At 69.7% G+C, this 57,671-nt stretch carries 44 protein-coding genes and 6 pseudogenes (2 of these 50 cut by a window edge); 15 read left to right on the top strand and 35 right to left on the bottom strand.

The window, feature by feature from the left end:
• Together ACZ3IC_RS21785 and ACZ3IC_RS21780 are read right to left on the bottom strand one after the other, a co-directional pair.
• Positions 1-60, bottom strand: the 5' portion of a protein-coding gene (locus tag ACZ3IC_RS21785; RefSeq protein WP_467418295.1) for a GntR family transcriptional regulator. It extends 618 nt beyond the left edge of the window; 60 of the gene's 678 nt are visible here — the first part of the coding sequence; its start codon is at positions 58-60; the stop codon falls past the left edge of the window.
• Positions 61-125: 65 nt separating this feature from the next.
• Positions 126-1,076: a beta-ketoacyl-ACP synthase III gene (locus tag ACZ3IC_RS21780; RefSeq protein ID WP_467418294.1), complete on the bottom strand. Its 951-nt coding sequence runs from the start codon at positions 1,074-1,076 to the stop codon at positions 126-128.
• A gap of 297 nt (positions 1,077-1,373) precedes the next feature.
• Between ACZ3IC_RS21780 and ACZ3IC_RS21775 the strand changes: the two are divergent.
• Positions 1,374-1,732, top strand: a pseudogene (locus tag ACZ3IC_RS21775) (hypothetical protein).
• A 5-nt stretch (positions 1,733-1,737) separates the two neighbouring features.
• On the top strand, positions 1,738-2,586 hold the full coding sequence (gene fdhD / locus ACZ3IC_RS21770) for a formate dehydrogenase accessory sulfurtransferase FdhD (protein ID WP_467418292.1): 849 nt from the start codon (positions 1,738-1,740) through the stop codon (positions 2,584-2,586).
• A gap of 230 nt (positions 2,587-2,816) precedes the next feature.
• Here fdhD and ACZ3IC_RS21765 read toward each other — a convergent pair whose 3' ends face one another.
• Entirely contained in the window at positions 2,817-3,845 is a 1,029-nt protein-coding gene (locus ACZ3IC_RS21765) for a bile acid:sodium symporter family protein (protein WP_467418291.1), read from the bottom strand.
• Between the two features lie 118 nt (positions 3,846-3,963).
• Here ACZ3IC_RS21765 and ACZ3IC_RS21760 point away from each other — a divergent pair, with 118 nt between their 5' ends.
• The 3 genes from ACZ3IC_RS21760 (at position 3,964) to ACZ3IC_RS21750 (ending at position 8,045) form a co-directional block, all read left to right on the top strand.
• Positions 3,964-4,866, top strand: a complete 903-nt coding sequence (locus tag ACZ3IC_RS21760) for a LysR substrate-binding domain-containing protein (RefSeq protein ID WP_467418289.1) — start codon at positions 3,964-3,966, stop codon at positions 4,864-4,866.
• Positions 4,867-5,224: 358 nt separating this feature from the next.
• Positions 5,225-7,024, top strand: a complete 1,800-nt coding sequence (locus tag ACZ3IC_RS21755; protein WP_467418381.1) for an AMP-dependent synthetase/ligase — start codon at positions 5,225-5,227, stop codon at positions 7,022-7,024.
• A gap of 184 nt (positions 7,025-7,208) precedes the next feature.
• On the top strand, positions 7,209-8,045 hold the full coding sequence (locus ACZ3IC_RS21750; RefSeq protein WP_467418288.1) for an aldo/keto reductase: 837 nt from the start codon (positions 7,209-7,211) through the stop codon (positions 8,043-8,045).
• A gap of 402 nt (positions 8,046-8,447) precedes the next feature.
• On the opposite strand, the gene ACZ3IC_RS21745 is transcribed toward ACZ3IC_RS21750, so the two are convergent.
• The 3 genes from ACZ3IC_RS21745 to ACZ3IC_RS21735 all read right to left on the bottom strand — a co-directional run bounded on the left by ACZ3IC_RS21745 (position 8,448) and on the right by ACZ3IC_RS21735 (position 11,506).
• A complete protein-coding gene (locus ACZ3IC_RS21745; protein ID WP_467418287.1) occupies positions 8,448-9,032 on the bottom strand; it encodes a hypothetical protein in 585 nt (194 codons plus the stop codon).
• Positions 9,033-10,034: 1,002 nt separating this feature from the next.
• Positions 10,035-10,961, bottom strand: a complete 927-nt coding sequence (locus ACZ3IC_RS21740; protein ID WP_467418285.1) for a class I SAM-dependent methyltransferase — start codon at positions 10,959-10,961, stop codon at positions 10,035-10,037.
• Between the two features lie 239 nt (positions 10,962-11,200).
• On the bottom strand, positions 11,201-11,506 hold the full coding sequence (locus tag ACZ3IC_RS21735) for a 4a-hydroxytetrahydrobiopterin dehydratase (RefSeq protein ID WP_467418284.1): 306 nt from the start codon (positions 11,504-11,506) through the stop codon (positions 11,201-11,203).
• Between the two features lie 102 nt (positions 11,507-11,608).
• Here ACZ3IC_RS21735 and ACZ3IC_RS21730 point away from each other — a divergent pair, with 102 nt between their 5' ends.
• The gene (locus ACZ3IC_RS21730) at positions 11,609-12,436 is read left to right on the top strand and encodes a helix-turn-helix domain-containing protein (protein WP_467418283.1); all 828 of its coding nucleotides are present in this window, start codon (positions 11,609-11,611) and stop codon (positions 12,434-12,436) included.
• 72 nt (positions 12,437-12,508) lie between these two features.
• On the opposite strand, the gene ACZ3IC_RS21725 is transcribed toward ACZ3IC_RS21730, so the two are convergent.
• The 7 genes from ACZ3IC_RS21725 to ACZ3IC_RS21695 form a co-directional block, all read right to left on the bottom strand.
• Positions 12,509-12,670, bottom strand: a complete 162-nt coding sequence (locus ACZ3IC_RS21725) for a hypothetical protein (RefSeq protein ID WP_467418282.1) — start codon at positions 12,668-12,670, stop codon at positions 12,509-12,511.
• Between the two features lie 63 nt (positions 12,671-12,733).
• On the bottom strand, positions 12,734-15,037 hold the full coding sequence (gene secD / locus ACZ3IC_RS21720; protein WP_467418281.1) for a protein translocase subunit SecD: 2,304 nt from the start codon (positions 15,035-15,037) through the stop codon (positions 12,734-12,736).
• Positions 15,038-15,067: 30 nt separating this feature from the next.
• Positions 15,068-15,631 (bottom strand): hypothetical protein, encoded by a 564-nt coding sequence (locus ACZ3IC_RS21715; RefSeq protein ID WP_467418279.1) that lies wholly within the window; start codon positions 15,629-15,631, stop codon positions 15,068-15,070.
• A 116-nt stretch (positions 15,632-15,747) separates the two neighbouring features.
• On the bottom strand, positions 15,748-16,584 hold the full coding sequence (locus ACZ3IC_RS21710; RefSeq protein ID WP_467418278.1) for a rod shape-determining protein: 837 nt from the start codon (positions 16,582-16,584) through the stop codon (positions 15,748-15,750).
• 157 nt (positions 16,585-16,741) lie between these two features.
• Positions 16,742-18,850 (bottom strand): NAD-dependent DNA ligase LigA, encoded by a 2,109-nt coding sequence (gene ligA / locus ACZ3IC_RS21705; RefSeq protein ID WP_467418277.1) that lies wholly within the window; start codon positions 18,848-18,850, stop codon positions 16,742-16,744.
• Positions 18,851-18,877: 27 nt separating this feature from the next.
• Entirely contained in the window at positions 18,878-20,977 is a 2,100-nt protein-coding gene (locus ACZ3IC_RS21700; protein WP_467418276.1) for a phage holin family protein, read from the bottom strand.
• Positions 20,978-21,078: 101 nt separating this feature from the next.
• The gene (locus tag ACZ3IC_RS21695) at positions 21,079-21,492 is read right to left on the bottom strand and encodes a recombinase family protein (RefSeq protein WP_467418275.1); all 414 of its coding nucleotides are present in this window, start codon (positions 21,490-21,492) and stop codon (positions 21,079-21,081) included.
• A 401-nt stretch (positions 21,493-21,893) separates the two neighbouring features.
• Between ACZ3IC_RS21695 and ACZ3IC_RS21690 the strand changes: the two genes are divergently transcribed.
• Complete coding sequence (locus ACZ3IC_RS21690) at positions 21,894-22,676, top strand: MBL fold metallo-hydrolase (RefSeq protein ID WP_467418379.1); 783 nt, start codon at positions 21,894-21,896, stop codon at positions 22,674-22,676.
• Positions 22,673-23,293, top strand: a complete 621-nt coding sequence (locus ACZ3IC_RS21685) for a DedA family protein (RefSeq protein ID WP_467418274.1) — start codon at positions 22,673-22,675, stop codon at positions 23,291-23,293. Before ACZ3IC_RS21690 ends, ACZ3IC_RS21685 begins: the two co-directional genes overlap by 4 nt.
• A 73-nt stretch (positions 23,294-23,366) precedes the next feature.
• Here ACZ3IC_RS21685 and ACZ3IC_RS21680 read toward each other — a convergent pair whose 3' ends face one another.
• The 5 genes and pseudogenes from ACZ3IC_RS21680 to ACZ3IC_RS21660 form a co-directional block, all read right to left on the bottom strand.
• On the bottom strand, positions 23,367-24,431 hold the full coding sequence (locus ACZ3IC_RS21680) for an MBL fold metallo-hydrolase (protein WP_467418273.1): 1,065 nt from the start codon (positions 24,429-24,431) through the stop codon (positions 23,367-23,369).
• 51 nt (positions 24,432-24,482) lie between these two features.
• Positions 24,483-25,757, bottom strand: coding sequence for an aminotransferase class I/II-fold pyridoxal phosphate-dependent enzyme (locus ACZ3IC_RS21675; RefSeq protein ID WP_467418272.1), 1,275 nt, complete (start codon positions 25,755-25,757; stop codon positions 24,483-24,485).
• Positions 25,758-25,916: 159 nt separating this feature from the next.
• Positions 25,917-26,768: an SMP-30/gluconolactonase/LRE family protein gene (locus ACZ3IC_RS21670; protein WP_467418271.1), complete on the bottom strand. Its 852-nt coding sequence runs from the start codon at positions 26,766-26,768 to the stop codon at positions 25,917-25,919.
• Between the two features lie 59 nt (positions 26,769-26,827).
• A pseudogene (locus tag ACZ3IC_RS21665) lies at positions 26,828-26,950 on the bottom strand (IclR family transcriptional regulator); the annotation flags it as partial.
• Positions 26,951-27,059: 109 nt separating this feature from the next.
• On the bottom strand, positions 27,060-27,659 hold the full coding sequence (locus tag ACZ3IC_RS21660; protein WP_467418269.1) for a TIGR03086 family metal-binding protein: 600 nt from the start codon (positions 27,657-27,659) through the stop codon (positions 27,060-27,062).
• Positions 27,660-27,741: 82 nt separating this feature from the next.
• Here ACZ3IC_RS21660 and ACZ3IC_RS21655 point away from each other — a divergent pair, with 82 nt between their 5' ends.
• The gene (locus ACZ3IC_RS21655; protein WP_467418268.1) at positions 27,742-29,247 is read left to right on the top strand and encodes a phosphatase PAP2 family protein; all 1,506 of its coding nucleotides are present in this window, start codon (positions 27,742-27,744) and stop codon (positions 29,245-29,247) included.
• 164 nt (positions 29,248-29,411) lie between these two features.
• Positions 29,412-29,765: a VOC family protein gene (locus ACZ3IC_RS21650; protein ID WP_467418266.1), complete on the top strand. Its 354-nt coding sequence runs from the start codon at positions 29,412-29,414 to the stop codon at positions 29,763-29,765.
• Between the two features lie 72 nt (positions 29,766-29,837).
• Here ACZ3IC_RS21650 and ACZ3IC_RS21645 read toward each other — a convergent pair.
• Positions 29,838-31,807, bottom strand: a pseudogene (locus tag ACZ3IC_RS21645) (DUF5107 domain-containing protein).
• Between the two features lie 272 nt (positions 31,808-32,079).
• Here ACZ3IC_RS21645 and ACZ3IC_RS21640 point away from each other — a divergent pair.
• Positions 32,080-32,412, top strand: a pseudogene (locus tag ACZ3IC_RS21640) (DUF6204 family protein); the annotation flags it as partial.
• Between the two features lie 11 nt (positions 32,413-32,423).
• Here ACZ3IC_RS21640 and ACZ3IC_RS21635 read toward each other — a convergent pair.
• Both ACZ3IC_RS21635 and ACZ3IC_RS21630 read right to left on the bottom strand, forming a co-directional pair.
• Positions 32,424-32,771 (bottom strand): annotated as a pseudogene (locus ACZ3IC_RS21635) (transposase); the annotation flags it as partial.
• Between the two features lie 26 nt (positions 32,772-32,797).
• The gene (locus tag ACZ3IC_RS21630) at positions 32,798-32,929 is read right to left on the bottom strand and encodes a hypothetical protein (RefSeq protein ID WP_467418264.1); all 132 of its coding nucleotides are present in this window, start codon (positions 32,927-32,929) and stop codon (positions 32,798-32,800) included.
• 474 nt (positions 32,930-33,403) lie between these two features.
• Between ACZ3IC_RS21630 and ACZ3IC_RS21625 the strand changes: the two genes are divergently transcribed.
• Positions 33,404-37,756, top strand: coding sequence for a S8 family serine peptidase (locus ACZ3IC_RS21625; RefSeq protein ID WP_467418263.1), 4,353 nt, complete (start codon positions 33,404-33,406; stop codon positions 37,754-37,756).
• 62 nt (positions 37,757-37,818) lie between these two features.
• On the opposite strand, the gene ACZ3IC_RS21620 is transcribed toward ACZ3IC_RS21625, so the two are convergent.
• Positions 37,819-38,025 carry a helix-turn-helix domain-containing protein gene (locus ACZ3IC_RS21620; RefSeq protein ID WP_467418261.1) on the bottom strand — a complete coding sequence of 69 codons (207 nt, stop codon included), beginning with the start codon at positions 38,023-38,025 and terminating at the stop codon, positions 37,819-37,821.
• Between the two features lie 138 nt (positions 38,026-38,163).
• A complete protein-coding gene (locus tag ACZ3IC_RS21615) occupies positions 38,164-39,507 on the bottom strand; it encodes an endonuclease domain-containing protein (protein ID WP_467418259.1) in 1,344 nt (447 codons plus the stop codon).
• A 252-nt stretch (positions 39,508-39,759) separates the two neighbouring features.
• Between ACZ3IC_RS21615 and ACZ3IC_RS21610 the strand changes: the two are divergent.
• Positions 39,760-39,850, top strand: a pseudogene (locus ACZ3IC_RS21610) (winged helix-turn-helix domain-containing protein); the annotation flags it as partial.
• Positions 39,851-39,900: 50 nt separating this feature from the next.
• Here ACZ3IC_RS21610 and asnB read toward each other — a convergent pair.
• The 12 genes from asnB to ACZ3IC_RS21550 all read right to left on the bottom strand — a co-directional run bounded on the left by asnB (position 39,901) and on the right by ACZ3IC_RS21550 (position 56,871).
• A complete protein-coding gene (gene asnB, locus ACZ3IC_RS21605) occupies positions 39,901-41,763 on the bottom strand; it encodes an asparagine synthase (glutamine-hydrolyzing) (RefSeq protein ID WP_467418257.1) in 1,863 nt (620 codons plus the stop codon).
• A gap of 347 nt (positions 41,764-42,110) precedes the next feature.
• Positions 42,111-42,284 carry a hypothetical protein gene (locus tag ACZ3IC_RS21600; protein ID WP_467418255.1) on the bottom strand — a complete coding sequence of 58 codons (174 nt, stop codon included), beginning with the start codon at positions 42,282-42,284 and terminating at the stop codon, positions 42,111-42,113.
• Positions 42,285-42,354: 70 nt separating this feature from the next.
• Positions 42,355-43,002: a GNAT family N-acetyltransferase gene (locus ACZ3IC_RS21595; RefSeq protein ID WP_467418254.1), complete on the bottom strand. Its 648-nt coding sequence runs from the start codon at positions 43,000-43,002 to the stop codon at positions 42,355-42,357.
• A gap of 70 nt (positions 43,003-43,072) precedes the next feature.
• Positions 43,073-44,017, bottom strand: a complete 945-nt coding sequence (locus ACZ3IC_RS21590; protein WP_467418253.1) for a S66 peptidase family protein — start codon at positions 44,015-44,017, stop codon at positions 43,073-43,075.
• Positions 44,014-46,002, bottom strand: a complete 1,989-nt coding sequence (locus tag ACZ3IC_RS21585; RefSeq protein ID WP_467418251.1) for a prolyl oligopeptidase family serine peptidase — start codon at positions 46,000-46,002, stop codon at positions 44,014-44,016. The genes ACZ3IC_RS21590 and ACZ3IC_RS21585 overlap by 4 nt, the downstream gene beginning before the upstream one ends.
• 22 nt (positions 46,003-46,024) lie before the next feature.
• Positions 46,025-47,368 carry a M20/M25/M40 family metallo-hydrolase gene (locus tag ACZ3IC_RS21580; RefSeq protein ID WP_467418250.1) on the bottom strand — a complete coding sequence of 448 codons (1,344 nt, stop codon included), beginning with the start codon at positions 47,366-47,368 and terminating at the stop codon, positions 46,025-46,027.
• The gene (locus ACZ3IC_RS21575) at positions 47,361-48,194 is read right to left on the bottom strand and encodes a M55 family metallopeptidase (protein ID WP_467418248.1); all 834 of its coding nucleotides are present in this window, start codon (positions 48,192-48,194) and stop codon (positions 47,361-47,363) included. The genes ACZ3IC_RS21580 and ACZ3IC_RS21575 overlap by 8 nt, the downstream gene beginning before the upstream one ends.
• A gap of 533 nt (positions 48,195-48,727) precedes the next feature.
• On the bottom strand, positions 48,728-50,062 hold the full coding sequence (locus ACZ3IC_RS21570; RefSeq protein WP_467418246.1) for a Dyp-type peroxidase: 1,335 nt from the start codon (positions 50,060-50,062) through the stop codon (positions 48,728-48,730).
• A 22-nt stretch (positions 50,063-50,084) separates the two neighbouring features.
• Positions 50,085-51,098 carry a hypothetical protein gene (locus ACZ3IC_RS21565; protein ID WP_467418244.1) on the bottom strand — a complete coding sequence of 338 codons (1,014 nt, stop codon included), beginning with the start codon at positions 51,096-51,098 and terminating at the stop codon, positions 50,085-50,087.
• Between the two features lie 45 nt (positions 51,099-51,143).
• Positions 51,144-51,674: a hypothetical protein gene (locus ACZ3IC_RS21560; RefSeq protein ID WP_467418243.1), complete on the bottom strand. Its 531-nt coding sequence runs from the start codon at positions 51,672-51,674 to the stop codon at positions 51,144-51,146.
• Between the two features lie 266 nt (positions 51,675-51,940).
• Entirely contained in the window at positions 51,941-55,330 is a 3,390-nt protein-coding gene (locus tag ACZ3IC_RS21555; RefSeq protein ID WP_467418242.1) for a S8 family serine peptidase, read from the bottom strand.
• Between the two features lie 509 nt (positions 55,331-55,839).
• Positions 55,840-56,871, bottom strand: coding sequence for a helix-turn-helix domain-containing protein (locus ACZ3IC_RS21550; protein ID WP_467418240.1), 1,032 nt, complete (start codon positions 56,869-56,871; stop codon positions 55,840-55,842).
• Between ACZ3IC_RS21550 and ACZ3IC_RS21545 the strand changes: the two genes are divergently transcribed.
• Both ACZ3IC_RS21545 and ACZ3IC_RS21540 read left to right on the top strand, forming a co-directional pair.
• Entirely contained in the window at positions 56,831-57,280 is a 450-nt protein-coding gene (locus ACZ3IC_RS21545) for a transposase (RefSeq protein WP_467418239.1), read from the top strand. The genes ACZ3IC_RS21550 and ACZ3IC_RS21545 overlap by 41 nt on opposite strands.
• Positions 57,281-57,606: 326 nt before the next feature.
• Positions 57,607-57,671 carry the 5' end (the start) of a helix-turn-helix transcriptional regulator gene (locus ACZ3IC_RS21540; RefSeq protein ID WP_467418237.1) on the top strand. It continues 2,884 nt past the right edge of the window, so 65 of the gene's 2,949 nt are visible here — the first part of the coding sequence; the start codon lies at positions 57,607-57,609; its stop codon lies beyond the right edge, outside the window.

Raw genomic sequence — 57,671 nt, 5'->3', positions numbered from 1 at the left:
CAGCGGACCGGGCCGTTCCAGCTTCGGCACAGCCCCTTGCGGCAGTCCTGTGGACAACATCTCGGTCCCCCTCCGGACGATAAGCAATTGCTTATCGTCTACAGCCTACCGAGCACAACGGCCCGTCAGGGACAGCGGATCACCTGACCCGCGTACGAGAGATTCCCGCCGAAGCCGAAAAGCAGCACCGGCGCGCCACTGTGGACCTCGCCGCGTTCCACCAGCTTGGACAGGGCCATCGGGATAGAAGCCGCGGACGTATTGCCGGAATCCACGACATCCCGGGCGATGACCGCGTTGACCGCACCGATCTTCCTGGCGACCGGTTCGATGATCCTCAGATTGGCCTGATGCAGTACCACCGCGCCCAGGTCCTCGGGTGCGACACCTGCCCTTTCACACACCTTCCGGGCGATGGGCGGCAGCTGCGTGGTGGCCCAGCGGTACACGGACTGCCCCTCCTGCGCGAAACGCGGGGGCGTCCCCTCGATCCGTACCGCATTCCCCATCTCCGGCACCGAACCCCACAGAACGGGGCCGATCCCGGGCCGGTCACCGCCGCCCGGGTCGGCGACGACAACCGCCGCACCGGCTCCGTCACCGAGCAGGACACAGGTGCCGCGGTCGGTCCAGTCCGCGATGTCCGCCATCTTGTCGGCGCCGATGACCAGGACGCGCTCGGCCGCACCCGCCCTGATCGCATGGTCGGCGGTGGCGAGGGCGTGGGTGAAGCCGGAGCAGACCACATTGATGTCCATCACCGCGGGCGAGCCCATGCCGAGCCGGGCGGCGACCCGCGCCGACATGCTCGGCGAACGGTCGATCGCGGTGGATGTGGCGACAAGAACCAGATCGACTTCGGCGGGCTGCAGCCCCGCCGCGGCGAGCGCCTTGCCCCCCGCGTACGCGGCCATCTCGTCCACCGGCTCGCCAGGGCCTCCGACGTGGCGGGTCTTGATGCCGACGCGGCTGGTGATCCACTCGTCGCTGGTGTCGACCATGGCCGCCAGATCGTCGTTGGTAAGTACCTTGGCGGGCTGATAGTGGCCGAGCGCCACGACACGTGAGCCGGTCATGTACGGGTTCCCCTCGCTACGTATGGCAGGAACCATCCAGTCTTGGTCGCTACCGGCCAGTACAGGGGCGCGTGTTCCCACAGGAATAGCGCCCGGTCGTTGGAGGCTTGACAACAGCCCTGACCACTAAAAGTCATACTGTAGGAAAAATTCTACCGACTTGACATCGCCTCCTGTTTCCTGGCTCGATCCACTCACCGAACGGAGAGGCGTGAAAGTCACAGTTGGTCGGCGCCGGTGCCATCGGCGCGCCTATGTCGGGCCGCGCTCCACCACGCCGGCGCCGATGTCCACCTCATCGCCCGCGGCCCGCATCCGGCCGCGATGCGCCGTGACGGCGTCCGCGTCCTCTGCCCGCGCGGTGACTTCACCGCGCACCCCCTCAACGACCGACGACCCGCCGGAAGCGGGCCCGTCGACTACGTGTTCCTCGGCCTCGAGGCCAACTCCTATGCCGCGTCGAAGACCTGGGACGAGCAGGCCCGGACGGAAACCAACACCATGTGCGCGTACTGCGGCGGCGGCTGCAATGTCACACTCCATGTGCAGGACAATGAGTCCGTCAAGGTCGCCTCTCCGCACGACATTCCGGTGACCCACGGCAACCTCCGCATCAGGGCCGGTTCGGCTTCCAACACGTACAGAATCGGGTTTAACCGCTATGGGACGGGTCACCGAGCGTCGCCGCACCATCCGTATCCGGGACGGGGCCGTCTCCACGCGCCCCGACACACTCGTCGCCGAGGAGCCCCTGGAGATCAGGCTGAACGGCAAGCCGCTCGCCATCACGATGCGCACGCCGGGCGACGACTTCGCGCTGGCGGCGGGCTTCCTGGTGAGCGAGGGCGTGATCGGTGACGGCGCCGAGGTGCAGTCAATCGTCTACTGCGCCGGGGCGACGGCCGACGGCGTCAACACGTACAACGTGGTGGATGTGCAGCTCGCCCCCGGTGTCGCGGTCCCCGACATCACGCTCGAACGCAATGTGTACACCACGTCGTCCTGCGGGCTGTGCGGCAAGGCAAGCCTCGACGCGGTACGCACCACGACCCGGCATCCGATCGCCGACGCTCCCCCGGTCCGGGTCGCGCCCGCCCTGCTCGCCGGCCTCCCCGACCGGCTGCGCGCCGCGCAGCGGGTCTTCGACCGGACCGGAGGCCTGCACGCGGCGGCGCTGTTCTCCGAGACGGGTGAGCTGCTCGACATCCGGGAGGACGTCGGTCGGCACAACGCGGTCGACAAGCTGGTCGGCCGGGCCCTGACCGACCACCGGCTGCCGCTGTCCCGGGCGATTCTGCTGGTGTCGGGGCGGGCCTCGTTCGAGCTGGTCCAGAAATCGGTGATGGCCGGGATCCCGATGCTCGCGGCTGTCTCGGCACCGTCGTCCCTCGCCGTCGATCTGGCGGCCGAGACCGGACTGACCCTGGTCGGATTTCTGCGGGGTCCTTCCATGAACGTGTACGCGGGTGAGCACCGCATTGCCCTGGAGGCGACGGTCGGCCAGGGCTGAGGCGCCCGCCCGTCTGCCCAGGTCAGGGGTCCGGCCGACACGGAACGCCTACTGCGCCGACCGGATCCACCCCGGGCGGGGGATCGGAGCGGGGACCCAGGTGGGGATCCGGGCAAGGACCCAGGCGGGGACCCAGGCGGAAATCCGGGCAATGATCCGAGCGGCGCGCAAAGAGCAAACCCGTCTGAGGACTGCGGGAGACCGCAGAAGCAGTCCCGAAGGCTCCGCCCTCAGCTCACCGTGGCGGGCTCACGTGACACGGCACCGTTCTTCAAGGCCTCCTCCTGCGGGTCGCGCGAGCGGCGCCTCGCGATCACCGCGCACACCATCAGCTGCATCTGGTGGAAGAGCATCAGCGGCAGTACGGCGAGGGACGCCTGCGCCCCGAACAGGACGCTCGCCATCGGCAGCCCGGAGGCCAGGCTCTTCTTCGAGCCGGCGAACTGTATGGCGATCCGGTCCCCCCGGTCGAAGCCGAGCCGCTTCGACCCGTACCAGGTCAGCACAAGCATCAGCGCCAGCAGCACCGCTTCGGCACCGAGCAGCGCCCCGAGCCGCGCCGGGGTGACCTGGCGCCAGACACCCGCGACCATGCCCTCGCTGAACGCCGTGTAGACAACGAGCAGGATCGAACCGCGGTCGACATAGCCGAGGACCTTCTTGTGGCGGGTGATGAAGCCGCCGATCCAGCGGCGCAGCAGCTGCCCGGCGACGAACGGCAGCAGCAGCTGGACCCCGATCTTGAGCAGGGCGTCGGCCGAGAACCCGCCGCTGCTGTTGCCGAGCAGCGCGGCCGCGAGCAGCGGGGTGAGGAAGATCCCGGCGATCGAGGAGAAGGAACCCGCGCAGATCGCCGCGGGCACATTGCCGCGGGCGATCGACGTGAAGGCGATCGACGACTGGATGGTCGAGGGGACGAGGCAGAGGAAGAGGAAGCCGCTGTAGAGCTGCGGCGTCAGGACGTACGGCACCAGCCCCTTGCCCGCCAGTCCCAGCAACGGGAACGCCACGAAGGTGCAGATCAGAACGGTGACGTGGAGCCGCCAGTGCTTGAGGCCGTCGAGCGCCTCGGCGGTGGAGAGGCGGGCGCCGTACAGGAAGAAGAGGAGGGCGACCGCTCCGGTCGATGCGCCGCCCGCCACATCCGCGACGGTCCCCGACGCGGGCAGTATCGACGCGAGCACGACCGTGCCGATCAGCGCGAGGATGTAGAGGTCGATCGGCAGCCAGGACGGCAGCTTCGGGGTGAGGCGGCTCATGTGCTCCACGTGTTCTCTCGGTTCCGGTCGTGCCCTCTCCATGCTGCTCCTGATCAAGGCGATCGGGAATCCGGTACACCGCTCTCACTGTCATCATGATTCGCGATATCCTGCGGTCATGTACGACCCCGCGCAGCTGCGTACCTTTCTCGCCGTCGCCCAGACATTGAGCTTCACCCAGGCGGCCCGACGGCTGGGGGTACGGCAGTCCACGGTGAGTCAGCATGTGCGGCGCCTGGAGGATGCGACGGGGCGGCAGTTGTTCACCCGGGACACGCACCGGGTCGATCTCACCGTGGACGGCGAGGCAATGCTCGGTTTCGCCCGGACGATACTCGAGGCCCACGAGCGGGCCTCGGCGTTCTTCACCGGCACCCGGCTGCGCGGACGGCTGCGGTTCGGGGCCTCCGAGGACTTCGTGCTGACCCGGCTGCCGGAGATCCTGGAGGCGTTCCGTCGCGACCACCCGGAGGTCGAGCTGGAGCTGACGGTGGAGCTGTCCGGGACGCTGCACCAGCGCCTGACCGCAGGCAGGCTCGATCTGGTGCTCGCCAAGCGGCGCGCCGGTGACACGCTCGGAGAGCTGGTCTGGCAGGACACGCTGACCTGGATCGGCGCACCGCATCTGCGGATCGACCCGGACCGACCGGTTCCGCTGATCCTCTTTCCGCCGCCGGGCATCACCCGGGCCCGTGCCCTGGAAGTCTTGGAGGAGCACGGCCGACCCTGGCGGGTCGCGTGTACGAGCACCAGCCTCAGCGGCCTGATCGCGGCGGCCCATGCGGGCCTGGGCGTGATGGCTCACAGCCGTGGGCTGATCCCGCCGGGGCTGGTGCCGGTGCCGGCCAGAGCGGGGCTGCCGGAGCTGGGCGATGTGGATTTCGTCCTGTTGCACGGCCGCCGCCGGGACGGTGCGCAGGAGGCCGCGGGCGCCCTGGCGGCAGCGATCCTGGCGGGCGGCGACCGGCTGAGCCGCGGTGTCGGCACGATCGGTTCGATCAGTGGCCGGGACGGCACATGAACGCACGCCGGTACGGGGAGGTGAACGGCAGCCACGGTCCCGCACCCGCCCCGGCCGGGTCGGGTATGTGCGGACCCACCGGCTGACCAATCCCTGCGCACCTGCCGGTACCCGCCCGGAACGGGAGTGACCGCGGCGTACAGATTCGGTGGAGATTCCGGTGCCGGCCGCTTACTCCGTGGTCGGAACCGCGCCCGAGCCTTGCCTATCTGGCCGGATTTCGGTGGCTGACCTATGCATATGCCACGTTGTCCACCGGTACGGGGCCCTCCCTCCGCGCCGTCCGGTGGGGTAGCGTCACGGCGCTGTGCGGAGCGCCACAAGGAGCAGTTCATTGCGCGAGTTCACTGTCCCACCCATGGCGGCCGCGCCCCTCGTAGGCGGGCTGGCAGATGTGGTGTTCGACTACGCCGAGGAAGATCCGCACCGGGTCGCGCTCGGCCGAAAAGACGCGAGCGGACGCTGGCGGGATATCACGGCGGCAGCGTTCCGCGACGAGGTGCTGGCGCTCGCCAAGGGTCTGATCGCGCACGGCGTCAGATTCGGCGACCGGGTGGGCCTGATGTCGCGTACACGCTACGAGTGGACGCTCTTCGACTTCGCACTGTGGACGATCGGCGCCCAGTCCGTGCCGGTCTATCCGACGTCCTCGGCCGAGCAGGTCCTCTGGATGCTGCACGATGCCGATGTCTCCGCCGTCATGGTCGAGCACGAGGACCATGCGATGACGCTGGCGTCGGTGATCGACCGGCTGCCCCGGATCAATCGGCTCTGGCAGCTGGACGCCGACGCGGTGACCGAACTGGTCGACGCGGGCGCCGAGGTCAAGGACGAGGTGGTGCACCGCCACCGGCGCGCGGTGACGCCCGAGTCGGTGGCGACCGTCATCTACACCTCGGGGACGACAGGACGCCCCAAGGGCTGTGTCATCACGCATGCCAACTTCATGTTCGAGACGGACACCATGGCCGCCCGCTGGAAGTCGGTCTTCCACTCCAAGCCGGGCGACGAGGCGGCGACCCTGCTCTTCCTGCCCTTGGCGCATGTCTTCGGCCGGATGGTCGAGATCGCGGCGGTCCGCGGCCGGGTGAAGCTGGGCCATCAGCCGGAGCTGTCGGCGAAGGCGCTGATGCCGGACCTGGTGACTTTCCGGCCGACGTTCATCCTGGCGGTGCCGCACATCTTCGAGAAGGTCTTCGACGCTGCCCGGCGCAAGGCCGAGGCGGAGGGCCGGGTCGGGCCGTTCGACAAGGCCGTGGACGTCGCGGTGAAGTACGCCGAGGCGATGGAGGCGCGGGCGTTCGGGACCGGTCCCGGGCCGTCAGCCGGGCTGCGGATGCAGCACCAGTTCTTCGACAAGGTCGTGTACAAGAAGGTGCGCGAGGCGATGGGTGGCCGGATCCGGCACGCCATGTCCGGTGGTTCGGGGATGGAGCGGCAGCTCGGGCTGTTCTTCGAGGGCGCGGGCGTCACGGTGTACGAGGGGTACGGGCTGACCGAGTCGACCGCGGCGGCCACCGCCAATCCCCCGGAGCGCACTCGCTACGGCACGGTCGGGCAGCCGATTCCCGGCACGACCGTGCACATCGCCGAGGACGGCGAGGTGTGGGTGCACGGCGACAATGTGTTCGCGGGCTATCTCGGCGACCCGAAGGCCACCGACGCGGTGCTGCGCGACGGCTGGCTGGCCACCGGGGACCTGGGGGCGCTCGACGAGGACGGTTATCTGACGATCACCGGACGGAAGAAGGAGATCCTGGTGACGTCGGGCGGCAAGAGTGTGTCGCCGGCCGGTCTGGAGGAGCGGGTGCGGGCGCATCCGTTGGTCGCCCAGTGCATCGTGGTCGGCAACGACCGGCCGTACATCGCGGCGCTGGTCACAGTCGACCAGGAGTCGGTGGACCACTGGCTCTCCATGCAGGGGCGGCCCCCGATGAGGCCGCAGGATCTGGTGCGGGATCCGGCCCTGGAGATGGAGGTCCGACGGGCGGTGGTGGCCGCCAATACGGCGGTGTCGAAGGCCGAGTCCATCCGTACGTTCCGGATCCTGGCGCATCCGTTCAGCGAGGAGCACGGTCTGCTCACCCCGTCGCTGAAGCTGAAGCGCAAGGCGATCGAGATGGCGTACGCGGTGGAGGTCGACGCGCTGTACCACTGAGGCACGGCCGGCCTGTCGGGTGTGGCCGACGGGCGAGACCCTGGCCGGAGCAGTGCCGAGCCGGTTCTGTGTCGATCCCGGCGGGCGATGAGAAGGTGCCGAACACCGGGCTTACAGGGAATGCATCGAGCCCGTTGATCGTTGCCCACGACGAACCAACCGACGACGCAAGGATCGACCGCTCGTGAGCAAGGTCCCTTCCATCACTCTCAATAACGGCGTCCAGATGCCGCAGCTCGGTTTCGGTGTCTGGGATATACCGAACGGCGAAGCGGCGAAAACGGTCGCGACAGCCATCGAGTCCGGGTACCGAAGCATCGACACCGCCGCGATGTACGAGAACGAGGAGGGCACCGGCAAGGCCGTCGCCGCCTCCGGCGTCCCCCGAGAAGAGCTCTTCGTCACCACGAAGCTGTGGAACACGGAGCAGGGCTACGACTCCACCCTGCGCGCCTTCGACACCTCGCTCGACAAGCTGGGTCTGGACTATGTCGATCTGTATCTGATCCACTGGCCCGTGCCGGCCAAGGACGCGTACATCGACACGTACAAGGCCTTCGAGAAGATCTATTCCGACGGCCGCGCGAAGGCCATCGGTGTGTCGAACTTCCTCCCCGAGCACCTGGAGCGCCTGCTCGGCGAGACCTCCGTGGTCCCGGTGATCAACCAGATCGAGCTCCACCCGCAGCTCCAGCAGGCGAAGTCGCGCGCCTTCCACGCCAAGCACGGCATCGCGACCGAGGCCTGGTCTCCGCTGGGCCAGGGCCGTGGCCTCCTGGAGGTCCCGGCGGTCGTCGCGATCGCGCAGAAGCACGGCCGCACCCCCGCCCAGGTGGTGCTCCGCTGGCACATCCAGACCGGCAATGTGGCGATTCCGAAGTCCGTGACGCCGTCCCGGATCGTGGAGAACATCGATGTGTTCGGCTTCGAGCTGGACGCCGACGACCTGGCCGCGTTCGCCGCACTGGACGAGGGCAAGCGCCTCGGCCCGAACCCCGGCGAGTTCAACCTCGGCGCCTGAGCCACGCCGCTGCGCCGTTGAAAGCACACTGACCGCTGCCCGGCTGCCGAGCCGGGCGGCGGTCTGCTGCGCAGGAAGGAACCGGAACATGAGCGGGGCAGGACACCGACTCCCCCGGCCAGTGGTGGCAGTTGGAGCCGGTGTCTGACACCCCCGATGCCCAGGGGTGTCCGGGTTCCCGGCCGACCGGGATGTGGACGGCGTCTGCCGCGCCGACGCCACGTTCTGCCGCCCCGGTCGCCGGGGTCTGCCAAGGGCTCGGAGGCCGCGTACGGCGCGGCCGTTCCAGCCGGGCTGGCAGTGTGTCGCCATCCGGCTTTAATATGGCCTGGCAGAGGTGTCCAGACTGGAACCCCGGCCCGATTCCGGCGGGCCGGGGTTCTGTGTCAATCGGGTGACTCGTCAGTGGCCCTTGCCGCCGCCGTTGTAGTCGTCGTAGTGGTGGTCGATCACCCGGAAGCTGCCCACGACTCCGTTGCGGACCTTCACACCGCCCTTGACACGGCCCGGGTGCACGCCGTCGCCGGAGCTGTGAGGCCCGACGGTGGCGATGGGGGCGCCGTTGTCGCAGGTCGCCCCACGGAAGACCTCAACGGTCTTGCGGCTGTCGTTGCGGATGTTGAGGCTCTTGGAGCCGAGGCCACTGACCACGGTGATGCAGCCGCCCTCTTCGGCGGGGTACGTGCGCTCGTTGATGTGGATCCGGCCCTTGTCGTAGTGCTTGTCGTAGTCCTTGTCGTTGCCCTTGTCGTAGCCCTTGTCGTAGCCCTTGTCGTTGCCCTTGTCGTAGCCCTCGTCGCCCTTGCCCTCGTCGCCCTTGCCGGCGTCGCCGCCCTCGAGGGCCGAGACGGGGGCGACTGCCTGCTGGACGACGGGGGCCGCCTGGGGCGGCTCGGTGGTGGCGGCCGAGGCGTAGGTGATGCCAGTGGCAGCCAGGGCCGCCGCAGCCGCGATGGCGGCGGTAACGACGTTGGATCGGGTAACCATGTCACTTCTCCTGTCTCAGAGTGGCCGGCTGAGCAGCAGGCCCGTGATTGAACGTACTGACGGTCCCCATACCTGTCATATCGGACACGTTGAAGGCCGACGCCGAAGCTCCGATCGAGGTACATAAAGTACGCCGTATGCTATTTCCCGATAATCCGACAAGCTTCCAACTGCCCCTGAATGCAGGGGCATTGATCTGTCGTTAGCCTGTCCAGGCGACTTCTCGAAACCCGCTCACCCCTAGCGGCAGCGTGTCTTGATTGACACGGCCCCGGCCGAGGATTCTCACCACCGCCCTGAGCGCCCGTCATCCACGGCCGCACCTAATCTGACCTGCGATGACGGGCCGTACGACAATGGACCGCGGAGATCCGCATCACGACTGACGCCCGTCGGCGGCCCCTGGCGTTCACTCTCACCCCCGGTCGGGCCGACGCCGCGTGCTGCCTTCCCTGACGTGATGGACCGTCTGCGCGTCCCTGCCTCGGGTGCGCAGTGCCCGGGCCCCGGGCAGGAGGGCCGATTCGTGCAGGCCTGCAGGCCGCGCATCCGCAGATCGGGGACGTACGCGACCGGGGAGCGACGACCGTCGGCGAACTGGTGGAACCGGACGGATCGGCGTGGCCTGCACCCCAACTGACAGCCCGTATCGCCCGGAGCTGCCACAGGCAGGACCTGCTGCGGGAAGCTACGGCGACGTACTGCGGTTCTGCCGCCGCCGGCCATCCCGGACACGCTCCTGGACGAGGGCTTGAGGCTGCTCGGTGAGGTGATCGCGCAGGAGTGCGGCGCAGGTGGGTGAGAGCGGTGCCGTGCTGTCACCGTTGCCTGGTCATCACCGCCCTGCGGCCCGCGAGTACGGTCAGCCCGAGCTCTTGGCTGCGGGCAGGCCGGTTCAGGGACTCACCCCACGCGTTCGCCCCCCACCCTTCGGTCTCCGCGCGCCGGCCTGCCCGGTCCCGTGGCCCGGGACCCCAGCAGCTCAACAAAGGTCGGATCAGGTCAGCCCCGTCGGGCCAGATGCACCGTTCGTGCCATGAGCAGGAAGACATCGGGGCGGCGGCGCAGTCCGGCCGGGTCTTCGGGGTCGAGCAGCCGGTCGAGCACGACGAGGTCTTCGGACGCCAGGGACTCCTCGAGCATCTCGCGCCGACGGGCGAACTCGGCGATGACATGGTCGCGGGCCGGGTCGGAGAGCGGCGCCGGAAGGTCGAGCAGAAAGCTGCGGGTGCCTTGCGGGTCCAGCCCCACAGCGGTGAATAGGGCGCTCCAGTCCTCGGTCTCCCGCTTGGTGTCGGGCAGTGACGCCCGCATGTCCTCGAACCAGTCGGCAATAATCGCGTCGATCCTGGCCTCCAGTCCGGGCCGCCCCATGCCGATGTCGCGCGGGAGCTGGCGCGGCGGCAGACCGCCCTCGACCAGGGCGACGATCCCACCGGGGCGCAGCAGTGCGGCGAACCCTGCGAGGGCGGCGCGCTGGTCACCCACGTGATGCAGGGCGTTGCCCACCCAGATCAGATCGGCCTCGCCCAGTTCGGCGAAGTCGTCGGGGAAGTCGGCCTGCTGTGTACGGACCCGGTCACCGAGACCGAGCCGCTGCGCGCGGGCCCGGGTGCGCTCCAGAAGAGCCGGGGCGCCGTCGGCGGCGACGACTTCCGCCTCGGGGAACACCTCGGCGAGCAGACAGGCGACCACGCCGGGTCCGCAGCCGATATCGAGAATCCTGCGCACCTTCGAAGTCATGGGCAGAGCGGCGATCCAACGGGCCGCCTCCTCGTACTGCGGGCGGCTGAGCTCGGCGTTCTGCTCCAGCATCAGGCCCATGACGTCCCAGTCCAAGTCGGTGGTGTCGTGGTGATGAACGTGAGTGTCGTTGTGGTGACGACCATGTGTGTCGTGCTGATGACCGTGTTCGGTGTGCTGACTCATAGGGAAAGCCTTACCGCACTCCAACCCTTCGGCAAGCTTTGTTGCTGGTTCGGCAATCCTCGCTCCGGCCACGCCTCCACGGTTCGCGCCGCGGTGTGACATGTCGTCGCGCATCGGCGACGCGCGACGCGGCTCGACGCGCGACGCCCGCCTGCGCCGCCCGCCCGCGCCGACACCCGCGCCGGACGTCCGGCCCGGACGTCCGGCCCGGCGTTCGGCGGCGTGTCCGCCCCTCCGGGCTACCGCACGCCGTGCCCGGCGGCGATCGCCACCACCCGCGCGGCCAGGTTCAGATCGCTTTCGGTGACCACGCCACCCGCATCGTGGGTGTTCACGGACAGGGTGACCGTGTTGTATCCGAGTGTCAGATCGGAGTGGTGGTTCAGTTCGTCCTGGATCTGGGCGACATGCACGGTCAGACCGACGGCGGCGAAGTGCGTGTGGAGCCGGTAGGTGCAGGTGATCCGGTCTCCGTCCAGCGACCAGCCGGGCAGGTCACCCAGACGTTCCTCGATCTCTTTCTGCGACAACGGTGCGGCGGGCATACTGCGACTCCCTCACGAGCGATCGGTGCCGGTCGGCGGTGCCGGTCGGCGGTGCCGGTCGGCGGTGCCGGTCGGCGGTGCCGGTGACGTTACGGTCTGGGTATGACAACTGTCGCGCTTGACACGGGGGTAGGGCCGCTGCTGCGCAGCTGGCGGGAGCAACGTCGGATCAGTCAGCTGGAGCTGGCGCTCCGCGCCGATTCCTCGGCCCGGCACATTTCCTTCATCGAGACGGGCCGTTCCCGCCCCAGCGAGGACATGATCCTGCGGCTGGCCGAGCATCTCGACATCCCGGTCAGGGAACGCAACGCCCTGCTGGTGGTCGCCGGTTACGCGCCCCACTACGCACAGACCTCGCTCGACGACCCGGCGCTGGGCACGCTGCGCGAGGGGATGGATCAGCTGCTCCAGGGGTACGACCCGTATCCGGCGCTCGTCGTCGACGGTACGTACAACGTGGTGGCGGCCAATCGGGGTATCGCGATGCTGCTGGAGGACGTGGCCGGGCATCTGCTGACCCCGCCCCTGAACGTTATGCGGCTCACCCTCCATCCGGAGGGCCTGGCCCCGCGCATCCGCAATCTCCGGGAGTGGCGGGCCGATCTGCTGGCGCAGATGAAGCGCCAGATCGCTCTGGCCCGGTCGGCGGAGTTGCGTGAGCTGTACGAGGAGGTCGCCGGCTACCCCGTACCGGAAAATGCGGAAAGCGGCGGGAGCGGCGACGGGGACGCCGATGGGGCCGAGCCCGCGTCGCCCCTGCCCTTCGCGTTGCCCCTGCTGATCGAGCACGGAGGGCAGGTGCTCTCGTTCGTCTCCTCCATCGCGACGTTCAATACTCCGATGGATGTGACGGTGGCCGAGCTGGCCATCGAGACGTTCCTGCCCGCCGACCGGGTCACCGCCGACCATCTGCGGTCCCTCACTTCCTGACGATCGGTCGGCCCCAGGGGGCGTCGGCGCGCGCCAGGACGATCGCGGCCGTGGTCACGGCGGCCAGGAGCGCTACGACGAGCAGCAGGGGAACTCTCGGGTGCCGTGCAGCACGGCCATGGCCCCGACGGGCGCGCCGGTCATCATGGCAGCGGCCGAGAGCACCCGTCGTCCGGCTTCGCTGCCGCCTCCGCCGGCGAACCGGCTGTCGGAGAGGATGCCGGTGGTGGTCACACCGCCCCCGCCCGGAAGGACGCCTGGGTTCCAAGGGCGGGGGCGTTGTGCGTTCCGGAGCGGCTATACGCGTGCTCCGTTGTCGAGCGGATCCCGGCGCGCCGCCTTCGTACCGGACCGGCGTCGGGGGGCCCGCTTCCGGGCGGGCGGCGGGGCCTTGCTGCTCCGCTCCAGGAGGAGCGCGGCCGGTACGGCGGTCATCACCGAGGAGTACGTACCGACGCAGATGCCGATGAGCAGGGCGAGCGCGAAGTCCACGAGGGAGTCGCCGCCCAGCACGGCGAGTGCGGTGAGGATGAAGAGGGCTCCCAATCCGGTGTTGACCGTTCTGGGGATGGTCTGGAGAACGGCCCGGTTGGCAACCGTGGCAAAGGGTACGCGACGGGCCTTCGCCCACAGTTCCCGTACCCGGTCGAAGACGACCACCGAGTCGTTGACGGAGTATCCGATGACGGTGAGAAGTGCGGCCAGGAAGGTGTCGTCGACGGGGCGTCCGAGCCAGGCGAACGCACCGACCAGAATGATGACGTCGTGGACCAGTGCCCCGACCGAGGCCACGGCGAACGTCCAGCGGAACCGGATCGCCAGATATGCCAGTTGTACGAGGACGGCGATGCCGAGCGCGATCAGGGCGTTGCGCCGGAGCTCCTCGCCGAGGCTGGGGCCGATGAGTTCGTCGCGGACCTTGGTGGTTTTGCCGCCCTCCTCCGCGAGCGCGGCACGCATGGCGTGTTCGCCGTCGTTGTCGAGTTCTCCGGTACGCACGGAGAGGTCGCCCTCGCCCGCCGTGGTGACCTCGACGTCGTCGAAGCCCGCGTCGGCCAGGACGGTGCGGGCTTGCTCCACGTCGACGGGCCGGCTGGTCGAGTACTCGACGAGTCGGCCGCCGGTGAATTCGACGCCCAGGTTGACCCCGCGTACGACGATGCCGAGGACCGCGACGGCGATCAGTGCCGTGGAGATCAGCAGCCAGCGGCGCGGGGACCGCATCAACTGGGGGTCTCGGCGGGTCAGCCAGGTGCGTACCCGGCCGGGGGCGGCGATGCCGTTGACGCCCCGGTAGTCGCTGACGAATCGGGAGCTTGCGGCGATCTCGGTGAGTGCGCGGGCGATGACGAGCGCGGAGAACATCGAGGCAAGCACACCGATGGCGAGCGTGACACCGAAGCCCTTCACCGGTCCGGAGCCGAGGAAGAAGAGCAGCCCGGCCGCGATCAGCGTGGTGACGTTGGAGTCGGCGACGGCGCTCCAGGCATTACGGAATCCGGCGGTCAGCGAGGAACGCAGCGAGCGGTCCGGGTGCTGCGCTTGTTCCTCTCTGGCCCGTTCGAAGACCAGCACGTTGGCGTCGACCGCCATCCCGATGGCCAGGACGAATCCGGCGAGGCCGGGCAGGGTGAGGGTGACGCCGAGGGCGACCAGGGCCGAGTACGAGATCAGTCCGTAGGCGGCGAGCGCGACGGCGGCGAGCGCGCCGAAGAGCCGGTAGACAACGGTGATGAAGAGCGCGGTGGCTGCGGCGCCGATGAGTGCGGCCTGGACGCTGGCGTCAATGGCGGCGGCACCGAGCGTCGGGCCGACTGTCCGCTGTTCGATGATCTCGACAGGGAGCGGCAGGGCGCCTCCCTTGATGAGCAGGGCCAGTTCCTGGGCCTCGTCGGCGCTGAAGGAGCCGGTGATCTGGGTGGAGCCGGACGGCAGGCCGACGTTGCAGCCCACCGAGGGCGAGACTTGCGGCGAGGAGATGATCTGCTCGTCGAGGACGATGGCGACGCGTCGCCGGTCGTCCTGGACCGGGTGGCAGGCGGCTTCGCCGGTCAGCCGGGTCCAGTCCCGGCCCGCCTCCTTGTGGAAATCGAGGGAGACGGTCCAGCCGGCGCCCTGCTGGGCGTCGAACACGGCAGTGGCGTCCTTGACGCCTGCGCCGGAGAGCCGGGCCGGGCCGAGGTCGAGGGAGCGGCCCTGTTCGTCGGGGAGCGTCGGCCCGTTGCCGGTCCTGTCGTCGTTCTGTGTGGCGGGGCCCTGGACGGCGTGGAAGCTGAGCTGGGCGGTTTTGCCGATGACTTCGGCGGCCTTGCGCGGGTCCTGGACGTCGGGGAGTTCGACGATGATCCGGTCCTCGCCGGAGCGAGTCAGGGTGGGTTCGGCGACGCCGAGGGAGTCGATGCGCTGACGGAGCACCTCCATGGTGCGGTCGGTGCTCTCCCGGTCGACTTTCGCGGTATCGGAGTCCTTGGCCTGAAGCACCATTCTGGTGCCGCCCTGAAGGTCGAGGCCGAGTCTGGGTGACATGGTCAACGTGATGAACACGGAGACGAGCAGGACGGCCGCAGCCAGAACCGCTCGCACCGTGGTGGCGCGAGTCATGGGTTTCCTCCGAGGGGGCGCCGGGCGCCCTCACCTCGGCGAGGACGGGACGGCGGGTCTGTGGGACGGGGCCGGTGGCCGGACCAGCGGCGGCCGGACTGGTCGCCGGACCAGTGGCCGGACCAGTGGCCGGACCAGTGGCCGGACCGTTGGCATGACCGGTGGCCGGTGAACGGCCGTCCCCGGAGGCCCGCGTACGCCGGGGAGCGCGACGCGGAAGCGGTCGGTGGCAGGAGGGGGTGCGGCGGGTGCCCGCTGAGGGGTGTGGTGCGGCACACGGATGCCCGGTGCGCCGGGCAGCAGGAAGTCGGGACCGGGCGGCGGCAGATGGTGCGCGGTGCGGGCGTGGTCGGCGCCGGCCCGGGGCTGAAGTGGGGTCGTCGGCGTCGGCGTCGGCCGGTGATGGTCGGTCGCCGTGGCCGTGCGGGTGCGCCGGGTGTCGTGGGCGGTGCCCGTGCGAGCGGTCCGGTCGGTGTGCGGGGTGGGCTGATGGGCGCCGGGTGAGGACGCGGCGGAGGGCGGCACACCGGCGAACGGCCGGGCGGGGAGTACGGCTCCGGCGGCTGCGGGGGCGCCGATGACGACGGTGAACACGGCGAGAAGGATGGTGACGAAGACCTGTCGGGCCGCCTGTGCACGTCCGCGGTGTGCCGGGGCGCCCGGCCGTGCCCTCGGGGGCACATTCCCCGGGGGCGGCCCCGGGAGGGGGGTCACCTCGCTCGGCCAGGCAGGGCCGGTGCCGCACCGGCCTGGCGGAGCACGGAGCTGAGGATCAGCCCGGCACCGCGTACGACCGTGGTCGCCGGGTCGTCGGCGAGATGTACGGGAACCCCGAGGCGAACCGCGATCCGGTCGGTGATGTCGGGGCGGGCGGCGCCGCCCCCGGCGAGCAACGGACCCTTGCGCAGGGCCCCCAGGACTGCGCCGTGCCGGTCCTGCTTCCACATCGCCATGACCATGTCCAGGACGGCATGGACAACGGCGGTGGGCGGCCCCGAGGGATCGAGGTCGCTCAGTCCCGTCTCGGCCTGGCGGGCGTCGCGGATCAGTCCGTCGACGAGGAGAGTCGCCTCGGTCAGCTCGGCGCCGATGTCGAGGACGAGCAGCGGGCCGCCATCCTGCGGTCCGGCGTATGCGGCGGCGGCCCTCGCGCTGTCCAGGGCGATGACCCTGGTCGGACCGAGTGCGGCAATCAGTTCCCTCGCCGCGGCGCGGTGCTCGGAACCGGCGAGGACGGGATGGCTGAGGACGATCACGGTGTCGCTACGATCCTCGCCCAGTGCCGTATCGGCGATACGGCCGAGCATCCGGCTGCAGGACACGGGGTCGACGATGCGCCCTCGCCGGACCGGGCGGCCGTGCCCGGGCTCGGCCCCGAAGTCGCCGCAGGCGTCGGTGTCGGCGATGACTCCGTGCCCGGGCGTCCAGGCGCGGGTCCGGGAACTGCCGAGGTCGAGGGCGAGGCCGCGAGTGACGCCCCGGAACTGCTGCCGGCACTCCTGGAGGAGGGACCGACCCAGTCGCCGTTCGTCGTGCAGCGAACGCATCGCCCCTCCCCCCGGCCTGCCACCGCAGCCGTTCGCACACCCATTGACCCGCTGATAGCGAGGCATGACCGAGCCCTCACTATGCAATAGGGAGGCAAAGAAAGCCACTCCCGTGCAAAATCCAAGGACTCGGGCGCGGCGAGGTCCTTGCCGGGCGTCACACCTCCGACGGCAGGAACCCGGCGATCAGTTCGGCGAACTCGTCCGGTGCGGCGATCCGAACACCGAGGCCCTCTGCCTTGGTGCGCTTGGAACCGGCCTTCTCCCCGGCGACCAGGAGTGTGGTGCGCTTGGAGACGCTGGACGAGGACTTCCCGCCGGCTCGCTCGATCAGTTCGTTCATCTGATTCCGGGAGAGCTTTTCCAGGACTCCGGTCATGGCGCCGGTGACCACCACGGTCATTCCGTCGAGCGGCAGGCCGGCGGCCCCCTCCCCGTTCGCTGCGGCCGATTGTGTGCCCTCCTCTCCCGGCTCGGGCGGCGGCGTCGCGCCGGGCTCCGTCATGTTGACCCCGGCGGCCACCAGCTTCTCGATCAGCGGGGCCAGCTCCACCAGCTCCGCGACGACGGCGGCGGCCTTCTCCTTGCCGATGCCGTCGACCCGCTGGAGTTCCTCGGCGTCGGCGGCCCTGATCCGGTCCATGTCCGCGAAGTACCGGGCGATCCGCCGTGACATGGAGCGCCCGGTGCCGCGTACCCCGAGCGCGCAGAAGACCCGGGAGAGCGGCTGGATCCGTGCCGTTTCGATCGCGGCCAGGAGGTTGTCGGTGCTGGTCTCGCCCATCCGCTCCAGGCCGAGCAGCTGCTCCCGGTCGAGGGTGAACAGGTCGGCGAAGTCGGCCACCAGGCCGGCGTCGACGAGCTGGACGACCCGGGTGGCGCCGAGTCCCTCGATGTCGAGCTGATCGCGGCCCGCCGCGTACGAAATGGAGGCGACGAGACGGCAGTCACGGCCCCGGACACAGCGCCAGCGCTGCTCGCTGGTGTCGATCTCGCAGCCGCACTGCGGGCAGGCCTCGGGGAAGACTATGGGCTGCTCGTCACCCGTCCGCAGATGAGCGACGGGCGCCTCGATACGGGGGATGATGTCGCCCGCCTTGTAGACCATCACCCGGTCGCCCAGGCGCAGATCGCGGCGGGTGATGTCGGCCGGGTTGTGCAGCGTGGCGTAGCTGACGGTCGAGCCGTCGATCTCGACCGGTTCCAGTACGGCGCGCGGCGCGATGATGCCAGTCCTGCCCACGTTCCATTCGACGCCGAGGAGCCGGGTGACCTTCTCGACGGCCGGGAGCTTGTAGGCGATGGCCCAGCGCGGCGCCCTGCTCCCGGAACCGGCCTCGCGCTGGTCGGCCGCGAGATCGGCCTTGATCACGATGCCGTCGATACCGAACGGCAACGAGGCGCGCAGGGCCGCGACTTCCTCGACCCTGGCCTGCACCTCCTCGACGGTGGTGACGGTGCGCGGTGCCACATCCGTGTCCGCCGCGGTGTGCACGCCGAGCCCGGCGACGTACTCCAGGACCTCGCTGTGCGGAAGTTCGGCGAGCGTGTCGGCCAGCTCTCCGGACTCGGGCAGCGGCAGGGCACCGTAGGCGAAGAAAGTCATCTCCACCGTGTACGCGCGGTCCTTGGCGCGGAGTGTGCCCGCCGCGCCGTTCCTCGGGTTGGCGAAAGGGGCGCCGCCGTGCTCGGTGCGTACGGTGTTGGCCTTTTCGAATTGCTCGGTCGTCATGAGGATCTCGCCGCGCATCTCGATCGTCACCGGCTCGGCGAGCTGCTCAGGGAGTCCGACCACGGTGCCGATCGCATGCGAGACGTCCTCGCCCGCGGTGCCGTCGCCCCGGGTGATCAGCTGATCGAGACGGCCCGCACGGTAACGGGCGGCGACAGCCAGGCCGTCGAGCTTCGGCTCCACGCTCCACGCGGCGACGGGTCTGCCGATCCGCCGCGCCAGCGACGCCGTCCACGTCGCGAACTGCTCGGCCGAGAAGACGTTGTCCAGAGACAGCATCGGCACCGTGTGCGGCACGTCCCCGCTTGCGGCACCACCCGCCACCTTGCCGGTCGGCGAGGCGGCCAGTACCTCCTGCGGGTGCTCCTGTTCATATGCGGCAATCCCCCGCACCAGCCGGTCGTACGCATCGTCGTCGAGCGTGCTCTCGCCTGTGGCGTAGTACGCGGCGGCGGCCTGCGACGCTTCTTCGACCGCGGCGGCGTAGGCGGCGGTATCGGCGAGCACAACAGCTGAGTTCGTCATGGCTCCCATCCTGCCGCCCACCACTGACAACGCCCCTCAGCCGGCCGCCTGTACCGTTCCGTCCGCCTCGTCGGCGCCGCCCGCCGCGCCCGGCCGTGCCAGCGGGATCTGCGGCCCCGAGCACTCCCACAGCCAGCGCCGCAGCACCTTGTGCACCTGCTCGGCCCCCACCAGCTCCCTGCCCTGCACCACCGGGGCCGACAGATCAGCCGGCCACAGCAGGAACGGCCGGGACTGCTCGCCGCCCAGACCCCCGTGCGAGCCAATCTGTTCCTCGAAGGCGTGCACGCAGCCCGTGGCCCCGTCATGCATCGAGTTGACCATGACGTCGGCGACGTGCGGGAAGGTGTCGGTGCGGCGCACCGCAGCCGCCGCACCCGGGCCGAAGGGGGCCAGCGGCCCTTCCCCGTCCCTCAGTTCCGACACCGGGACCTCGGTGCCGCCACGGCCCAGCACCACCGATCCGTGCCGCTCGCTGCGGACCAGCAGAAAGCCGACGCCCGGGTGGTTGGCGAGGGTGCCGAGCAGTGCGGGACGGCTCCGGTCGAGCTGTTCGCGCGAGGCGCGTCCCTTGATGTCGGGGAAGGAGATCAGACCGAGGTTGCCGGAGGCGAGGACGACCGGGTCGGACGGCTTCGCACGGTGTTCCGCCTCGCCCTCCTCAACCGGCCGGTGCAGGGCGATCCGTACCGCGTCACGCGCCTCCGAACCACTGCGGGTGCGTTGCGCCCGACGCGGTACGGGCAGCCCGCAGCCCGCCCGTACCAGGTCCTTGAGCGTCAGCCCGTACGCCCCCGCGAAGGTCTCGCCGGGGCTCTGTCCATGGTCGGAGAGCAGCACGATCCGGTAGGTGCGCGGGGTGTGTTCGGCGACCTTGACGATCAGGGCGAGCGAGCGGTCCAGGCGCGTGAGCACCTTTTCCGCGTCGCGGCTGTGCGGCCCGGAGTGGTGCGCCACCTCGTCGTACGCGACCAGGTCGGCGTAGACGGCGGTACGTCCGGCGAACATGTCCCCGATGACCGCGGCGACCACCACGTCGCGTTCGACGACGGTCGCGAAGGCCCGGATGAAGGGGTAGAGCCCACCGCGCTTGATCCGGGGCGTGTCCTTCCGCATCCGTGCCCGGGTCGACTGGAAGATCTCGCGGCAGACCTCGGCGACGAACGACAGCGCGGTACGGACGGCGTTGGCCGGATCGGAGAAGTAGGCGAAGTACCCGGCCCGGGAGCGGCGGCCCTTGCCGAACCGGGCCGCCATGGACAGGACGAGCGCCAGCTGGTCGGCGCCGCCGCTGAAGAGGTTGCCGCGGCTGGCTCCGTCGAGCGCGAGCAGCCCTCCGTCCTGGGTGCGCGCGATGGCCCGGCGCTGGAGTTCGATGGCAGTCGCGGGGCGGCTGGAGACCATGACGTCGCCGGTCTCCTTCTCGTACCAGCGGAACGCGGGGATGTCGTGGTTGCTGCCGTGCAGGATGCCGAGCTGGCTGGCGCCGGTCTGGCTGGACCAGTCGGTGCGCCAGGGGGTGAGCCGGTGGCCCTTGTTGTCCGCGAGCCAGTTCGAGACGGTGGGCATCAGGCCGGCGTCGGCGGCCCTGGCGAGCACGTCGTGGCCGACGCCGTCGAGCTGGATGAAGACGATGCCTGGCGGTCCGCTGCGCCCGCTGTCCGCACCGCTGCGCCGACGGCGGCGGTCGGCGAGCCTGGAGAGCCGGCGCCGGTAGGCGTTGTCGTCACGGACTGCGAGCGCCGTGGAGGTCGCGGAGGCGACGGCGGACATCACGGCCGCGACGACGACCGCGGTCTGCGGATCGGCGGCGCCGCGCCCGTCCGGTATGAGCCGAAGGGCGAGCAGCAGCAGCGAGCCGTTCAGGAAGAAGACGAGCATCCCGAGGACGAGTGCGGGCACGATGAGCAGCGCCCGTACCAGGACCGGCCAGACCAGTGCGGAGAGCAGACCGAACGCGCCGGCGCCCCAGGCCGCGGTGAACGCGGTCTTGGTGATGCTGTCGCCGTCGTCGGACTGGAGCTGGAAGTCCGGCAGCATCCCGGCGAGTGCCAGCATCGTGAGCGTCGAGACCGCCCACACCACAACCACTCGCATCAGGGCGTTGCCGGCTGTTCGCCATCGCCCGTCACCCACGCCGTTCCCACCTCACGTCCGGACCTCGCCGTTCCGGGCCCTTCCCCCCAGCTTTTCACAGCGGGGCCGCGGGCCGCGGACGACAGCGGTCAGGGGGCCGGTCAGCAGCCGTCGTATCCAGCGGTCGGCATGGAGAGCCTGCGGTGCACACTCGCCTTCGTGCGGGCGTTGTACGGCGGCTCGTCCAGTCCGGCGATCTCCAGGCGCACGCCGCGCCGCTCGCACTCCGCGGCGAACTCCGGCACCGAGGTGAGGGCCCTTGCCAGCACCCGGTCGTTGGCGGCGACGAACAGTTCGACATCGCCGCTCTCGACATCCGTCCACAGGGCGTGGTGGTCAGGGCGCAGCCCGTAGAAGCGCAGCTGCCGGGTGACGACGTATCCCTTGTCGGCGGCCCAGCGGGCACACATCTCGTGCTGGCTGCGGGTGTCCACGAGAAACGGATCGCAGTCGAGTTCTTCGAGCGGCGTGAGACTGGCGATGGCCGCCACCCGTACGTCCATTGCGTCCCCCATGGCCGTCCCCCCGTGCTAGGCGTACCGGCGACCCTACCTCTCCGGCTCCCGCACAAAAAGGCGCATGTCGGGACGGGGGGAGTGCGGAGCACGGACACGCAACACCAGTGCGCCCCCCGCGCCGGGGCGGAGGCGCACATGGGGCGGATGTGTCGGAGCGACGTCATGCCGTGCTTGATGCGGGTGTAGTCCTCGAAGCCGTACGCGGAGAGGTCCTTGCAGCCGGTCTCGCGGTCGTCCAGCGCATCGCCACGGGTGGCGGTGCTGCGGGTCGCGATGGTGCGCAGCGAGGGCGAGACGCTGCGGCGCGAGGGCGACCGAGCTGGGTCACCCGTTCCGGTCACGGCACTAGGCTCGATGACAAGACCGGAACAAGGAACCCGGGAATGAGGAGGCACCGCGTGCCGGTGGAAGTCACTTGGTGGGGTCATGCCACCTGCACGATCGAGGACTCCGGGGTCCGTGTGCTGACAGATCCGCTGTTCGTACGGCGCCTGATGCATCTGCGCCGCCGTCGCGGCGAGCTCCCCGGCCCCGAGGCCGCGGTCGCCGATGTGGTGCTCGTCTCGCATCTGCACTCCGACCATCTGCATCTGCCATCACTGGCCCGGCTCTCCCCCGGCAGCCGGCTGATTGTGCCGGTGGGCGCGGTGCGCTCCGTCCCGGGACTGCGGAAGCTGCGCGCGGTGCGCGGGCTGCGGATCACCGAGGTGGCCCCGGGCGACGAGGTCCGGGTCGGAGAGGCGCGGGTGCGGGCGGTTCCCGCGCTGCACGACGGCAGGCGCCTGCCCATGGGACCGCACCGCTCCCCCGCGCTCGGCTATGTGGTCGAGGGCGAGGCACGGACGTACTTCGCCGGTGACACCGGGCTCTTCGACGACATGGCCCGGGCGGTCGGTCCGGTCGATGTTGCCCTGCTGCCGGTGGGCGGCTGGGGTCCGTATCTGGGCCACAGTCATCTGGACGCGGGCCGGGCCGCGCAAGCGCTGGCCCGGCTGGCGCCGCGGTCGGCCGTGCCGGTGCACTACGGCACGTACTGGCCGATCGGGATGGACGGAGTCAGGCCGCACGAGTTCCACTCACCGGGTGACGAGTTCGTCCGCAAGGCTGCGCTGCTGGCGCCGGAGGTGGCAGTGCACCGGCTGTCCCACGGCGAACATGTGCGGCCGGAGGCCGCCAGGTGATCCATGGGGTCGTGGGGCAGCTGCCCCCGGAGTCGACGCAGCAGGCGGTCGGCTATCCGTCGCTGTTCCTGCTCGTGGCGCTGGGCGCGCTGGTGCCCGTGGTCCCGACGGGTGCGCTGGTGAGTTCGGCAGCGGTGGTGGCGTTGCATCAGTCGTCGCCGTTCTCGCTGCTGATCGTCTTCGGGGTGGCGTCGGCCGCGGCGTTCCTCGGGGACATCTGTCTGTACTGGCTCGGTCAGCGCGGGGTGCGGTCGAGGAACGGTTCGAAGTGGCTGCAGGCGATCAGCGACCGGGCCTCTCCGGAACGGCTGGCGCAGGCGCAGCAGAAGCTGGACGAGCACGGGGCGGTGGTGCTCGTGCTGTCGAGGCTGGTACCGGCGGGGCGGATTCCGGTGATGCTGGCCTGTCTGCTGGCCCGGATGCCGTTGCGCCGGTTCGCCCGCGGGGATGTGCCGGCCTGCCTGGCGTGGGCGGCGGCGTACCAGCTGATCGGCATCCTGGGCGGTTCGCTCTTCCCCAAGCCGTGGCAGGGTGTGGTCGCGGCAGTGGGCCTGACGCTGCTGATCAGCGGGGCACCCGCGGCGTGGCGCAGGATGCGAGTGCGATTCAGCCACTGATCGCGCGGGGCAGTGCATCAGCCGCTGATCGTGCGGAGCAATGCATCACCCACCGGTCGCGCGGGGCAGTGCGTCAGCCACCGATCGCGCGGGGTACCGGCTCAAACACGCGGGAGCCGCCGATCGGCAGGTCCCAGAGCCGTTCGCGGGGGTGTCCGGCCCGCTGCCAGGCGGTACGCAGTCGGGTCAGCGGTTCGAGTACGGGCTCCGCGGAGAGCAGGAAGGCAGCCCAGTGCATCGGCGCCATCGCGCGGGCGCCGAGGTCCTCGTACGCCTGCACGGCCTCCTCCGGATCGGTGTGTACGTGACCGAGCCACCAGCGCGGTTCGTACGCCCCGATCGGCAGCAGGGTCAGATCGATGCCGGGGTACCGGCGGCCGATCTCGCGGAACCAGTGCCCGTACCCGGTGTCCCCGGCGAAGTGGATCCGCTTCCCGTCGCGGCCGGCGGCGCCGATGACCCAGCCGCCCCACAGGGAGCGGCAGGTGTCGGTGAGGGTCCGCTTGGACCAGTGGTGGGCGGGCACGAAGTCGAAGCGGACGCCGTCCAGCCGGGCCGATTCCCACCAGTCGAGTTCGGTGACACAGGTGAAGCGACGTCGGCGACACCAGCGGCCGAGCCCGGCGGGGACGAACAGCGGGGTGTCCCTGGGCAGTCTGCGCAGGGTGGGGGCGTCGAGGTGGTCGTAGTGGTTGTGGCTGATGACGACGGCGTCCACGGGCGGCAGGTCCTCCCAGCGGACGCCGACCGGCGTGATCCTGGCCGGGGTGCCGAGGATGCGCCGGGACCAGACGGGGTCGGTGAGGATGGTCAGCCCGCCGGTGCGGACGATCCAGCTGGCGTGCCCGACCCAGGTGACGGATGTGGTGCCCGTTGGGGTGTCGGGCAGGGGTTCGGGGGCGTACGGGAGCCGGTGGATGCCGCGCAGCCCCTCCGCGTTGGGCCGCAGGGCACGTTCGCGGGCCAGCCGGGACATGCTCATGGCACCCGGGAGTGGTGAGGTGAGCCGGTCGGCGAAGGACTTGGGCCAGACCCGGACCTCGCCGAGCGGACGTGGTTCGGCGATCTCGCCACGAGAGACCTGATGCGGGTGCGGGTATGCGGTCCCGGTGAGGGAGCGCTCGGTCTGTTCCGTCATCAAGGGACTCCCGTCTCGGCGTTCGTCATCGCAGTTCGTCATCGCAGTTCGTCATCGCAGTTCGTCGAAGGCTGCTGCGAAAATGCTCAGGGCCTGAGCCACATGCGGCAATTCCAGGGGCTCCACAGCGGTGAGGGATTCCATCTGCTGTTGCGGGGTCGCCCCGAGCAGCATCCCGGTGCCCAGCCGTACGCGCAGCGCCCCCAGTTCGTCGCCGAACCGGTGGCCGCCCGGCGTCGGCGCGCCGAGACGTTCCGTCAGGTACTCCTCCAGTTCCAGGGAGTCCATGACACCCCGGTCGGCCAACCGGGATCTGAGCGGACCGAGGTCGGCGTAGAGATGGCGGCCGGCCTGCGGGGGCCTGGCCAGCGCGCCCGACGCGAGGACCGCGCGGTGGGCCGCCGCGGCAACCTGTGCCTGGAGCGCGGCGGCCCGGCGGACCCGTTCCGTGACGGAATCCGGCTCACGCAGCGCGTGGGCGGCAGCCATGGCGACGGGCCCCGCGACGTGCGCGCCGAGTGCGGTGAGGATGTCGAGGGTACGGGCGTGGCGCACCGCCGCCCGCTCGGTGTCCGGGAACCGGGCGACCGCGACCGGCCAGGCGGACGGGGTCAGCGCACCGGCGAGATCGCAGACGACCGTGACATCGTCGGGGCACATTTCGGCCGGACTGAGCAGGACCGTGTCATGCGGCCGGTGCAGGGTGTCGCGCCAGGTCTCGTCGCTGACGATGTGCAGTCCTTCGGCGACGGCGGCCTCGCACGCCTCGCGCACGAGTTCGGGCGGGGCGACGGTGGCGGTCGGGTCGTCGACGACGGAGATCAGCAGCAGCCGGGGCCTGCCGCCCTCGGCGCGCACCCTGCGTACAGTCTCCAGCAGCGCATACGGATCGGGCACGCCGCCGCACTCGGCCGGGGTCGGCACATGGTAGGCGGGCCTGCCGAGCAGCCGGGCCTGCGGGAACCAGGCCGCCGTGCAGGGGCGCGGCATGAGCACGTCGCCGCCGTGCGCGGCGATCAGCGCGAGCAGCAGGGGCGAGGCGCCGGGGCCGGCGGCGATGTGCTCCGCGCTGCCGTGCAGTCCGCGCCGCTCCCAGTAGGCGGTCGCGGCCTCACGCAGGGCGTCGCCGCCACCGGTGGGGTCGGGTTCGCTGCGGCTCGCCGCGGCGGCGAGCACCTCGGCCAGTTCGGGCAGGACGGGCAGACCGGGATCGGGTGCGGGCGGCCCGTACCGGACAGGGCCGTGGTCCTCCCGTACGGAGCGCCCGCCGCCGCCCCGCTGTTTGCGCCGAGCCCGCCCGGTCCTCTCGGTCCCTTCCCTCGCCATCCGGGCCTCCTTCGCCGCCGCCCCGTCCCCCCTGTCGCGTCGTCTCGCGCTCAGGGCCCATTACTCGCACTCAGGGCCCTTTATACGAGGGTTCTACCGCCCCCGCCCGCCCAGCGGCGCCCGGCGGCGGGGAGTAGGCAACGGTCGAGGGAGGCGGTCTCAGCCCGCGAAGGCCGTTGCGGGCATCCCCTGTCCCGCGTCCGGCAGCACGAGCAACGAACCGGACAGCGGATGCGGAGCGGCGAGCCCCGTGCGGGCCGAGGAGATGTAGAGGTCGCGCAGGTCCGTACCGCCGAAGGCACAGGCCGTCGGGCGCTGTACGGGGAGTTCGACGATCCGGTCCAGGGCGCCGTCGGCTGCGTAGCGCCGCACTGCCGCGCCGTCCCACAGGGCGACCCAGACGGCACCCTCGGCGTCCACCGTCAGCCCGTCGGGGAACCCCGAACCCCCCTCGATGGTGGCGAACGGGCGCCGGTTCACGGCGTGTTCACCGTCGAAGTCGAAGACGTCGATACGGCGCGTGGGCGTGTCGATGAAGTACATCAGCCGCCCGTCCGGGCTCCACCCGATGCCGTTGCCGCAGGCCACAACGGGCAGCACCGGGGTGACCGCGCCGTCGGGTGCGATGCGGGTGAGGCTGCCGCCGCTCTCCTCACCGTCGTAGCGCATGGTGCCCGCCCACAGCGCCCCGTCCGGGGCGACCGCCGCATCATTGCCGCGGCGCCCGGGCACGGGGTCGTGGGCCAGCCAGTGGAAGGCGCCGTCGGGGTCGTAGAGGCCGATGCCGTCGCGCAGGTTGACCACGAGTCCGCCACCGGCGCGCGGCTTGGCCGCTCCGACGTGCTGCTCGGTGGCCATCACCGTACGGCGGCCGCTCACGGGGTCGTAGGTGTGCATGCGGGCAGAGACGATGTCGACCCAGATCAGCCGGCCGGTGGCCGGATCCCAGGTCGGTCCCTCGCCGAGCTCGGTCTGCTCATGTACGGCCACATCCAGGCGTGTGGTGGTCACTTCTTCCCCTCGTGGTGTCCGAGCCGGCCGGAGAGCGCTTCGGCACCGTCGACCACGACGACGGTGGTACGGGGCAGCTGGAGCCTGCGGGTGACCTCGTGGGCGAAGAGCGTTGCGTGGCCGTGGAGGAAGAGCTCCAGTACATCCGGAGCCCTGGTCACCGCGGGGACGAGTCGCCCCATGGTCGTGCACCCATCTCTCGCGTCCGGCACTCCGGTCACTGGCCGGAATCACGAACGCAGGGTAGTCGCGTGGCGCTTGCCGCGACAATGCCCGTGTCGGCAGGTGCGGTCAGACACGACGGCCGAGCAGCGCGAGGAGTTCGGTCTGCGGGTCGGCGTCGGACGGGGTCTCGACGGGCGGGGCGAACAGGCCGCTCTGCGAGAGGTCCTTGGTGTACGGCCCGACCTCGCGGCGTGTGAACGCGACCAGTAGTGCGGGCAGCCGCTCATCGGCGCCGATGGCTCGGGAAAGATCCCAGGCATGCACCACCGCGTCGGCCACCATCTGCGCACAGTAGGCGTCGGCGGCGCTGTTCCCGTACGACAGATTCACCGTCCTCTTCAGGGCGCCGGCCGCCACGAACGCCTTGCGCGCCCCGTCCGCCGCACGGTCCCACACGGCGACGGGGTCGTCGCCCAGCACATCGCCGTCGAAGACGTCACCGACATCAGCGACGGTGCGGCCCTCGGTGAGCAGGGGCGGCACCCAGAGCTGCTCGGAGGTGAGATGGGCGACCAGATCACGGACGGTCCACTCGGTGCACGGCGTCGGTGCGGACCACTGATCGTCGCGTACGGCGTGCACCCGGTCCGTGAAGAGCTGGAGGGCCTCGCCGTGGCGGTCGAGAATTTCACCGGTGGAGGGAGCGGGGTGAGATGCCATTGCCATGGGGTCCACTCTTCCCGGCCCGCGGCCGGTGCGCGAGCGCGCCTCCTGGTTCGGTGTGTCCGGGCGGGGTATTCGCTTTCCCATGTCCGCACCGCGTATCCCGTTCACCGTCCCGACGTCCACCGCACTGCGCGATTGGCTGCACCGCCGCGATCTCGCCGTGTTCCACGGCCTGGCCCACCGGGACTGGCCGGCCGCCGAGTCCCTGCTGCCGCGGCTGAGCCGCAGCGCCGATCACGGGCTGCTGTGGTTCGGGGCCGCGGCGGGAATGGCGGCGCTGGGCGGCAGCGCCCGGGCTCGGCGGGCCGCGCTGCGCGGGGTCGCCTCGCTGGCCGCGGCGTCGGCCGCGATCAACACCATCGGCAAGAGGGCGGTACGCAGGGAGCGGCCGCTGCTGGACGGCGTGCCGGTGGTGCGGCAGCTCAAGCGCCAGCCGTTCACCACGTCCTTCCCTTCCGGGCACGCCGCGTCGGCTGCGGCTTTCGCCACGGGCGTGGCCCTCGAATCGAAGGGCTGGGGTGCGGTCGTCGCGCCGCTCGCCCTGTCCGTCGCCGCCTCCCGCGTCTACACCGGAGTCCACTATCCGAGTGACGTGCTGGCGGGTGCGATGCTCGGCGCGGGGGCCGCGTTGGCGCTGCGCGTCGTCGTGCCGACCCGCGGACAGCTCGCGGCACCGGGCCGCCCGCCCGGCCATGCGCCCGCACTGCCGGCCGGCCGGGACCTGGTGGTCGTCGTCAACGAGGAATCGGGCACGGCGACCGCGACGGCCTCGCTGGTACGGAATGCGCTGCCGCGCGCCGAGGTGGTGAAGTGCGCCCCCGAGGAACTCTCGGCCGAGCTGGAGAAGGCGGCGGGACGGGGCCGGGCGCTGGGGATCTGCGGTGGGGACGGCACGGTCAACCGGGCCGCGGCCGTCGCCGCCGCGCACGGTCTGCCACTCGCCGTGTTCCCGGGCGGGACGCTGAACCACTTCGCCTACGACCTGGGCATCGAGACCGTGGACGATGTCTGCGCCGCGCTGACCGCTGGCGATGCCGTCCGGGTCGACCTCGGCCGGTTCCGGCCCGGACCCGAGGGGCCCGATGGTGGGCACGGCTACTTCCTCAATGCCTTCAGCCTGGGCGTCTATCCGGAACTGGTACGGACCCGTGAGCGCTGGGCCCCCCGTATCGGGGGCTGGCCGGCGGGCCTGGTCGCCGCGTGGGAGGTGCTGCGCGGCGAGCACCCATTGGAGGCCGAGGTGGAAGGGCGGCGACGTCCGCTGTGGCTGCTGTTCGTGGGCAACGGCCTGTTCCAGCGGGTGGGTCCGTCACCCGGCCGTCGGCACAATCTCGCGGACGGCCTGCTGGACGTACGGGTGGTGCACGGCGGTCCCACGCCGGGCCTGCGCCTGCTCGCGGCAGCCGTCGCGGGCCCGCTGACCCGCTCTCCCGTGCATGCGGCAAAACTGCGCCACAGGGTACGGATCGCCGGCCTGAAGCCCGGCACTCCATACGCGTACGACGGCGAAGTTGCCTACAGCCAAGGTGAGTTGCTGATCGACAAGCTACCGGAGGCGCTGACGGTGTATTGCCCGATGCCGATCTGAAGGGGCGTCCGGGAATCAGCCGAGCGCGCAAGCGAACAAGGGGCGGTCGACTGCCAGTCGGTCGCCCCTTCCGCACGCCGAACGCGCAGGACGACGCCTGGTTCATGGTTCCGCAAGGCGACGTGCTCTGCCGGGTCCGATTGCCGCCAACTACCCTTGTACCCATGGATATCCTGGGAACCACGTTGCGTATCTGCGTCGACGACCTGGAGGCCGCGGTGGCCTTCTACGAGGATCTGACGGCCAGTTCCGCGCTGCGCTTCGAGCGCGGCGGAGTCTCGGTCGCCGCGATCAGCTGCTTTCTGCTGATGAGTGGTCCGGAGTCGGAGCTGGAGATCCTGCGCAAGGTGACGGCGACGATCGCGGTCAAGGATGTCGACGAGGCCCATACCTCCCTCACCCGCGTCGGCGCCCGGATCATTGCGGGTCCGGTGCCGACGCCGGTGGGGCGCAATTTGATCGCCGTGCATCCGGACGGCTCGGTCTTCGAGTACGTCGACCGGAACCTGACCGTCTGATCCGTGGCACCCGGCCCGCGGCCATCCGCCCCGCATCGGTGGAGGCGGTCGCGGGCCGGACGGCTTTCGCCATCACGTCCTCGGGCGCATCCGGTAGTTGTATCTGTTCGGCAGCGGCTCGTCGGTGAGCTCGGCCCACACCTCGTCCAGGATTTCCGCGCCCTCGCGCAGATCCGCGACCTCGAAGCCCTCGTCGAAAACGGCCCGGGCGGCGGCGCGGTCGCCCTCGGCGATCAGCAGCCGGGCCTCCAACAGGCGGAAGCGGCCGCGCTGCCGGACCTCCGCGCGCAGGCCGGCCCACACCGTCCGGGCCGCTTCGGGGCGCCCTGCCGTCAGCAGTGCCTCCATCGCCTCGCGGCCGAGCGCCGCTGTGGCGGACGTCCAGGCGTCGCCGTCGTCGCGACGTTCCGCGCACAGGTCATCCAACGCCTCGATGTAGAGGTCGGCCGCCCGGTCCCGCTGGCCGCCCTCCTCGGCCGCGACGGCGAGGCAGCGCAGCAGCGGCCAGCGGGACGGGGCGAGGGCCAGTCCGCGTTCCCAGCTGCGGACCGCCTGGGCGCGGTCGCCGGCGTGCCACTGGGCGACTCCGAGGTGATACTCCGTGAGGGGTTCGGCGGAGGCCGTCTCCAGCATGTCGCGCCAGTGCGGGGAGACCAGGGAGGGGCCGGGCGGGGCCACACTGCGCGGTTCGGGGAAGGCGCCCTGGTCCAGCAACTCCAGCCAGGGTGCCTGTTGTTCACCCAGGGTCGACTCCGCGAACGGTGTGCCGGGGAGCTTGTACTTGCCGCGCCGGACTTCGAGGGCGCCCCAGCCGGAACCGGTGGCGAGCGGCTCACCGGGCTCGCTGTCGGCGCAGGGGCGCCAGGCGGCGTACGCGGCGTCGACATCCGCGCGCGGCAGCGCCTCGGCGAGTCGCCGCTCGGTCTCGGCGCGGGCCGCCGCCCAGTCGTCGCCGTGCACGGCCCGGGGGTCCGCGGACAGCGGTCCGTACGACTCCAGCCAGCTGAACTCGGCGCCCGGCTCGAGGGGTATGTGTTCCAGCTGGGTACGGGCGAGTCCGGCCTGGATCTCGGCGTATCCGACAGTCCCGGGCTCGGTGAGCCACTCCTGCCAGCGGCGCCCGCCCGGGCCGCTGCCCCACAGGAACAGCTTTCGGCCGCGCAGCAGATCGGTCGATGTCTGGACGAGTCCGCGGCCGTCCTCGTCGAGGAGGCGATCCAGCGACGGGCGCCTTCGGGCACCTCGTAAAAGTAGTCGGCGGGGAAGTCGCCGCGCAGCGGGTACGTACGGTCGGCGGAGCCGGTCCCGGGGACCGGGACCCGGGTCAGGGTCCGCTCGTATCCGAAGTGCCACGCCTCGTCGGCCGGGGCCAGGACGCGGGTGTGCTCGCCCTCGGGTACGGCAATGTTGGACCACCAGTAGACGGGTGCGATGTGTTCGTGCGGATTGCGGATCCGCACGCCGACGTGCAGGAAGTCGGAATCCTCGGGCAGCCAGAGGTCCACCTGGAACGGCAGGTCGCGCAGCCGCTCCCACTCCCAGAGGCGCACCATTTCACCGCCGTCGGGTGCGGGCACCCGGGCGGCGTGGACCGGGGCGCAGGACAGTGTGGTGTGGCCCGTGGCGCCGATGTTCCATTCGATGCCGCCGGAGAACCAGGCGCCGTTGAGCGCGAAGTCGGCCGGCTGCAGGACGGGGTTGGTGTAAAGGAGTTCGCGGCCGGTCGGCTTGTGGTGGAGGGAGTGGATGCGGCCACCGAGCCCGGGCAGCACGGTGGCCCGCAGCCGGTCGTTCTCAATGATGATCGCGTCCAGTCCGGTGGGGACGCGCTCGCGCCCGTACCCGTCGAGGATGCGGACCGGAAGCACGGTGGCCAGTGGTGCGTAGCCGATCTGGCGTGCCATGTCACGTGGCAGTCCGGCTCGGTCGCGGTCGTCGACGACATGCATCTCGTCGAGCGGCCGCAGTGCGGGCAACGGGTTCTCCGGGCCCAGTGGTGCGGCGGGCAGAGTCAGTACGGCACGTCGTACGGTCGTGGCCAAGGCAACCTCGCTCCCTCACACGGGCCGCCGCAGGTCCGGGCGGTCCCGATGACCATGGAACACGCTGGACAGCGGCCCGGCCAGGGGCGTCGCCATCAGACTTCGGCAAAAGACCTCGGAGGCGACGGCCGGGGTCGCCCTCCCGCAATGACACGGGGCCGCCGCTCCCGCGATATTTCGCGTGCGCCCCGCCCTCACCGCCGTAACCTTGGCCCTCGACGGTTCACGAGCGGAATGACGGTTCACGAGTGGAATGCGGAGCGGGAAACACGATGAGCACGCAGCACACCTACCGAGTGATCGTGCGCGGTACCTGGGAGGGTCTGACGGACGAGGCGCGCGCCCGGCTCCTGTCCGAGGTGGACCTGCACGGCCTGAGCGCGATGCAGTTCACCGAGGAGGGCTCACTGACGTACGACCGTGTGCTCAAGCACTTCAGCTTCCGGTTCGTGGTCGTGTCGGACGCCGAGGACGGCGAGGAGATGGCATCCGCGATCGCCGAGGACCGCACCGAGACGCTGCTGAAGGAGCAGGGGTACGGCCATGGCGAACTGCGGTCCACGGCGACGGACATGGACACCATGAAGATCAACTACAAGGGCCGGCGGACGTCAGGGGCGGCGACGAACGAGTACGGCCAGCCCGGGACGAACTGGTCGCCGGAGCGTCCGTTGCGCCCGTAGACGTGACAGAACAAGCGGTCCGCGCTGGTCGGAGCGTCCCCGCGCAGCCAGTTGCTCACGTCGGCCGCGAGGACGAGCCGGTTGTCGGCGGCCTTGGGCTGCGGAAGTACCGCCAGCGCCTGCCGCAGCCCGTCCACGTCGATGCGGCCTCAGTTCAGCGCGTCGTACAACGCTCCGTGCCCGCGTCGGTGCTCGGCCAGCAATGTCAGGTCCACCGGCGAGGACACGGTTTCCGTCTCCGCCTCGGTCACGGCGGTGGTCTCGGCAACCGAGGCCGCCAGGGCCTCGACCAGCTCCTCCCGCGCGATCACCGCCGGTCGAGCTCGATCTCCGCGGCCTCCAACACCACGGCCAGCCGCGCGACTTCCTCCCGCAGCCCTTCCACCCGCACCCGGGCCGCTGTCTCCCGCTCCTCCAGCATTCCCAGCACTGGCGCCATCACGCACCCCTCGATCACGGAGCCGAAACAAGACGCCGCATGCCTCCCTCATTCCGAGCTGGACCATGCCTGACCAGAAGAAATAAAGCGATCACGTTCGGTTGAGATATGGCTCCTCAGAACAGGCCCTACCGGCCGGTGCGCTCCACCAGACATGTGGATGCGCGGAATGCGTGGATGAACTGCTGGGTTCTGGGCGAGCAATCCGCACCGATGGCGGGTGCTGAGGGGCCTCGCCGACCTGGTCGACCGACTGGGAGCGGTGGGTCTGCGCCGAGTGTGGCGGCATTCAGCCATGGCAGACATCCGCCTCACTCGGTCCGTTGATCCTGCCCGGACCCAACTGCGAGATTGGCCCGGCGGCTCAGGTGTTCTCGTGTCTGCGGGCTTGGCCGCACGGTGATGTTCCACTCCTGCGTTAGGAGCACGATGGCGCGACGAAGACGAACAGGTGTGATTGCCACGGCGTCGGCCGTGTTGATCGCCGCGGCGCTGATTGCGCCTGCGGCCGCAGCCGCCGACCCGACTGGCTCCGAGAGCGCTGGCGCGAGCAAGGTCGAACCCGCTGATCCCAACGGGCCACAGGGGCCGGGTCGGTCGCCCGTTGCTGGGCTCGACGACCGGGCCGGGCGCGACAACCCGGATTCGATCTACAGGGCGGGGAAGACCGACGGGTTCCAGCCGCTGACCGACGATTCGCTGTCGGATACTGCGGCCGGGAAGCTGGGCAACGCCGACACCAGGCTGCTGCAGCAGGCGCAGGCGTCGAAGAAGAAGTCTGTCACGGTGTTGATGCTGGCCCGGAAGGGCGCGACCGAGGACGTCGTCGCCGCGGTGGAGAAGGCCGGCGGGACCGTCGGGTCGGTGACCGGAAAGGTCGGCTACGTCCGGGCGACCGTCCCGACCGACAGCGTGACCAACTTGGCCGGCCTTCGGTCGGTCGCGGCGATCGACCTGAACCGGACGTACAAGATCCCGGGCCCGGATCTGGGCGCCGCAGGTGCGAGGCCGACGGCAACGAAGGCCGCGGGGCCGACCGCGCCCGGCGCGAACACGCCCGCCGACAACCCGTACCTACCGATCAACGAAACCGGCGCCGAGGCCTTCGTCAAGAACAACCCGGCCTGGGACGGGCGCGGCACGGTCATCGGCGTGCTGGACACCGGCGTCGACGTCGAGCATCCCGCGCTACAGACGACCAGCGACGGCAAGCCCAAGATTGTCGATTGGGTAACCGAGACCGATCCGGTCACCGACCGCGACGGCAGCTGGGTGCGGATGTCCACCACCAAGACGGGTCCGACGTTCAGCTACCTGGGCAAGACCTGGACGATCCCGGAGGGCACGTTCCAATTCGGCGCGTTCTACGAGGGTGCGACGGCCGGGAGCGACTTCGAGGGCGACCTCAACCGGGACGGCGACACCCTGGACTTCTACGGGGTTCTGTACGACCCGACCACACACAGGATCTGGGTCGACGGCAACAACAACCAGGACCTCACCGACGAGACACCGATGGCCCCGTTCGCGGTCGACCGCCAGGTCGGCCACTTAGGGAGCGACGCCCCCGCAACACCGCAGAACGAGCGCATCCCGTTCGTCGTCGAGTACCGCGACAACGTCGATCTCTCCCCGCTCGGCGGCAGCAACGTCGGCAAGACCGCGAACTACGTGTCTATCGGGTTGCCGGTCGCCTCGCACGGCACCCATGTGGCGGGGATCACCGCCGGCACGTCGATGTTCGGCGGCCAGATGCACGGCGCCGCACCGGGCGCGCAGATCGTGTCCGCCCGCGCCTGCACCTGGGGCGGTGGCTGCACCCAGGCGGCACTGACCGAGGGCATGATCGACCTGGTCACCAATCGCCATGTCGACATCGTCAACCTGTCCCTCGGTGGACTTCCCGCATTGAACGACGGCTCCGACGTGATCGCCGCGCTCTACGACAAGCTGATCGACAACTTCGGCGTGCAGATCATCATCGCCGCCGGCAACGACGGCCTCGGCACCAACACCGTCAGTTCGCCGTCCGTGGCGGGCAAGGCCATCTCGGTCGCCGCATCCGTCAGCTCCGACACCTGGTGGGCCGGCTACGGGTCGAAGGTCGCCACCAAGCAGGGCATCTTCGGCTTCTCCTCCCGCGGCCCCGCTGAGAACGGGGCGCTGGCGCCGCAGGTGTCCGCGCCCGGCGCCGCCATCTCCTCGATCCCGATGTGGCTGTCCGGTGAAGCCGTCCCCGAGGCCGGGTATTCGCTGCCGGCCGGGTACGGCATGGCCAACGGCACCTCCATGGCGGCCCCGCAGGTCGCCGGGGCGGCGGCGCTGCTGCTATCGGCCGCCAAGGCCCAATCGCTGACGGTCAGCTCGGCGGCGCTGAAGACCGCCCTGACCGGCACCGCCGACCCGATCCCCGGCGTCCCGACCGTCGCACAGGGCGCCGGCATCATCGACACCGTCGCGGCCTGGAAGCAGCTCAGCGCCGGCATCAACACCAATGAGCTCACTGTGTCGGCTCCCGTTTGCAGTTCGCTGTCCGGCCTGCTCGCGACTCCGAACACCGGCGTCGGCATCTACAACCGTTGTCTGCCAACAAAAGGCGGCCAGGTGACCGGTGCGCAGAAGACCTACAAGGTCAGCGTCACCCGGACCAGCGGTGCCGCCGGGAACGTCGTGCACCGGATCGGTTGGATCGGCAACGACGGCACGTTCAGCGCCCGCGCGGCAATGCCCCTGCAGCTCGGAACGGCGGCCGATATCAAGGTCACCGCGACCGCGACGACCTCCGGCACGCATAGCGCGATCCTGACCCTTGATGACCCGGCGACGGGCGGCATCGACCAGTTCGTCGCCGTCACCGTGCTGGCGACCAAGCCGCTGGCCAAACCCGACTACGCGGTCACCAGTTCCGGCACGCTCGGCCGAACCGGAACCACCTCGCTGCTGGTGCCCGTTCCCAAGGGCGTCGAAGCACTGCAGCTGACCCTGGGCGGGCTCGCCGACGGCAGCCAGGTCCGCGCATTGCCCATCGACCCCGACGGCATGCCCGCGGACTCCAACGCCAGTTACCACTGCTACACCAACTACACCGACCCGGCGAAATGCAACGCCACCGCACGACCGGTGTACCGACCCAAACCCGGCATCTGGGAGTTCGTGATCGAGTCTCGCAGGACGTCTCCAGTCGAACGGAACCCGTACACAGCGACGGTTTCGCTGCAGGGCATGTCGTTCGATCCGGGGACCGTCACAGTCGACAAGGTGACGATGAACTCGCCGACGAATGTCGGCTCGACGGGGACGAACACCTTTGGCCCCGCGATCGCCCACGTCGCAACCGGCGAGATCGGCGATGTCCGCAATTTGTTCTCGACGGTCTCGCAAGGCGAAATCACGTCCAACATGCTCTATGTTCCGCGTCGGACGACCCGGCTCGACGTGACGCTGACGCCCAGAGACGCTGCCGATCTGGACTTCTATGTGTATTTCAACGGCAGGCCGATAGGCCAGAGCACCACGACCGGGAACTCGCCCGAGCACATCGTCATCGATGATCCACAGCCGGGTACGTACTTCATCGTGGTCGCGGGAGTCGCCGTGCCCGGAGACAACGTCACGTTCGACTACCACCAAGAGATGTACTCGAAGGGCCTCGGCACGATCACGCCGAAATCCGACGCGAAGTACACGGTTGCCACGGGCCAGTCGATGCCGGTCGACGGGGCAATGATCGTCAGCGCTCGGCAGTTGACCAAGGATCCCATGGTCGGCCGGGTCCGAGTGGCCAACGAGTACGGCACGATCATCGGGGCGGCGGACGTCAAGATCGCCACTGTCGATGTCCCCAAACTCGATCTGGTCGCGTGGACCCCGCCATTCGTCGGCGCGGCTCTCAATGAGAGCGGCGTAGTCGCGGGGGATCGCCAGTACAACGCCAGGATGACGCCGACCACCTGGACGGCCGCCGACGGGTTCGCCAACCTGGATCTTGCCGGAGGCAGGTACGGATCGGCCCTGGACCTGAATGACGGCCAGATCGCCGTCGGTATCGCGACGGACAGTGCATTGCATTATCTTCCCGCGCAATGGGCCAAGGATGGATCGCTCACCGTGCTCGGCGTCCCGGATTGGCGGCCCTATTCCAGCGGCTACGCGACCGCCGTGAACAACAAGGAGGTGGTCACCGGATTCTCCGAAGCGATCGTCAAGGAGTCCGACGGTAAGAACCACAGCTACAGTGACGGGTTCGTGCGGACGCCGGACGGTACGTTCAGCAAGCTGGCCCACCTGTCCTCGGATATGACGGTAACCCAGCCGCGCGCCATCAACGATGCCGGAATGATCGTCGGTGCCTCGCGCACCGATGGCCATGTGCTGCACGCGGTCGCCTGGGATGCGAAGTCAGGTGCTGTTCAGGATCTCGGCACGCTTCCGGGACAGCATTCGGCCCAGGCGAACGATGTGAACGCCTCCGGGACTGTCGTGGGAACCAGCGGTGACGACGCGTTCGTGTGGACCGAGGCCGGCGGAATGCAGCGCCTTGCCGACTACGGATACAACGCGACCGGCGAGAAAGTCACCGACGACGGGTGGATCCTCGGAACTGTCGAACTTTTCCCGGACGTCGCGGTGTCGGCGATGTGGGACCCGCAGGGACGGCTCTGGGATCTGTCCGGCATGGTGCCGCTCTCTGCCGGTGATCGATTCACGCCGACCTACAGCTTCGACATCAACGATCACCACCAGCTCATGGTCTACGGCGAGGGCGGTCCGAACGCCGCCTGGTCCAGCTCGGTGATGCTGAGGATCCCGGCAGGTCTGGGCAACTAGGGCCCGGCGCCAACTCGTCCCGTCGAGCCACCGCAGTCGGTGGCTCGACGGGACGAAGGCGTTCAAAGCCAGCCCCGGTCCCGCGCGTGCCAGCCGAGCAACACCCGGGAATCGGTGCCGGCCAGATCCATCAGCCTGCGGACCCTGCGCTGCATGGTCCGCAGACTGATCTCCAGTCGGGCAGCGACCGCGGCATCGGTGTACCCAGCCAGCAACAGCATCAGGACCTCCCGGTCCGCCGGGTCGGCGAGATCCTTCGGCGATGCCAAGTCCGGATCGACCCTACGGCCGGGGGCCTCCCGCAGTCGCATGGCCGACCGCCACAGTCTCTCGAAGCTGAACACCAGACAGTCCAGCAGCCCCCGGCGCGCACCACCGCGTGGGGCGTCAGGTCTCCTGGTGCTCGCTCAGAACAGTGCTAGGCCCTCGCCGCCGGTGTCCACGATGACTGGCCGGAACTGGGCAGGGAGGCCGTCCAAGCGGTCAGGACCGGCTGCGGCGGCCACGGCAGGGGCCGTCCCGGCCAGCCAGATGCGAAACCGCTCGGCGGCTTCGCGGTAGGGGACTTGTGCCAGGACACGGTGCTCGCCGGAGGGGCAGAAGTCGACGGCGACCGTGAGCAGGCAGGAACGGGGCGCCTTGTGACTGCCCGTCCAGGACACGCGTAGGACACCGCAGGGCTTGCGCCCGCGGGGGGCGCGGTGGGTCGGGCGCAGCGATCGGCAGGCTATGTGGGCGGTCCATGCGGCGAGGTGCGGCAGGGGCAGGGTGGTGCGTGCGCGGCAGCCGGGGCAGCGGTGCCAGTGGCGGAGCCAGTCGTCGGTGTCGGTGTGGAAGAGGCGTGTGTAGCGGTTCGCCACACGGATGTCGTTGCTGTACAGGTGGTCGGGGCGTTCCAGAGTGTTGCAGGACTGGCAGACGGGGGCGCGGACGTAGCCGTGTTCGTGGCAGTGGTCGAGGACGGCGGCGGGCGCAGTGCGGCAGACGGCGCACGCCCACCCGGCCACCCTGCGGGAGGTACCGGGCTTCCTGCTGAGCACCGAGTACCGCTGGCCTTCCAGCTCTTTGTTGTACGGGCGCAGTGAGGCGGTGGGGCCCTCGGGGCTCGTTGTCTGCCGACTGCCGGCGTCTCGGGCCTGGCGGGGGTGGGAGGGCAGCTCGGTGACGGCGGCGCTCGCCTGGCGGGTCCGCGCGGCTTGCACCCACTGCGTTTCGGTGTGCTCGGCCGCGTCCAGCAGCCTGACCACAGCGCGCGGCAGCCACCACGTGCGCTGCGTCCCGTCGCGGGTCTGCTCCACGAGTATCTTTCGCCAGTCGATCCCCGCCAGATGGGACGGCCGGCCGTCTTCGCGTCGTGTTGCCCGCTCGGGGCCGCCCAGCTCCTGCAGTTCCCGCGTGATGCGCCGGCGCCAACGCAGCGGCGTTTCCTCGTTGCACGCCTGCCTCGGCGCCCCGCGAAACGGACCGATGCGGACCAGGTCCTGCCGATCCATTCCCACCGCATTCAGTTCCGCGGCCGCCCGGCGCACCTCAACCTCCGGAACACTCCACTGACCGCCGCTCGCCCTCACCGTCGCCACCGCATGGCCGCCGAGCAGGACGTACCCCACCCGGGCATGGGAAGGAGAGCAGGTGAATGCCCCAGAAGCCGTCGGCACAGCACTGTCGGCCGTCAAATCGACCCACAGAGCGTCCGCGGCACCCAGGGTGATCAGGCCGTCCGTGCGACCGGGCATGATACGCGCTGACATACCGACAGGCTAACGGCCTGCAACGCGGCAACGGGTCTCCAAGCTCCTCGGTCAGCCGGGCCGCCGCCCGCAACTCCTTGTTCCTGAGCATCTGGTTCGGCACCTCCCGTGCCCGCAGCCTCACCATCAGAACGTCAAGAACCAGGCAAGTCACCCTCGCGCATCAGCGGTCCCCGAGCCCGGACGAATTGAGCAACAGAGTCCTTCGGATGGGGGGGCCTGCGGTTGATGCTGAGAGGGCAGCGGGCGGAGCACGGCTGGACGGATGACCAGATGTGGACCGCCGCTAGGGTGCGCACGCTGATCGGGAGGAAGTTCCACCTCTCCTACAGCGTCTCCGATGCAGGTGCTCGTGGCCGCGCGGGACTGGCTGACGGTGGTCCTGCTGCCCGATCAAGGGGAAGCTTCACAGCCGAGGTCCACCTCCGGCTCGTACATGTCCAGCCACATCGCGAGGTCCAGGGTGCGTTCCAGGCCGCGGCGGGACGCCGAGGTGATCCGGGGCGCATCGTGGTCGGCGACCCGCTGCAGCCGGGCGCGGTCGATGAGGTCGAAGACCCGGTGGTCCGGGCGCGCGAGGAGGTCGTGGGCGTGCTTCTGGAGGGCGACGGCGTACTTGGGGTCCTGGGTCGACGGATAGGGACTCTTGGTCCGCTCGTACACGGACCAGGGAAGCAGATCCGCGGTCGCCTCACGCAGCAGGCTCTTCTCCCTGCCGTCGAAGGACTTCAGGGCCCAGGGGGTGTTGTAGACGTACTCGACGAGCCGGTGGTCGCAGAACGGCACCCGGACCTCCAGGCCGACGGCCATGCTGGCGCGGTCCTTGCGGTCGAGCAGGATGCGTACGAACCGCGTCAGGTGGAGATGGCAGATCCTGCGCATGCGGTACTCGAAGTCGCTCTCACCGGTGAGCCGTTCGATGCCGGTGACGGCGGAGTCGTAGCTGTCGCGGATGTACGTCTCCAGGCCGAGGGCCTGGTTCACGTCGTCGCGGAGCATGCCCGCGTCCTCGCCGAAGTGCTCGGCGAACCGCACCAGCCAGGGGAAGGTGTCGGCGCTGCGGGCCTCCTCGTCGAAGAACTGGAGGTAGCCGCCGAAGACCTCGTCGGCCGACTCGCCGGACAGCGCGACGGTCGAGTGCTCACGGATGGCCCGGAAGAGCAGATAGAGCGAGGCGTCCATGTCGCCGAGGCCCATGGGGATGTCCCGGGCCCGGATCATCCGGGCGCGTACGTCGGGGTCGGCGAGGGTGTTCGGGTCGAGCACGATGTCGCGGTGGAGGGTGCCCGCCCGGTCGGCCACGTCGTGTACGAACGGGGTGTCGGGGGTGGTGCGCAGTTCGTCGGCGACGAAGTTCTCGGTGCGTCCGACGAAGTCGACGGCGAAGGTGCGGACCTTCTCGCTGCTCTTTGCGAGCTGACGGGCGGCGAGCAGGGTGACCGCGGACGAGTCGAGGCCGCCGGAGAGCAGGACGCATCGGGGTACGTCGGAGACCAACTGGCGGCGCACGATGTCGTCGAGCAGTGACCGTACGTTGGCGATCGAGGTGTCCCGGTCGTCCGGGTGCGGACGGGTCCCGAGCTGCCAGTAGACGTGCTTGCGCAGGCCGCCGCGGTCCACGGTGACGACCGTGCCGGGCTCCACCTCGTACATGCCGTCCCATACGGCGTGGCCGGGGTTCTTGACGAGGGTGAAGAGCTCCCGGAGCCCGTCGAGAGTCACCCGGGGCCGGGCCACCGGATTGGCGAGGATGGCCTTGGGTTCCGAGCCGAAGAGCACTCCGTCGGGCGTCGGCCAGTAGTAGAAGGGCTTGACGCCCATCCGGTCGCGGATCATGACGAGCTTGTCGTGGCGGCTGTCCCAGAGGGCGAAGGCGTACATGCCGTTGAGCCGTTCGGCGACGGAATCGCCCCACTCCAGATAGCCGTGCAGCACGACCTCGGTGTCCGAGTCTGTGATGAAGCGGTGTCCGCGGGCGGTCAGTTCGGTACGGAGTTCGGTGAAGTTGTACGCCTCACCGGAGTAGACGAGGGCTACTTCCCCCTCGGGTGTTCCGACGGTCATGGGCTGGCGTCCACCGGGCAGGTCGATGATCGCGAGCCGCCGGTGTCCGAGCCCCACGTGACCGGCGATCCAGGTCCCCCGGTCGTCGGGGCCCCGGCAGGACATGGTCTCGGTCATCGCGTCCAGTGTCGCGACGTCCTCGGCTGCCCGTAGATCACGGACGAAGGAGACCCAGCCGGTGATGCCACACATACGCGTCCTCCCGATTCGGTCCCGGCCGGGAAAACGGTCGTACGCACGGTGCCGTCCCCCGGGCGGCGTGCCGAAAGCGAAGGCCCGGCAGAACCAGTTGTATTTAGCAGCTATATAACGAGCCTCGGCCTGCGATTGCGTACCGTCAACACGGTCGTCACATCGACGGAGGCCGGCCCCGCACACTTTCGGCCGCCACTTTTCCGTTCCTGTACGGGGTGCTGCGCTCCGCAATCCGTACGGGAGAGGACCGCGGGCGCGGCGGACAACCCGAATCGGCCACGGGCAAAGACTTGACCAATCCGGGGTGGGCCAGTGGGGTGAAACCTGCGGTCAGCAGTGGTCCGCTACGCCACATCGGGCAGATGCGCCTGCCATTCGTCCTTCGTGAGACCGCCTCGGGAGCACGAGCAGACGACGGCGGCCGCCCGGGACGGAGCGAGCGGGTAGGTGCGCAGGGCGGTGTACGGGGTGGTGACACGGAGTCGGCTGTCAGCTGCGGCGAAGGCCCGTGCCGGCACCGGCCCGTCCGCGGCGGGCAGCGATGTCGGACGGTTCCGGCATCTGGGCACTGGCCGGAGCCCCGGCCGTTCAGTCCGGGCCCGAGCCCGGCGCCGTGGTGTCCGCGACCGTGGATGTAGCCCGGCACGGATCCTCGACGCCATCCCAGCTCAGCATCTCGGCCGTGATCGCCCACCGCTCGTGGTCGCGCCAGGCTCCGTCGATGAAGAGGAAGTCCGGCGAGAACCCTTCGAGGCGGAATCCGGCCCGTCGGACGAGGGCGAGCGAACCCTCGTTGGCGGGCTGGATGTTGGCTTCGAGACGGTGCAGGCCGAGCGGTCCGAAGGCGTGCCGCAGGACCAGTCCCAGCCCTTCGCTCATCAGGCCGCGCCCCGCCGCGTGGGCGAAGGCCCCGTATCCGAGCGCACCACAGCGGAACCCGCCGAGGACGATGTTGTTGATGTTGATGAACCCCGCGATCCCGTCACCGGCCTCACCGGCACCGCCCGCCCCCTCGCCGGTCCCGCGTTCGCAGACCAGGAAACCCGCCTTCGTGGGGTCGTCGATCATCCGGCCCGCGTAAGCGGCATACGCGGGGGCGTCGTCGGGCGGGAAGAGCCAGGGACTGTGTATGCCCCGGCTCTGCCTCGCACGGGTGGTGAACTCTTCGGCGTCCGCCTGGGTGTAAGGGCGGATCGCCGTGCGCCGCCCCTCGGCCAGATAGTCGGTTCCAGACACCCGGCCAGCCTAGGGCGTGACCGGCAATGATTGCCCGGAAGGACTCAACTTCTTCGCGGTTCAACTCCGTTCAGACCAACGCGGGCATTTCGACCGTGAGCGTGGCGGGGCCGCCGTCGGCCGGTGCGTCCAGCACGGCGGGCACGCCGAGCGGAATCGTGAGCGCCGTCGGTCCGTGCCCGAAGCCCAGCTCCTCGACCACGGGTACGCCCAGTGGGCCGAGCCGGTCGGCGAGGACCGCCCGCACCTCCTCGTACGGGCCGCAGCCCGCCCAGGAACCGCAGACCACCCCGGTGATCCCGTCGAGCGCCCCGGCCCTCAGCAGATGGGTGAGGATACGGTCGATGCTGTAGGGGGCCTCGGTGGTGTCCTCGATCACCAGCAGCCCGCCCCGGGCGGACGTCCGGGCGTGCGGGGTGCCGATGCCGGCGGCGAGCACGCTCACACAGCCGCCGTAGGTGATGCCGCGGGCCCTGCCGGGCACCAGCACCCGCGCCGCGGGCAGACCGAGCGTCCGTACCGACTCGGGCTCGAACAGGGTGGCCCGCAGGGACTCCTGGGTGTCCGGGTCCTTGAGGAAGGTCTCGGTGCCGGCCATCGGGCCGTGCAGGGTGGCGAGTCCCATCCGCTGGGCGAACGCCTCGTGGAGCACGGTGATGTCGCTGTAGCCGATGAACGCCTTGGGCCCGGCCGCGCGCATCGCCGCCCAGTCGAGCAGGTCGACCATGCGGTGCACCCCGTACCCGCCGCGGGCGCAGATCACCGCGTTGACGGACGGATCACACCAGGCCTCCTGGAGGTCCCGGGCGCGCGTTTCATCCGTACCGGCGAGGTACTCCAATTCCGGGTGCACGTCGCGCACATGGGGCGCTTCGACGGGTTCGAGGCCCCAGCCGCGCAGGATGTCGAGGCCCGCCTCCAGGCGGTCGGCGGGCACCGGCCCGCTCGGTGACACGACGGCGATCCTGGCACCCGGGCGCAGTCGGGCGGGGCGGGTCAGGAGGGCAAGGGTCACTTCTTCAACTCCAGCCGCGGCACGTCGGGACAGTCGATGCCGAAAGTCTGGCCGTACAGGGAGAGTTCGGCCTCCAGGGCGCGGATCATGGTGTCGGCGCGCCGGAACCCGTGTCCCTCCCCCTCGAAGGTGAGGTACGCGTGCGGGATGCCGCGCCCCTCGATCTCGGCCAGGAATCGCTCGCACTGGACGGGTGGGCAGATCGGATCGTCCAGCCCCTGGAGCAGGAGGAAGGGCGTGGTCAGATGGTCGGTGCGGGTGACCGGCGACCGTTCGCGGTAGCGTGCCGGGACTTCGGCGAGCGGGCCCACCAGGGACTCCAGGTACTGTGATTCGAAGTCATGGGTCTCATCCGTGCCCCAGCCCGTCAGATCGAGGATGGGGTAGATGATCGTGCCGCAGGCGTAGACATCGGTGCTGGTCAATGAGGCGGCGGTGGTCCAGCCGCCGGCGCTGCCGCCCCGGATGGCGAGCCGCTGCCGGTCGGCCGTTCCCTCGGCGGCCAGCGCTTCGGCGACGGCAGCGCAGTCCTCGACGTCGACGAGACCCCACTGTTCGCGCAGCCGGTTGCGGTAGGTCCTGCCGTAGCCGGTGGAGCCGCCGTAGTTGACCTCGGCGACGCCGATACCGCGCGAGGTGAAGTAGGCGATCTCCAGGTCGAGGACGAGTGCGGCATGGCCGGTGGGGCCACCGTGCGCCCAGACCACATAGGGCGGCAGTTCACCGTCGGGGCCGACCCGGTCGGGGCTCCGGGGCGGGTAGATGTGGGCGTGGATCTCCCGGCCGTCGGGTCCGGTGAGGGTGCGGTCCTCGGGCTGCGGGTAGTAGGCGGGGTCGACGGCGTCCTTGTGCGGGGTGCCGATGATCCGGGTGCGGCCGGTCGCGGTGTCCAGCTCGACGACCTCGTAGGCGCTGTACGGGCTCGCGGCGATGCCGGTGATCCGGCTTCCGTGCACGGCGAGCGACTCGGCCCATTCCGTCCAGGGCCCGGCGACGTCGACGAGTTCACCGGTCTCCGGATCGAGGATGCCGAGCGTGGTGGTGCCCCGGCCGTGGACGGTGGCGATCAGACCGTTCTCCAGCGGCCGGAACCAGCTGAGGCCGATCTTCCAGAGCGGTCCCGCGAACTCCTGCTCCCGGGGGCAGAGCGCGGCCGTGTTCCGGTGCGGGTCGGCGCGGTACAGGTTCCACCAGCCGCTGCGGTCACTGGCGAAGAGGAGCTGCCCGTCGGCCCCCCACTCGATCTGCGGCACCGATTCCTCCGGGCCGCCGACGAAACTGCGGGTGCGGTGGAACGTACCGTCGTCGGCGACGTCCGCGAGCATCACCTCGGTGCCGTCCCACGGCATCCGGGGATGGTTCCAGGCGATCCAGGCCGCCCGCCGCCCGTCGGGCGAGAGCTTCGGTCCGGTGACGAAGCGGTGGCCGTCATCGGTGAGTTCACGTACCGCGGAACGGTCGTCGGCCGCCGAGCCGTCCAGCGGTACGGCGGCGATGACCCGGCGCAGATCGGTGGGTGCCTCGTCGGTGAACTCCTCCAGGACGCACCACACTTCGCCCCGCTCGCCCCGGTCGAGGTGGAGCTGGGGGTCGACCCAGCGCAGCCCGCCGCCGACGTCCGAGACCGGAGTGAGCGGCCAGGGTTCGCCCGGTGCGTCGGGGGCGTAGGCGTACAGCCGCTGGTCGGCGAAGTCGACGAAGACGATCAGCGGGCCGCCCTCGGGGCGTTCGGCCCCGGCCCAGGGCTGTCCGCCGTACTCGATGACCCGGCTTCGTACGTTCCACGGAGCGGGCAGCACACAGGCGCTGGTCCCGTCCGCCCGGCGGCGGATCAGGGCGCGGCGGCCCGCCTCGGCCGGGCGTGGTTCCGTCCACCACACCTCGTCGCCGACCACGCCGACGTACTCCGGGCGGCCGTCGTGCGAGGCGGCCAGCCGCGCGTCGATCGGCGACGGCCACGTTCCGTAGGCCTCTGTGGACACCATGTTCAATTCCCCCCGTACCGGGTCAGGCCGAGCGCAGATAGTGATCGAGGACGCGTACGCCGAAGTGCAGTGCCTCGACGGGGACGCGTTCGTCGACGCCGTGGAACAGCGCCTGGTAGTCGAAGCCGACGGGCAGCTTCAGCGGCGAGAAGCCGTAGCCGGTGATACCGAGCCGGGAGAACTGCTTGGCGTCCGTGCCGCCCGACATGCAGTACGGCACGACATGGCCGTCCGGGTCGAAGCGTTCGACGGCGGCGCACAGCTTCGCGAAGGTCGGTGAGTCGACCGGGGCCTGCAGCGGGACCTCGCGGTGGTGGAACTCCCAGTCGACATCGGGTCCGGTCAGCCGGTCCAGGGTGGCGTGGAACTCGTCCTCGCCGCCGGGCACCATCCGGCCGTCGATGAAGGCGGTTGCGTGGCCCGGGATCACATTGATCTTGTACCCGGCCTCCAGCATGGTCGGGTTGGAGCTGTTGCGGACGGTCGGCTCGACCAGGGCGGCGGCCGGTCCGAGCTTGCCGAGCAGCTCGTCCACGTCGAAGCCGGGGGCGTCGAGGTCGGGACGGATGCCGTGCAGTGCGGCGATCTCGGTGAGCGCGGCGCGGACCGTCGGGGTGAGCCGGACCGGCCATTGGTGCTGGCCGATCCGGGCGACGGCCGCGGCGAGTGTGCTCACCGCGTTGGCCTTGTTGACCTTGGAGCCGTGGCCCGCTTTGCCGTGCGCGGTGAGTTTCAGCCAGGCGGTGCCGCGCTCACCGGCGGCGACCGGATAGAGCGGCATGTCCGGCCGGGCGTGGAAGGTGAAGGCTCCGGATTCGCTGATGCCCTCCGTACATCCTTCGAAGAGTCCGGCGTGCTGATCGGCGAGGAAGCCGGAGCCGTCCTCGGCGCTGGCCTCCTCGTCGGCGGTGTACGCGATCACGATGTCGCGGCGGGGCCGGACACCGGACCGTGCCCACGCCCGGACGACGGCCAGGACCATCGCGTCCATGTTCTTCATGTCGATGGCGCCGCGCCCCCAGACGACCCCGTCGCGGACCTCCCCGGAGAAGGGGTGCACCGTCCAGTCACCCGCCTCGGCCGGGACGACGTCGAGGTGGCCGTGCACGAGCAGGGCGTCGGCGGACGGGTCGGTGCCCGCGATCCGGGCCACCACATTGGTGCGCCCCGGGGTGCGCTCCAGCAGGGTGGGTTCCAGTCCGGCGGCGGCCAGCCGCTCGGCGACGTACTCGGCGGCCGGGCGCTCGCGGCAGTCCCCGCCGCCGCGATTGGTGGTGTCGATCCGGATCAGTTCGGAGGTGAACGTCACCGATTCGTCGAGCGCCCGTTCGTCGACGCTCTCCGGGAGTCCGGTCGCCTCAGCCATACTGTTCCTCCACGGCGGACGACACGATCGTCGTCACCGCCTTGAACGTGCGGATACCTTCGTACATCGTCGCGCTGGTGTAGGAGACGCGTCGTTCGCCACTGGGCGCCACGCCGGGGACGACGGTGGCCGCCGCGGCCAGGTGCTCGGCGTCGAATTCCAGCTCGATGGTGAAGGGTCCGCCCTCCACCGGGGTGTGCCGCACGGCGAGCGCGGTCGCGGCCTTGGCCGCCGCACGGATGTCCGCGGCGGTACGGGCCGGGGTGCGGCACACCGCCGCGTACCGCGACACATAGTCCTTCACGGCGACCTTGCGGGCCTTGGGGGCGTAGCCGTCCGCGTCCACGCAGGTCAGGTCGTCGCCGGTGACGAGGACGACGGGGACACCGTACTCGGCCACGACATGCGCGTTGAGCAGACCCTCGCTCGCCCGGGCGCCGTTGAGCCAGACCCCGGTGATGGAGTTCGCCAGATAGGTGTGCGCGAGGACCCCTTCCGTACCGGCGCCTGTGTGGTAGCCGATGAAGGCAATGGCATCGACGTCGCCGTGTTGGATGCCCTCCACCATGGAGAGGGATTTGTGCCTGCCGGTGAGCATCTGGACGCGGTCGTCGAGCTGCTCCAGCAGGAGGTTGCGCATGGACCAGTGGGCCTCGTTGATGAGCACCTCGTCGGCGCCGCCGTCGTAGAAGCCGAGGGCCGCCGCGTTCACGTCGGAGGTGAAGAGGGAACGGCATCGCTCCCACTGCGGGGTGCCCGGCAGTACATCGGCCGGCCAGGTCACGCCGGTGGCGCCTTCCATGTCCGCGCTGATCAGGATCTTCATGTTGAGTCCGTCTTCTTACAGGTCAGGGGCTATCCGGGCCGGTCGTCCAACCAGTTGCTGACATCAGTTCCTGAAGAGCATCAGGCAGGCATCCAACTCGGCGCCCCCATACAAGCATCTTTGCCGGCCAGCCGTCCCCCCTCGTCCGTCACCGGGGTCGAAACGCCCCTTTCTCACGAGCCGGCATCGCTCACATCAGCCGCAAGCAGCGCCCCTACCCTGTCAAAGACCTCGCGCTGCGCCTGTAGCGCGGTGTGGGTGTGAACCGGCATCGTCGTTTCGAAGTGACTGTGCCCCAGGATGGCCTGGGTCTCATGAGGCTTGGCGCCGGTGTCAGCCGGCGGACTTGACGCGCTGTGACGGAGGTCGTGAAGCCGGATGGTTCGTAGCCCTTCGTAGCCCAAGTCTCACACTCACCTGGACCAGGACAGCCGAAGAGATCCTCGACCCACTTGCCCGTTTCTGCCGACGAATCTCCGGCGCAGGACACTGGCGCACCTCGGGGTGGTGCCACAGCGTGCATGGCCACCCTGTCAGTTGGGGAGTTCGCTGAGCCAGCGCAGGGCGCTCCGGCTCGGCAGGAAGCAGTACTCGCCGCCGCGGGTGACGACGAAGCGCGGCAGTGGGGTGAGGCGCCGTCGCAGCGGCCGTCGGGGAACGGTGAAGCCGGTGACGCCGTCGTGGGATCCGGTGATGGGGTCCTTGGTGTTGCCCGCGCCGAAGAAGGCGCCGTCGTTCATCCATTCCGACTGGACGAACTCGAACTGCCGCCCGAGGTGGGCTCCGATGAACGCGAACATCAGACCGCGGTCGGCCCCGTCGTCCTCCAGGACTCCCTCGGGCAGTGGTTGCCCGTAGACGGCGCCGCGTCTGATCATGCGGTGCAGTCGCACTTCTCCCGCCACCGAGGCGTCGCGGGGGTTGGCTCGGCGGATGTGGCAGCTGCCGGGGGTGATGAATCCCGCCGGATCGTCTCGCTCGTACAGGAAGGTGTTGCGGCGGTGCTGGTCGGTACCGAGAGCGGGGTCGTCGTGTTGCGGACTGAGTGCGAGGGGGGCTCCGCTGCGCCAGCGTCCCATGATCTTGGCCGCGAGCAGTTCCTCGTCTTCGGGGGAAGTGGCGTTGTCCCGCAGGTAGCGCCGGAACGCGGCAACGTCCTGGTGGAGCTTACGGAAGACCGCGTAGCTGCCGTTGCGCCCCAGCACCGTCGGCTGCGGGGTCTGGAGACCGCCGATCTCGTCCCGGTAGCCGAGCACGAACTCCCCGGCCTTCAGCGGCGACTCCAACCGGTTCGACCCCGCGATGCCGCTTCCTTCGACTGCTGGATGGCTGACGCCGTCGCGATAGCCGAAATGCTCGGCCTCGGTGGGCAGTGTGTAGCAGTCCTGCCGCCAGATCGCGGTCACACCGGAAAGGTGGTCGTACGCGGGGCGGGCCCCGTCGAGGGCCGCCTCCAACCGCGGGCGGTCGGGCGCGACCGCCGTGAGCACCACATGGACATCCGGCGTACCCAGCGGCGCTTCCCAGTTCTCGGGGCTGCTCTCGCCGACATCGCCCAGCGTTTTGGCCCGGGCGGCCATCCCCTGCCGGAACTCCCAGGCGAACGTGTCCAGTGATGCTCCCGGCACACCCAGGGCCTCCAGGCCGCGGCAGGAGACCGCGACACTGACCCAGGTGTCCCCCCGGGGGCTGACCGAGTCGGCGGCGGAGGTCGCGACCGCGCTCGCGCGCCGCATCAGCTCCCGCCCGTCCGACCGGTCATCGATGCGGAACACAAGGTAGGTCGCCGCGTAGGGAGTCGGCCGAGGGCTGAGAACCCCGCGCTGAATATCGTCGAGTTCCAACGCCACTTGTGTGGGCCCGCTCACGGTTCGCCTCCCTACGGCAGCACTACTTCGAAACGAGGTTCCGCCAGAAGTTCTGCAGACTTTCGTCGCCGCCGAACAGCGAACTGAAGATCGTGGAGTCCGCCAGCAGCACATCGCCGGCCCGTTCTCCGCTCGGAGGCATCCACAGGAACATGTTGAACTCGGTATTGCCGGCCTCGGTGAACGGATGCGGCTTGGAAGTGTCGATCGGCTGCCTGGCCAGCACATGGATGACATCCGACTCGTCGGTCGTCACGGCGTAGTGCGGCAGGTGCATATGGAAGTTGAAGTTCGTCACCCCTTCCAGCCACCCTTTCCCGTCCAGGTCCCTCACCGTGGAGAGCGGGGCGATCTTGTTCATTTCCCGCACCGCGGGGCGCAGTCCGTAACGGTTCTCGACCGGCACAGCGAGGCCCTGCATCAAGCCCCGGACGTAGGTGGCGAATCGCTGTTGGCGGGGTACCAAGGGATCGCCGTGATGGTGGTACTCCACGTCCCGCACGGCCAGATCGTCCGATGCCCCGACGTCATGGTGAGGCCCCAGGATCAGACAGGCGTCCTCCCGGCCGAGGAAGGCCCGCAGTGCCTCAATTTCCTCGGGCTGGGCCTCCTGCCCGGTGACCATGTGGTCCAGCCCGAACACGAAGAGAGTGTCGGTGTCGGCCAGTACGCGCTCATCGAGCGGGGTCCGGATACCGGCCTGGTCGACGCGCTGATACACCGGGACGGGGTGTCCGGTGACTTCCTCGACGAACTGCTGGAACGGCACCCAGGCCAGGAAGAACACTTCCAGTGAGCCGGCGATGCCCTGCTGGAAATTCGACGGGTCGGACCATTTCGGATCCTCGTAGGCAGGCCACGCCACCCGCCTGACCTCCGTCAGCGTGGAGAACCGGTTGTCCAGCTCAGCCGGATTTCTGCCCGCCTCGGCCGGATAGCTCCACGAGACGTAGATGCTCACCCGTCGCCGACCAGGGGTGTATTCGCGCGGGATGTGGTTCTGGTTGTAGGTGCGCGCGGTTTTGACCTCGCTCATCTCGTCTCCGATCCACAAGTGGGAAAAGCCCACGGAAGACCGCTCTCACTGCAGCTGGTCGAGCATCTCCGACAGGGCGCCCTTGATCCGCAGGGCCTTCTTGATCTCATCAGCGGACACGTACGGGTACTCCCCGTACTCCATGAAGCTCGGACAGTGGTGTTCGCGCACAAACCTGACGAACGCCTCAGGGTTGGTCCGCCAATCCTCGGGGAACCCTTCGAGGTTCTCGAAGGCCGTGTTCACCCCCGCCTTGCCGAAAAGTGCGACGGCGTCCTCGGTGTACTTGTCGAAGTCGGTATCGAAGATGCCCTGATACATGAAGCGTGTGTCGTCGTCGAAGAGCACCCAGCGCAGATAGTGCAGCTTCAGTGGCGCGAGGAGATAGGGGTCTTTCTCCAAAGCCTTGGCCAGAGAGTGGCCGTACTCACGCATCGCGTGAGCCCGGCCCGGCTTGACCTTCGCAACGATGGTGAACCCGTAACACGCTGGCGTCTTCGGAAAAACGGGACCGTATTTCCCCTGCTCAAGTCCGTCGATCGTGGGGATGACGGCCGCCTGCGGCTTGATCTCCATGTCCACTCCTCCCGCCACCTGCAGGCCGGGAACACTTCCCGTAAATTCTCCCACGCAGCAGGCCCATCCGCCTCGTGAGCAGCCCTGTCGTGATCCCGGCCGCGCGTGCGGGCACCATGTCGGCAGCCTGACCGGAGCCTGCCGCGAGGGTCGTACGGACCGCGCGTCCCACCTCTTCGGGGGCCTGGTAGGTGAGTGCTCGAGGCAGCAGGTGGGTGGCCGGGCGGCCGCTCTGTTGCGGGAGACCGCCCGGCCTGACCGTGGGGTTACCGCACGTCGTAGGCGCGCGTGATGGTCTGGGTGACCGCGTTGCCCTTGGAGTCGGTGAAGGTGGCCTTCAACGTGACCTGCTTGCCGGCGGCGCCGGTGTGGTCGAGGACCCCCGTCCACTTGCCGTCCTGCTGCTCGGTCGGCGCCTTGGTCCAGGTGGTGCCGCCGTCGTAGGAGTAGGACAGCGAGGCCGCTGTGATCGCGCCCGGGGTGTACCCGGCGTGGCCCTCGACCGACAGACCGACCTTGATGCCGCTCTGCGCGGGCAGGGTGTTCATGCCGTCCACCGGCAGGTCGTATGCCGGGAAGAGGATCGGCAGGCCGCGGGAGTAGACGTCCGGCTCCCGGTGGGAGCGGAAGCTCCAGGTGGTGGTGACAGCGCTGGAGCGCAGCCAGTTCCGGTCCGAGGTCGGGATCTTCTCCAGGTTCTGGGTGAGCTCGTATGCGGAGTCCTCGTCCGGCACCTTGAACGCGGCATACGGCCAGGCGCTGGTGGCGATCTGCTCACCGTTGCGCTTCAGCTTCAGGTTGCCGATGTCGCCGAAGGACCCACCGTAGGACCAGTGGTCGCCGGAACGGTCGACCCAGAACGCGCTCTGGATGCCGATCAGGTCGCCCTGCCGCTCGGCGGCCAGCATCAGGTTGCCATCGGTGTCGCGCGGCGCGGCCGGCCGCAGCGGGCCGCCGTACCACTCCTCTGTGCTCCGCTGCCCGGGCTGGTAGGTGCGGGCCTGGTCGCTCATGAAGGCGGCGAACGGGAAGCTGCTCATCGCGCCGTGGTACCAGGCGTCGTCGCCGGTCGTGTAGTAGGCAGTGCGGGTGGCGGGCACGTGAACCGTACCGAACGGGCTCACGGGGACGAGCGTGTTGCTGCTCCAGGAGGGACGGAGGAACAGTGCGTCGAGGTAGTCGGCCTCCTTGCCCACGGCGTTCCACGTCTCGGTGACCTGGGCCAGCTTCGAGTCCTTGGGCTGGTAGACCTGGTCGGACTTCAACGGGCCATCGGTCGGGAACGACAGGTTGTAGACGTAGGGCGAGCCGTCCTCGGAGCCGGTCGCGCGCCAGATGGGCCGGAACTCGAAGGTGCCGTTCTGGGCGCGCCCGTCCACGTCTGCGTAGAACTTCTGGACGGTGCTGCCGGCCATGAGCGATCCGCTCAGCAGCCAGGTGTCGTCCCAGGTGCGGGCGTAGCTGAAGGTGGTGTCGTTCACCGTCGAGGGGCGGTCGGTGCGCAGGCTGAGCCGGTGGGCCTTGCGGGCGTCGAGGACGACGGTGGTGTCCTGAGTGATCCGCGTCTGCGGGTGGGCAAGGTAGCTGATCGATTCGGGCGTGTTGTTCGCGTCGTACGTCCCCACGAAGCTGCTGATGGTGTAGTCGCCCGGGCGTACGCGGTACGTCTGCTCGGTCGCGCCCTGGTTGCTGCGGCGCTCGCCCTTGTCGGTGTCGAGGCTGACGAGGTCCAGGGAGGAGGGGCCGGTCGCGGGGTTGCCGTTGCGGTCGATGACCTTGACCCGGAGGGTGACCGTTTCCGGCTGGACGTAGAGCGTGACCGGCACGGAGACGTGCGCTTTGCTGCCGGTGGCCGTGATCCGGCCGGTGACGGCACCGTACTGGGCGGCCTTGAGACGGGCGGTGGGGTCGATCCGCACCGGTACCTGGACGGTGGCCCCTGCGGGAACGGTCACCTTGCCCTGCTCCAGCTTGATGACGCCGGAGTCGACGTCGCTGCCGTCGTTGCCGCGCACACCGCTGACCCTGAGACTCAGGGCGAGGTCGTCGGCGCTGGTGTTGGTGAAGGGCACCTGCACGGTGGTGCGGTCCGAGGTGCCCTGCGGCCAGTTGTAACTGCCGGCCTGGACGGCGGGCGCGGACAGCACCTTCTGGTGCACCGCCGCGGACACGTCGAGGACGCCGGCCCCGGTCTGGTCGGCGCCGGCGACCTGGCCGCCGGTGCGGGCGGAGGAGACCAGCGCGGCCTTGACCTGCTGCGCGGTCCAGTCCGGGTGCGCCTGACGGACGATGGCCGCGGCGCCCGCGACATGCGGGGTCGCCATGGAGGTGCCCGACATCGTCTGGTATGCGTACACGCCACGGCCACCCGCGGCCGCGGCCGATATACCGACGCCGGGGGCGGCGATCTCGGGCTTGAGGGTGTGGGTGACGGCCACGGGACCCCGACTGGAGAACTGCGCGGTCGTGTCGTCGCGGTCGACGGCGCCCACAGTCAGCACGCCGGGCACACAGCCGGGTGAGGAGACGGTCTCGGTGCCCGGGCCCAAGTTGCCGGCGGCAACGACGAACAGCGTGTGCGTGTTCTTCGACAGCTCCTTGGTGGCCTCGGCCATCGGGTCGGTGCAGTCGCCGACCGCAGAGTTGCCGAGGCTCATGGAGACGACGTCGGCCTGCTGGTCGACGGCCCACTGCATACCCGCGATGATCCAGGAGGCCTGGCCGTAGCCGGAGTCGTTGAGGACCTTGCCGATGAGCAGGTCACTCCCGGGTGCGACACCCTTCTTGCGGCCGTCACTGGCCGCCCCGGAGCCGCCGACCGTGGAGGCGGTGTGGGTGCCGTGCCCCTGCCGGTCGTTGGTGCTGTTGGAGTCCGTGAAGTTCTTGGCCGCGGCGACCCGGCTCACCAGGTCCGGGTGCTCGGCGTCCGCGCCCGTGTCCAGCACGGCGACCTTGGTGCCCTTGCCGTCGTAGCCCTCGGCCCAGGCCTCCGGTGCGTGCACCTGCTTGGTGGACTGATCCAGCGTGGCCTTGACCTTGCTGTCCAGCCACAGCTTCTTCAACGTGGAGCCAGAACGTGAGCGGGTGTTGGTGACGTCCTGCCAGAAGGTGGCGGCAGCGTCCTTGTCGGCCTTGAGCGCGACGCCGTCCACAGCCGGGAGGCTCAGGCCCCGCGCGGCCCCACGAGGGGCCGCCGGCACGCTGTCGACAACGTTCACACGGTCCTGATAAGTGGCAATGAGCGGCAGCGTGTCGGTGTGTGTGTCGTCGTATCCCTGGCGGATGAGCCCAGTGACGTTGAACAGCTGCTCGTCGACCTTGCCCTCGGCGATCGCTCGGGAGGCGTCCTCCGGGTAGACGTAGAGGTCCTTGCCCATCTGAAAGGTCTGCACAATCGGCTGTGTGCCGTCCTCGCGGGGCAGCACAGCCGCCGAGCTGCGGCCCGACTTGTCCGTGGTCACCAGCACCTTGTCGCCGGTGATGAGCGTGACCGCGACCTGCTTGCCACCCTTTGCTGCGGCCCCGCTGCCGATGACGGGTCTCTTTCCCGAGGCACCGTCAGGCGGCGTGTCCGCCGCGCCGGAAGGCGCGACCGCCGTGACGGCCAGGACGACGGCAGTCGCCGCGCCCAAGGCTATACGCGCTATGGGATGCATAATTCTCCCTGCTTAACGCCGTGGACATGCCATGCTGCGGCTGCATCCTGGCAGACATACGGATCGCATTGGGGCGCCACGCGTGGCGGATTCTGCACATGGCGGTATTCCGTCACGTGGTCACATTCATTGGTTCGTCGGCTCGGTGAATCTGCGGGCGCGGCAGGTGGGGATACGTTTCGCGGGCCCGTCGCTCGCCCGGATGATCTCGCCGAAAAGGGCGCGCGGGCACATTTCCCCGCTCCTTGATCAAGGGCCCCTGCGACCAGGTCGACGAGCAATTCCCGGACACAGTTCCGCACTCCGCCTTCGGGAACCCCTGCGGCTGCGGCAGCTCCTCGGCGAGCAACTCCTCGGCCAGGTCGAGGTCGCCGAGGCAGTGGATGTCCGGCAGGCCGATCCCGGTTGGGGGTGGCTGGTTCGCCCGCCGCCATCGCGATGTCGTTCCTCATCCCCAAGCCGCCGAGAGCCGATACGGAGAGTCCTCGGCCCTCAGGCAGAACAGGAGGTCAAAGCCAGCCCGCACGTGCAGCGTGCCATCCGAGTTGCAGGCGCGACTCCGCTCCGGCAAGGTCCATCAGACGGCGTATTCGCCGCTGCACGGTGCGTATGGAGAGACCGAGTTGGGATGCCGTCCGCTGGTCGGGGATCCCCGCCAGCAGCAGGGCGAGGACCTCCAGTTCCTCCTCGGTTGGCCGCTGATCGACTGCCGGCTCCTCGCGCACACCCGTGGTGGTGGTGTACATCGGCCGGGCCTGGGCCCATTCCTTCTCGAAGAGATGGACCAGGGCCGTCAGCAGTCCGCTGCGGTGCACCACGACTGCGCTGGGCTCACCGCCGGAGTCCGCCATGTCCAGTGGCACCATGGCACGCTCCCGGTCCGACACGACCATCTTCAGCGGAAGCGAGTCGACCAGGCGAAGCTCAAGGCCTGCCATGACGGACGCCCGCACGTCCCGCACAACGTCGTGACCGTCGAGATAGTCCTTGGCAGCCACGACCCGGAAGTCGACTCCGCGGTCCAGCGCGGAACTCTCCGACGTTTCGGCATCCTCGCGCGGCACCGCGATGGGCTCGCCGACGAGGAAGACGAGCAACTCCCGCTGAGCGCCGCACTGCAGTTGGTGGAACCGGCGTGCGACCTGCTCCGTGCCGACGACCACCTCCACGACACCGCCTGCAGTGTGTGCGGCAGTACTGCGGTACTGCTCGGTCAGCATCGAGAACGCGGTCTCGGCCTGGTGCAGCGCGTTGCGCTGCTCGACGAGGAGCGGGGCCAGGGCCACCGAGGGCGGTGCGAGCCGGTAGCGGACGGGCCGGAGGCCGGCCTCGCAGTCGGTCGAGCCGCCGGATGCCCCACTCTCGGCCTCGGTGGCGACGACCACCAGGCCGCGCGCCGCCAGGTCGAGCAGGATCCGGACGCTCTCGGCCTGCTCGAGTCCGGTCTGCCGGGCGAGGTCCTGCGCGGAGGCTGTCGGGCGGGCCAGCAGTGTCGTGTAGATGGCCTCTTCGGCCAGGCCCAATCCCAGCGCCTCCAGCATCCGGCTCCTCCTCGGGCGGCCACCGTGTCCGGCCCTGGCGCAGCTCACGTGCACCGAGCGGATTCTTTTCAGCCGCACCCTATCCCTCTGTCAGGATGCCGTCACTGGCTGTTTGCCTGTTCGGAACCCGGCCATGATGCCGATCACCGGCACGAAGTGGGCTCGGCGGGAGCGGCACCTGTCGGAAATCGTCGGGCGGGGTGGGCGGCGCAAAGAGGCACAGGAGGTGACCAACGGAATCCTGTGCCGGCTGCGGACGGGTGTTCCGTGGCCGGATCTGCCGACTGGCTATTCGGTTGCTGACCGAACCGACGTCGGCGCTCAAGGAGTTCACCGAGGCAGGCTGTTCCGCCTGCCTTTTACGTCAGCTCTGCCGGTGACAACTGCTGGGCTTCGGCAGAGCGTGTGACGCCCTTTCGGGGAAACCGGTCGTCGAAGACCGCGCACATGCTGTGCAAGAACGCGGCACCGGTGCGGCCTCCGCCGGTCCGAAACGCCACGGCGACGGAGCGGACCGATGTCAGGCTGGGGCAAGTGACACGGAGGTCCCTGCCCCCCGGGCCGGCGCGATGGCAGCACAAACCCCGGCCCCGGAACTCCACAGTGATCGCCTTCTGCACCACGCCTGTGAACAGGGCCTATCCCCCTGCCACCCCGCCTTGTAACCTCTGGTCATATTGTTCACGGAAGACGACGGTTCGGGCACGCCGTCGCCTGTCTCCGACAGTGGGGCGAATGTCTACCAGCGATTCTGACACACGCGACCTGCCGGCGATCGCATCACCCGGTTTGGTCGGACG

Source organism: Streptomyces sp. NPDC002958, from assembly GCF_055563255.1.
This window is presented reverse-complemented; position numbering and strand designations above follow the sequence as displayed.

Coding starts and splice junctions, on each gene's coding strand:
- ACZ3IC_RS21780 (WP_467418294.1), bottom strand. CDS start 1,076: ATGACCGGCTCACGTGTCGTGGCGCTCGGCCACTATCAGCCCGCCAAG.
- fdhD (WP_467418292.1), top strand. CDS start 1,738: ATGGGACGGGTCACCGAGCGTCGCCGCACCATCCGTATCCGGGACGGG.
- ACZ3IC_RS21765 (WP_467418291.1), bottom strand. CDS start 3,845: ATGAGCCGCCTCACCCCGAAGCTGCCGTCCTGGCTGCCGATCGACCTC.
- ACZ3IC_RS21760 (WP_467418289.1), top strand. CDS start 3,964: ATGTACGACCCCGCGCAGCTGCGTACCTTTCTCGCCGTCGCCCAGACA.
- ACZ3IC_RS21755 (WP_467418381.1), top strand. CDS start 5,225: ATGGCGGCCGCGCCCCTCGTAGGCGGGCTGGCAGATGTGGTGTTCGAC.
- ACZ3IC_RS21745 (WP_467418287.1), bottom strand. CDS start 9,032: ATGGTTACCCGATCCAACGTCGTTACCGCCGCCATCGCGGCTGCGGCG.
- ACZ3IC_RS21740 (WP_467418285.1), bottom strand. CDS start 10,961: ATGAGTCAGCACACCGAACACGGTCATCAGCACGACACACATGGTCGT.
- ACZ3IC_RS21735 (WP_467418284.1), bottom strand. CDS start 11,506: ATGCCCGCCGCACCGTTGTCGCAGAAAGAGATCGAGGAACGTCTGGGT.
- ACZ3IC_RS21730 (WP_467418283.1), top strand. CDS start 11,609: ATGACAACTGTCGCGCTTGACACGGGGGTAGGGCCGCTGCTGCGCAGC.
- secD (WP_467418281.1), bottom strand. CDS start 15,037: ATGACTCGCGCCACCACGGTGCGAGCGGTTCTGGCTGCGGCCGTCCTG.
- ACZ3IC_RS21710 (WP_467418278.1), bottom strand. CDS start 16,584: ATGCGTTCGCTGCACGACGAACGGCGACTGGGTCGGTCCCTCCTCCAG.
- ligA (WP_467418277.1), bottom strand. CDS start 18,850: ATGGGAGCCATGACGAACTCAGCTGTTGTGCTCGCCGATACCGCCGCC.
- ACZ3IC_RS21695 (WP_467418275.1), bottom strand. CDS start 21,492: ATGGGGGACGCAATGGACGTACGGGTGGCGGCCATCGCCAGTCTCACG.
- ACZ3IC_RS21680 (WP_467418273.1), bottom strand. CDS start 24,431: ATGACGGAACAGACCGAGCGCTCCCTCACCGGGACCGCATACCCGCAC.
- ACZ3IC_RS21675 (WP_467418272.1), bottom strand. CDS start 25,757: ATGGCGAGGGAAGGGACCGAGAGGACCGGGCGGGCTCGGCGCAAACAG.
- ACZ3IC_RS21660 (WP_467418269.1), bottom strand. CDS start 27,659: ATGGCAATGGCATCTCACCCCGCTCCCTCCACCGGTGAAATTCTCGAC.
- ACZ3IC_RS21655 (WP_467418268.1), top strand. CDS start 27,742: ATGTCCGCACCGCGTATCCCGTTCACCGTCCCGACGTCCACCGCACTG.
- ACZ3IC_RS21650 (WP_467418266.1), top strand. CDS start 29,412: ATGGATATCCTGGGAACCACGTTGCGTATCTGCGTCGACGACCTGGAG.
- ACZ3IC_RS21630 (WP_467418264.1), bottom strand. CDS start 32,929: ATGGCGCCAGTGCTGGGAATGCTGGAGGAGCGGGAGACAGCGGCCCGG.
- ACZ3IC_RS21615 (WP_467418259.1), bottom strand. CDS start 39,507: ATGTCAGCGCGTATCATGCCCGGTCGCACGGACGGCCTGATCACCCTG.
- asnB (WP_467418257.1), bottom strand. CDS start 41,763: ATGTGTGGCATCACCGGCTGGGTCTCCTTCGTCCGTGATCTACGGGCA.
- ACZ3IC_RS21585 (WP_467418251.1), bottom strand. CDS start 46,002: ATGGTGTCCACAGAGGCCTACGGAACGTGGCCGTCGCCGATCGACGCG.
- ACZ3IC_RS21580 (WP_467418250.1), bottom strand. CDS start 47,368: ATGGCTGAGGCGACCGGACTCCCGGAGAGCGTCGACGAACGGGCGCTC.
- ACZ3IC_RS21575 (WP_467418248.1), bottom strand. CDS start 48,194: ATGAAGATCCTGATCAGCGCGGACATGGAAGGCGCCACCGGCGTGACC.
- ACZ3IC_RS21565 (WP_467418244.1), bottom strand. CDS start 51,098: ATGAGCGAGGTCAAAACCGCGCGCACCTACAACCAGAACCACATCCCG.
- ACZ3IC_RS21560 (WP_467418243.1), bottom strand. CDS start 51,674: ATGGAGATCAAGCCGCAGGCGGCCGTCATCCCCACGATCGACGGACTT.
- ACZ3IC_RS21555 (WP_467418242.1), bottom strand. CDS start 55,330: ATGCATCCCATAGCGCGTATAGCCTTGGGCGCGGCGACTGCCGTCGTC.
- ACZ3IC_RS21545 (WP_467418239.1), top strand. CDS start 56,831: ATGGCCTCTTCGGCCAGGCCCAATCCCAGCGCCTCCAGCATCCGGCTC.
- ACZ3IC_RS21550 (WP_467418240.1), bottom strand. CDS start 56,871: ATGCTGGAGGCGCTGGGATTGGGCCTGGCCGAAGAGGCCATCTACACG.